This is a genomic window from Bacteroides intestinalis DSM 17393, from assembly GCF_000172175.1.
In the GTDB taxonomy this organism is placed as follows: domain Bacteria; phylum Bacteroidota; class Bacteroidia; order Bacteroidales; family Bacteroidaceae; genus Bacteroides; species Bacteroides intestinalis.
This window is the reverse complement of sequence record NZ_ABJL02000002.1, coordinates 1-57,671: the sequence shown is the minus strand read 5'-3', so window position 1 is coordinate 57,671 and position 57,671 is coordinate 1. Positions and strand designations below refer to the sequence as shown.

The following is a 57,671-nucleotide window of genomic DNA, read 5'->3' as shown; positions in this document are numbered from 1 at the left end:
ACAGGTAAGGCGTATGAGACAAGCAAATCTTATAAATTGGCTATTGTTTGTTCTTCAAGTAAAGATGGTGATAGTTTCATGGGTGCTGGAGGTAGTACTTTGATTCTTGATGAATTAGAAGTTATTGGAGAATCAGTAGCGGCTGAATAATAAATATATCCCCTAAAATAAAAAAAGCTAGAAGTTTACTGAAGGCACTGAAATAGTCCATTCGTCTTCTTAATGACAAAATTTATCGGCACATATCCACTACCAGTCTTGGATATGTGCCGATTTTCTTGTATTTTTATCAATGTAAATTCTCTTGGTATGCTGCCTACTCAACAGACTATCCAATTAAGTAATTACTTAGATTTAGATAATATGATAATCTCTCAGGACAATCTTCTGAGACGAATAAATGACCTTATTGACTTTTCATTTGTCCATGAGAATTTATTGACAAGTATTGCCTGAACAATGGACGTACGGCAAAATGTCCCTTAAGAATGTTCGAGTATCTTTTGTTGAAGATCGGCTATGATATATCCGATGTAGATATTGTGGAACGTTCCCGTTGCGACATGTCCTTTAAATATTTCCTTGGCATGGCTCCGGAAGAATTAGATTTAATTGATTCCAGTTCGCTGTGCAAGTTTCGCAAACTAAGATTGAAAGACAAAGATTTACTGAATCTGCTTTATTGGCAATACTTTGGCAATTGCCGTAGAAAAGGAAATCATCAAATCTAAGACCATAATCGTTGATGCTACACATGCAGTCTCCCGCAGCTATCCGTATTCCCCGTTGAGATACTTAAGTTGCGTTCTAGGCAATTATGCAAAAGCCTTTATGATGCCGATGATACCATAAAGGGTAGCTTTCCGGACAAGAACGAGGATGACAACATGGAGCATAAAAGTGAAGACAGTTCCTTCTTTGGTTATAAGACCCATATCGCCATGAGCGATGAACGTATTATCACGGCAGCTACAGTGGCTTCAGGAGACAAGGGTGACGGCCCCTAGTTGCCTGAACTCATTGAGCAAAGCCGTACCAACGGCATGGAGGTTGAGAGTGTCATAGGAGATACAGCTTACTCCGGCAAGGATAATATCATTCTTGTTCAAAATGAAGAAAAATGTTTTGAGCTGGTGGTAAAACTACATCCAACCGATTTTCATAAAATGGAGGCGTTTAAAGAAAAATCCCGGGTCAGATATTAAGATAGAAGCTAAAAATGCAGAATTGAAAAATGTGTTCGGGTGTGATAGAGCCGACTCATACGGCCTAGACTGTATGCGTATGCAGGGAGCTTTGACCATTTTTGTGACCAATATCAAGAGAATCTTCAAATTAGTCTGAGGAAAAAAGTTTGCCCGTTGGGGGTGTAATGTCCTATGAAGAAGCTCACAAAAACTTCTGGAAGCATACAGAGTCGCATTTAAGTAGAGTGTGAAAAAAGTTCGCCAAATCCGGTTATCAGATTTAGCGAACTTGATTTTAGCATATCAACAGAAGGAGGTGCTGAAAAGAAAGGACTTTTTCAGTGCCCTCGAGTTTACTTCTAGCTTTTTTATTTTTAGAATCTATGACGGCTTTAGGGTGAGTTATTACTATAATATCTTAGAACGAATACCCAAATCCTATATTCAGATAGATAGGATACATGGCAAATGATATTGTGTCAAAGTCCTTTTTAAAGATGTCATTTAATCCCCATGTAAGATCAGCATAAACATTCAGATGCTTGAAAGCTCTCCATTCTCCACCTAATTGTATACCCCATTGGAATTTGCGCAAATCGTCAGAGAAGTCATATGTAGCAATACTTTCATCCGTAAAGTCTACGCGTGAGCCTGTTTGGTCCGGAGTGCGGAGGTGCCCCTCATATACATGACCGGAGAAATCTCCTTCAAGTAAATAGGAGAAATAAGGACCAGCTACAAGTTTCCAGCGTTTGCTTATTTTGTAGTTAGCAAGAACGGGAACAGTAAGATAGGAATTTTTTACTTTAGTCTTTACACCTCCCGTCCATAAGCCCTCTAATTCACCACCGTTAGTATTGATAATTTTCATACCATAATTCTTAACGGTGGCTTCAGTAGTCATATTTTTAGTTTCGAGGCGCAAGCCTAAAGTCAAGCCCCATATTTTTTTTTCATCCAGCCATTTGGTAGCATTACCTTCAATAGAGATTGCCATACTGGGAACATAACTGTCTATCTTGCGTATTTCTTCAGGCAAAGGTAGAGGAGCGGTTCCTCCGATGCTGAATCCTGCCTTTAATGAATATTCCCAACCACGAAGATAAGACTGGCCGAGAATATGGGTTCTATCTTCCTGAGCTTTTATTGACGTAGCTCCAACTACTGTTAACAGTAATATGATAATAATAATATTGTATTTCTTCATGATTATCTTTTTTAGTTCTCTTCGCAAATAAGTTCTACTTCATCAATATATAGTGTGCTGCCTACGGCACCTCTGAAATAAGCACCGTCTACACTTGAAGAGAATACAATGCCAAGTTTATATTTGCCTTTCTGAAGTTCCGTTTCACTAATCTCTTTACCATTCTGAGCTTTGAAAGGGAGATCGAACGGTGTCCATTGATCAGTTTCCAATGCTTCTTCTGCACTAATTCTGGCTAAAGATACTACTTTATCCGAAGTAAGAGAATTGGTTCCATCCAACATAAATGAGTTGTCTTCGGCTTCATACATGACAGCATAGATATCAAATCGATCTTTCTTTCCAGTTTGAGGCTCTCCGCTCTCAGTATAAACCGGTCCTGCTTTAAATTTATAATATCCTTTCAAAGCTTTCGGTCGTTTGTAGAACTGGAAACCAAAAGTTGTAGCTTTAGGAGCATCTTTAAGTGCATTGGCAAGATCAAAAGCTCCGATAAATAAGTTACCGGCAGCAATATACATCTTTACCATGGCGCCGAAACTTCCGGTATCTTTAGTTTCCAACTTGACACATTTCTCTTTATATCCTCCTGCGACTTGTACGGTAGGATAGTCTGTAGGAAGTTTAGACATACCAGTCAGCTTATAACCGGGATTACCACTGGACCATTGCAATACTTTTGAAATCCCTTGTGAAGTACTAGACTCAAATTCGTAAAAAATGTGATAAGGAGTATTTTGGGCAACTAATAACTCCTCGAAATGATAGGAAGTCGGTAATTCTGTTGGCTGGACGTTTATTTCATAAACGGGTTTCCAAACATTATCTTCGGAAGTCACCGTAAATGACCGCGAATGATCTCCTTCGCTAAAGTTGTATATGTTTCCTATATCACCATCTCTGCGATCATTGGGTTTGATGGATGCACCTTCCGGCAAGGCGAAGTTTAGTTGTTGTTTTGCAAGGTTTGCACCTTTGTGCACATATACATCGACTTTTTTTTCATCTGCGTTTATGTTTGCCAATTGCACATCCGCACCTGTACAGCCATCTATGGCTGCTTCTGAATTTAGCGCTTCGTCTTGTATACAAGAAGATATGGCAAATGCCAAAAAGAAACACGAGGTTAGCGTTTTAATCTTCATTTAATTCAGTTTTTGGTTATTAATAATGTAAAACTCAGGCGCAAAGTTAAGTTTCTTTTTTGAAATAGAAGACTTTGCGCACGTATTAAAAACATTTTTTCTAAATTTGTGTCCATTAAAATCAGTGAAATAATGATAACGGAAACGGAGAGAAAACGGATAATCGACCTGATACATCAGGAAGTGGTTCCGGCTATTGGGTGCACAGAGCCCATAGCAGTGGCATTGTGCGTAGCTAAAGCAACAGAAACGCTGGGGGTAAAACCGGAGAAAATAAATGTGTTGCTAAGTGCTAATATTCTAAAAAACGCTATGGGAGTGGGCATTCCGGGTACCGGAATGATTGGATTGCCCATTGCTATCGCATTGGGGGCACTGATAGGAAAATCAGAATATCAGTTGGAGGTATTAAAAGACAGTACGCCTGATGTAGTGGAAGAGGGGAAACGTTTCATTGAGGAAAAGCGCATTCATATTTCGCTGAAAGAGAATATTGAAGAGAAATTATATATTGAAGTATGCTGTGAGGCTGGAGAAGATAAAGCAATAGCAGTGATTGCCGGAGGACATACCACCTTTATATATATAGAACGTAACGGAGAAGTTTTATTTCAGAAACAACATACGGCAAGCTGTGAAAAAGAAGAAGAATGCTTGGAACTGACTTTACGTAAAGTTTATGATTTTGCTCTGAATACTCCACTGGATGAGATCAGCTTTATTTTGGAAACAGCCCGCTTGAATAAGGCGGTTGCCGAACGTTCTTTTGAAGGCAATTATGGCCATGGATTGGGTAAGATGTTGCGTGGCACTTATGAACATAAAGTGATGGGAGATAGTGTCTTCTCACATATCTTGTCTTATACATCAGGTGCCTGTGATGCTCGTATGGCAGGAGCCATGATTCCGGTAATGAGCAATTCCGGTAGTGGGAATCAAGGTATATCTGCCACTTTGCCTGTACTGGTTTTCGCTGAAGAAAATGATAAATCCGAAGAAGAACTGATACGTGCTCTGATGTTGAGCCATCTGACGGTGATCTACATTAAACAAAGTTTGGGGCGTTTGTCTGCTTTATGTGGCTGTGTGGTTGCTGCTACAGGTTCCAGTTGCGGTATTACCTGGTTGATGGGGGGAACTTACGATCAGGTGGCTTATGCCGTTCAGAATATGATAGCCAACCTTACGGGTATGATTTGTGATGGTGCGAAGCCCAGCTGTGCGTTAAAAGTAACCACTGGTGTATCTACCGCTGTTCTTTCTGCCATCATGGCTATGGAAAACCGTTGTGTAACTTCTGTAGAAGGTATTATTGATGAAGATGTGGATCAAAGTATCCGTAATCTGACCAAGATAGGGTCGAAAGGAATGAATGAAACGGATAAATTGGTACTGGAGATAATGACGGGGAAATAGTGATTAGTGGTGAGTGATTAGTGGTTGGAAACTGTGCAGCATAATAGCACAGCTGCTAATAACTTATCACTCACCGTTAATCATTATATTAATGATTGCATCCACATCCTTCATGATCGTGATCGCCGCATCCGTCGCCGCAATTGTCACCACAGCTATCGCAACCGCAACTACATCCACCACCGCTCATCATACGAGCGATTTCAGCTAATTCTTCATTGGTTGCCGGGCGGCTTTCTATTACTTCACCTACAAAGTTCAGGTCGCAACCTGCCAAGGGGTGATTCATATCCATTACCACTACGTCTGCTTTTATTTCTTGTACGGTTCCGTTGATACGTTGACCTTCAGAGGTCATCAAAGGCACTACATTACCGGCTACAATACGTTCGTTATCGAACTTACCGTCTACTTCAAAGATTTGCTTCGGAAGGTCGATTACATGTTCTTCGTCAAAGTCACCGTAAGCATCTGCACAAGCGATTGTGAAATCGAACTTATCACCTGCTTTCAGGTCTTTCACCTGATCCTCGAAAGACTCTAAAGTCAGACCAAGACCGGAAATGAATTGGAAAGGGTGTTCTGCGGTGGCTTCTTCGGTGAAATCTTTCTCACCATCTTCTATAGCGTATAATTTATAAGCTACGGTAATGTACTTGTTTTCTACTGTTTCCATTGATTTATTCTATTGTTTTAGTTAGTAATTCTTGCCTTTTTTCTTTTTGGAAAGCGACAAAGATACGAATATTTTTTTGTAAATCTCATAAGTCCTTTCTGTTCTATACAACCATTCTGAAAGTTTTGTTTATTACTGACGGGATATGAACAAAATGTGATAAGGTGGTAGGGTGATAAAGTGATAGCGGGATAACGCTCTGTGATATATAGCGCAGCCACTTTATCACCTTACCACCTTATCACTCCTTTATTTCTTTCTATTTCGATATGAACACAATCCAACTCCTGATCCGCAAATAATATAAGTTTCAGAGGTTAAGCCGCCGCATTGCCACTTTTATCCCTTTTCGCTGCGACGGTTAAGGAAAATTGTAGTAGGCATTTATTCTTTCCACCATGGAGAAAGTTGCTTTCCACCACGGGGAAATTTTCTTTCCACCATGGTGGAAAGAAAGAAACTCCACGATGGAAAGAATAAGCGTTCGGATGGAAAAGGCTAACCGTTGGAAGGGAAAAAGCATAGGAATGCCTAAGAAAAGAGTTAGCTATTGGAGGAAGTTCATATCTGAACGGTTATGAACTTTCCTCCTTACCACAGAAGCCTTTATACCCAAAAGGAAAGTACTTCAACGTTGAGAGGAGAACTTGTGGAAACAGATATTATTTTTCTTCTCCTTCATGGTATAGAAAGGAGAATAGAAGCAGATATACCTTAAAATTGTACTTCTGTATGTGTAAAGTTATAGGGCTCGAATGAATCGTAAATATCTGTATATGCTGATATCCAGCAGGTTATCTGTGCTTGCTGAAATTGAGTAAAAGAAATAACTAAAATAGTAAAGCAAAAAAAATTAATACCCATAGCTTTGCGACGTTAATTTTAATATAAACATTATGAAAGATGCAAAAGTATTAATTAGAGATTGGAATAGACATCAATGTTTGATGTTATTCTTATGCTTATTCTTTTTGTCTGCAGGAGTTGCCCCAACGGCACATGCCGCTTCGGAAGTCACGATGGGCGTTGACCAGGAACTGCGGATTACGGGGGTGGTAAAAGACACCAGTGGTGAAACAATGATTGGAGTGACGGTAATGGTAAAAGGGACCGGTACCGGAGCTATCACCGACATTGATGGCAAATACAGTGTGACTGTGCCCGGCAGCAAGAGTGTGCTGTCATTCTCCTTCGTAGGATATACCACAAAAGAAGTGACTGTCGGTAATCAGAAGACTATCAATGTTACTTTATCCGAAGATTCCAAAATGATAGATGAGGTAGTAGTCATCGGTTTCCAGTCCCAGAAGAAAGGAAACCTGACGGCTTCCGTGGCTTCCGTAGGAGCAGAAACGCTGGAGAACCGGCCGGTGGCTAATATCGGTCAGGCACTGCAAGGCTTAGTGCCGGGACTGAACGTCAGCATCGACGGCGGCGATCCCAATAAAGTTCCCGCACTGAACATCCGCGGTGCCACCACTTTCCGCCAGCGTGGTACCTCGAACGACGATAAGAACAAGTTCGATGTAGTTTCAGGATCACCACTCATCCTGTTGGACGGTGTAGAGATTACCGCAACGGATCTGAACCAGTTGAACCCTAACGACATCGACAATATGTCGTTCTTGAAAGATGCCTCGGCAGCTGCCATTTATGGTACAAGAGCTACTTTCGGTGTGGTATTGGTGACTACCAAGGGGGGAACATTCAATCAGAAAGCCAAGATAGAGTATTCTTACAATCTGGCTTTCGACCAACCCTATGAGTTGCCCGATATCTTGGACTCCTATCATATATATAAGGCCGGATTGGACAAGAAACTATGGACAGGCGACATCACCGAGTATTCCCAGCACGACAAAGACATGCTGGATCACATGATGGCCTACATAAACGATCCCAAGAACAACAAGCCTTATTTCATGGAAGGCGAAGCCATTCAGTGGGTAGGCAACACCAACCCTTACAAAGAATTGGTGAAGGACTGGACGCCGACCCAGAAGCACAACCTCTCCATAAGCGGAGGAGGCGAACGAATGAGCTACTACATCTCCTTAGGTATGCAAGACCAAAAGGGAATGTACGAAATAAGGACCGACAAGCTGAAACGCTACAATGCCATGCTCAGCCTGAACGCCAAGGTGACCGATTGGTTCAATGTAGGCGCCAAAGCTTCCTACAATGTGTTCGACTACGACTCGCCAACGCAGCAGACGGATGGTATGAACCTCTGGTCGTACGCCAAATCCTACTATCCGGAGAATTACATCTACCAGCCGGTATTGACCGGTCCGGACGATCCTTTGCCCAATCACCCTACCGAAAATACGGTGAGCTATCTGTATGCCAACGGGCGTAACATTACCTCCAGGCGGAAGACTATCCTCTCCCTTAGCCCTGAATTTATCATTCTGCCCAAGATATTGAAAGTAAAGGCCGACCTTTCCGTGACGCCCACCACCTATCAGAGGGAGAAGACGCACCCGATGCAGGAACGCGTAAACACTTCGTGGACGGCCCTTGAAAACCGTTGGGCTACGGAGAACACAGGCTATATAGAGCGTAGCAGTACGGATCAATACTCCATCAACGTATACGCCGATTACAACCAGACCTTTGCCCAGAAGCACAACGTGTCTGCCCTGATAGGCTTTAACCAGGAGCAAGAGAAGTACGCCTATTCTTCCATTTCGCTGGTGAAGATGATAGACCCGTACATTCTGAACCCCACGTTGGTGGAAGACGTAACGGCTAATACTTCCGGCAATGGCCACCACGAGATCAGCGCGCGCGCCTTGTTCGGCCGTATCATGTACAACTACATGAGCAAGTATCTGATAGAAGTAGATGCCCGCTATGACGGTAGTTCCAAGTTCCCGAAAGACTCGCGCTACCAGTTCTTCCCCACCGTTTCGCTGGGATGGAGAATATCGGAAGAAAAGTTTATGGACTGGTCGAAGAGCTGGTTGGACAATTTCAAAGTAAGAGCCTCCTGGGGGCGTTTGGGCAGCCAGCCGAGCAAAAATTATCCGTATCAATCCGTGTTCAACATAGAGTCGGGATACTTCTTGTTTGACGGTACGCGCTATCCTACGGGTATTACTACCCCTTCGCTGACTAACCCCAGCCTTACGTGGGAAAAATCGACGACGAAGAATTTAGGCTTCGACTTCATATTCCTGCAAAACCGCCTCTCGTTTACTGCCGATATTTTTGAACGCAAGGTGACAGACATTCTGATTCCCGGCGGAAAGGAATATCCGGCTTTGATTGGTGACGATAATCTACCGCTTGAAAATGCGGGTGTATTGAAAACTACCGGTTTTGAACTGCAGGCCAAATGGTCGGATAAACTTGCCAACGGACTGAGATACAGTGTGGGTGTAGCCCTGTCGGATGATAAAGCTAAGGTAGTGAGTTATCCCTCCAACCCGACGAACTCCATCGGAGACGGTAAGCTGTACAAAGGATTTACCGTAGGAGACATCTGGGGATACGAGACCGGAGGCATTCTGCAAGAAGGTGACTTCGACGGTGTGGGTGCTAATGGAAAGCCCTTGTATCACGGTCCTTATTTCAAAGGCGGGCAGGCATATCCGGGATATGTATGGTATCAGGATTTGAACCACGACGGTGTGATCACCGGTGGCTTGGGTACCGTAGACAATCCGGGTGACCGGAAAGTGATTGGTAACAACGCGCCCCGTTACCGCTACAACATTACGGCCAACGTGCAGTACAAAGGCTTCGACTTGGACGTGATGTTCCAAGGCGTGGGCAAGAGAGACTACTGGCTGTCGTCCAGTTCCAGCTACTGGGGCGGTGGAGCAGGCTCGTGGGAAACCTACAATGACTCGTGGACGCCCGAAAGGACGAATGCCAAGTTCCCGATGTATGGATATGGTCTGGGCAGTTATACTCAAAGCGGTTATTTGCTCGATGCTTCCTATATCAAGCTGAAACAGGTGATTCTGGGTTACACCTTCCCAAAAAACATGATAAACAAGATAGGGCTGGAGAAGCTGAGGCTGAATATAGCTGCTTATAACTTGTTCACCATCTCGGATGTGCCCAAGTATTACGACTCGGATTACATATCCGATGCATATCCTCCCAAACGGACATTCAGCGTAGGTATTCAAGTAGGTTTTTAATGTATTAAATAAAATAGAGATATGAAAAAATATTCAATAATAACTTTGCTCGCGGCCTTGATGATGCCTTTCGGGGCTTGTAACGATGACTTCATGCAGCGAGATCCGATAGATCAGATGGCGGACGGCACGTTCTTCGTAAAAGAGGCTGACCTGAAGTTATACTTAGAAGGTATTTACAGATACTATGTATATGGACACGGTGTTTCCGGAACCAACAATACGTCGCACGACAAGGGTTTCCTTGCTGTGAAAGCCGGTAGCCAGATTATTTTCGGCGACGCCTTCAGTGACAACACGGTGTATGCGGGCGGCATCGACGCCAAGTTGGGCGGTACGTACGACACGCCTACATCGGCCTCCAAGAACTTTGACGCACCCTGGCAATGGGAGAAGCTGCGCAAGGTGAACTATTTCCTGAACAATTATGGAAAAGTGGGCGACCCCGAGAATCTTACATGGTACGCCGCTCAGGCTTACTTCTTCAAGGCGTGGGATTACTATATCAAGCTGGTAGCTTTGGGTGAAGTGCCCTGGCTGGACAAAGAACTGGACACAAGCTCGCCCGAGCTGTACGGAACCCGCATGCCACGTGCTGAATTGGTGGATAAGATACTGGAATGTTTCGACTTCGCTATTCAACATTTGGAGGATAATTCCAATTCATGCGGATACATCAATCAAGATATGGCCTTGTTCCTGAAGTCACGCTTCTGCCTCTTCGAGGGAACCTTCCGGAAGTACCACACAGAACTGAACATGACCGCTTCGGCAAACGATATGCTCAAATTGAGCCGCGATGCCGCCAAGGCAATCATCGACAAGAACAGATATTCGCTCTTCGTACACCCCACCGCCAAGGACTCGTATTGGCAACTGTTTGTACAGAAAGGTTCGCCCGAGACGGAAGGTAACAACGAAACTATCCTCTCACGCGTATACGACGGCGTGAAGCTGGGACACGACAATCCGCGCTACTGGGGATTCAACAACCACACGCGCTACTGCATGGGCGCTCCACTCTGCATGATTGAGGACTACTTATGCGAAGACGGACGTCCCATCTATCTGAGCGGTACGGAAGGTAACTACGAGCAGAACCCCTTATTCAAGGGCTATGACGGCATGTGGGAAGAACTGAACAACCGCGACCCCCGCCTGACACAGACGATCTGCCGACCGGGCGAATACGCCACCGTGCTCGACTATGACAACAACAACTACGGAATCGAGAAGTCCGGTGTCATCTATCCCATGATTACGCACGACACGGGGGGCGGCTCACCCATGAAGATGTACAACTCCACGGTAACCGGTTATCGCTTCATCAAACATTGGATGCCCGAAATTGAACAGTGGGTAGCCAATGCCAAAGGTGTGCAAACCGCTCACATGTTCCGCTACGGAGAGCTGCTGCTGATTTATGCGGAAGCAAGAGCCGAATTGGGCGAGATTACCGATGAAGACCTGGAAATCACCGTGAACGCCTTGCGCAAAAGAGCAGGCTTTGACTTTAATAAGTACCCCGGTGCCAAGTTGACCTTATCTAATATCCCGGCCGATCCCCGCTTGGACGCTATCTATGCACGGACACTCGATTATTCCGTTTCGCCCATCATCCGCGAAATACGCCGCGAACGCCGCGTGGAAACCATGATGGAAGGCATGCGCTACGAAGACCTGATGAGATGGAAAGCTGGCAAGCTGTTCACCGTGCCCGTGAGAGGTATGAAGATGACCAAGGAGAAGATAGAACTGTATAGCAAGAACCGCAACGGTGAAACCTATAAAGACTTCCCTTACAAAGTAACGGTGCCCATAGGCGAAATAGGTAACAAGGTAATTGTGGATAGCGACGGCTTCATCATTCCTTATCCTACATCGACCACCGTCATCAACGGAGTAAGGCCGTGGGACGATAAGCGCTACTACTATCCCATACCGCTGAACGAGATGCTGATGAATCCGGAGTTGAAACAAAATCCGGGTTGGAAAGACATTAACAGATAACCGATTAACAGAAGAAGATTATGAAAACAAGAAACATATACATATTGGCAGGACTGTTCGCGTTCGGAGCATTCTTTACAGGGTGCGACGACGATGACGACGGCAAGGCGGTGGCTATCACCGTGAAAAATGCAACCAACCTGAAAGAAGATATCTTTGGCGTAGTGGTTACCGAAGACCAGCCGGTACAGCTCAATCCATTCGTCATGCCCGAGAGTGCCCGGGCAGGCGCTGTCAGTTACCATTTTGCGGGTGAGCCAACCGGTGCCATCGATTTGAGTGCCGACGGTTTGATAACCCCTAAGTTGACAACTTCGCCCACAGGCGACATCCCTTATCCATTGGGTACGGACACTATTATTGTGCGGGTAGACGACGGGTCGGGTACTTACGTGAAATACCCCATCTGGGTGGTGAGCAAGATCAAGCTGGTAACCAGCATCACCATCCAATCGGGTGGGTAGACCATTGAAGAAGAAAATGGCAGAACCTTTAATCTGGCACAGTTCGTAACGGTGAATCCTAAAGACGCTACAGACAGCGGAGTGACATATTCATCGGAAGACGAAACAGTGGCAACGGTAGACGCCAACGGCGTGGTTACCATCACGGGCCAAGTGGGCGAAACCACCAACATCACCGTAACGGCCAATGACCGGGGCAAGCAATCGGCCACCGCCCGGGTGAAGGTGGCAGCCGAGGCGCCGCTCTATGTGGCATTCCCATACTCCGCTGACAAGTGGAAAGTTTCCAGTAATGTGGAAACACAGGAGGGAGATATTCTGGCTCTTTTCGATGGAAAGAATTCCACTTTCTGGGTGCCGAAGATCGGTAAACGTCCGCTCTACGACGTGGTAGCCTATTTGGACCTTGACTTGGGGCAGGTGATTAAGTTCGGACAGTTCGGCTACATGCACCGCAGTTTAAACTACGCCTGGTTGCAGTGTCACACCTTTAAGCTGGAAGCAAAGAAGGAGGCGGCAGATGCATGGACGGATCTGGGTAATTTTGAAACCGAAGCACTGAAGGTGGAAGATTACCAGTTGTTTGAGGTGGACCCTATAGAAGTGCAATATATCAGACTTACCTTCATCAAGGGGCACCTGAGACCCGGAAGCGGCTCATGGGGCGAGTATTCCGAATCGGGAAGCGTGTGCGTAGGTGACGTTCAGGTATCGATTTACAACAGATAGTTATTTTCTCTTAAAAGCGGATGACGCGGATGATACGGGGTTACAGCCGTTCTTCCGCGTTGTTTGTGTAAAGACATGAATGTTTTTTCGTAACTTAGCAGCGTAGAACCCGCAACATTCACCTTTTATTAAAAAACATCAGATACTTATGAAACATAACCGGCTGTTTTTCTTCATCGCCTTTTGGGTCTGTTCGATAACCAGCTTCGCCTCTGTTGAAGCCACTGCCTACAAGTTCCGAACCATGTCGCCCGAAGGAGGCTTCTACTACGACGGTGTAAAGGCCATTGAGCAAGACAACGCAGGGTTCATCTGGGTAATGATGGACTACGAACTTTACCGTTTCGACGGCTACGAGTACAAGAAATACCATTCCTACTTTGCCTCGATGGACTCTACGAAAAGATGGATACTGCACAACATGGCATCCGATTCCGAGGGGCATCTGTACGTCAACACCAACAACGGTATCTATATGTACGACGGGGTGAGCGACCACTTCCGGAGGATATTCGATGCCGTGTCTATCGTGAAAACCGACAAAGTCGATAACCTTTGGGTTAGGCATGGCAATCTCTGGAGCATACTCGACGTCGGTACCGGCGAACTCATCACCCCTTGTCACGATGAGCCGACGCCTACCGGCAGTAACCTCTCTTTGTGCACCTACAACAAGGACCTCTACAGCTTTATCGGCCGCAAGATTTACCGCTTCAACCATGCTGGAAATAAGTTCGAGCACTGCCTTACCTTGCCCGGTTCCAGCCGTGAAGGCATCCGCTTCGCTGCAGCGCACAAGGGCAAGATGTGCGTTTTCATAGACAAAGAGGGTCTGTACGAAATAGACCTTTCCACTTTCAAGACGGAAAACCGGTATGGTCCTTGGAACGAGTTCAACGCTAACTCGTTGCGTGCCTTTCACATTGACAAGAACGGCAAGATATGGTTCGGAACCATCGATAGGCTCTACATCCTGGACCCTGTCACCCGCCACTTGTCAGCCTATCAGCATTCGGACACCGACCCCTTCAGCCTGCCCAATAATTCCGTATGGACCATAAGCGAAGACCGTCAGTCCAACATCTGGATAGGTACCTACTCCGGCAAGCTGTGCTACGTTAACCTGAATGAGAACTGCATATTTCAAACTTTCAACACCCGCAACAGCGGCCTGAGCTACGTGCCTGTGAGTGCCTTCGCCGAAGACGACCGCTATCTCTGGATAGGCACCGAGGGAGGGGGAGTGAACCGCATGGAGAAAGCCACCCGCACGTTCAGTTCCTTTGCCAATAATGATGACGTTTCGTTCCGCAATATCAAATCTCTTGTCATCGGTCCCCAACGTAACCTCTGGATATCCACTTTCCGTGAGGGAATGGATATGTATAGCCCCGGCCAGAACCGGGTAGTGAACTACCGTAACATCCCCCGGGATACTACCTCGCTGTTAGTGAACAACATACGCAAAACCATCCTCGAAGCAGACTCAGGCGTATGGGTGGCCTATCAGTATCCTGTGCCCCAAATATCCTACTTCTCCCTCAACCGCAAGACTTTTACCCACTTCAGCCTGGACAGTATCGGAAATTATGCTTTCCTGTTCGACATCCTTCGCCAGGGCGAAAAGACCCTCTGGGCTATCACCAACGAAGCTCTCTACCGCATGGACACCCACACATACGCTGTGCAGAAGATAGTGCCCGACGACTCCACCTATCTGGGGCTGTTCACTTTTTGCCTGGATGATGCGGGCAACATCTGGATAGGCACTATCGGCAACGGGTTAGTGAAGTTTGATACCAACACCTCCACCTTCACCTCGCTCAAGGAGGGTATGGAGGAAGATATCTACTCCATCTACTCTATCTGCTACACCGACGGCAACGTGTGGATGGGCACCGATCAAGGGCTTTACTGCTATAACATAGCCCATAACCACTTGCTCAACTTTGACAAGCAGGAAAACACGCAAGGACAGGTGTACTATCCGTTGGCGGCCATGAAGGGCAAAGACGGGCTGCTTTACTTCGGGGGTACTAACGGTTTCACCATTATCAACCCGCAAGGAATGTCCTACAACACATACAAGCCCAAGGCCATTATTTCCGAATTCTTCATCAACCATCGCCCCGTGCGCCCCGACTATGTGCTCAGCGATTCCATTGCCACCGTTACACTGGACTACGACCAAGTGAACTTCGGCTTCCGTTTCTCTTCGGACAATTACCACATTCTGGAGAAGAACCGCTTCCGATACCGCCTCCGGGGTTACGATGATGCCTGGATTACCACCAACGCCCGGCAGCGCACGGTGATGTACCCTAAAGTGCCGGCCGGTACCTACTACTTCGAGGTGTACGCTGCCAACAACGACGGCATCTGGGGTGACAAACCTACCATCATAAAAGTCGTGCGCAAAGTAGCCCCTTGGCTCAGTCCCATAGCCTACCTGCTCTACCTGCTCATCGTGCTGGGCATCGTCTTCCTCGTTTACCGCCACTACGCTGAAAAGAAAAAGCTTAAGCTGATGCTCTATCAGGAGAACATCGAGAAAGATAAAAAGGAGCAGATACACCAGGCACAGCTACGCTTCTTCACCAACATATCACACGACTTCCGAACACCGCTCTCCCTCATATTGGCAGCCTTGGATAAGTTGCGCCGAGACGGGCTGAAGGAGTACTATTACCGCATACTGAACGGAAATGTGCAGCGGCTGCTCAATTTAGTGAACGAATTGATGGACTTCCGCACGGTAGAGAACGGCAAGATGCGCCTGGAACTGCAACCGATAGACGTGAACCGGATGATACAGGAAATTGCCGACGACTTCATGGACTATGCTGCACAGCACCACATAGACTTCCGTGTAGATTGCGACAAGGCATTGCCCGACGAACTTTACGCCGACAGGAGCATCGTGGAGAAAATCACTATGAACCTATTGAACAATGCCTTCAAATACACCCGGGAGCACGGAAGCATCTTTGTAGAAGTGAAGTGCGGGAAAGATTTCCATTCCGAGTACAAAAACAGCTATACGGTGGGCGAGACAAATGACGAGGTTTTTTCCATCATCGTGCGAGATACGGGCGTAGGTATTTCAGGCGAGTCCATCAGCAGTGTGTTCGAGCGATTCTATAAAGTGAATACGGTGAACCAGGATTCGCACTTGGGCACGGGCATCGGGCTGGCACTTGTCAAGAGCTTGGTGCTGTTGCACAAAGGCAGCATCACCATCTACAGTGAAAGAGAACGGGGTACCGACTTCATCGTGAGCCTGCCTGCTGACAGCAGCCTCTTTAGCGAATCCGATTTTGTGAAGTGCAAGGACACGGCGGCGGAAGAAACGATAACGGAAGGTTCCACCGCTTCTGCAGAGGAAGACTCGCCCGCCGGCATCAAAGATATGGAAGTGGAGTTCGTGCCTTCCATCAAGAAGAAGATATTGATAGTGGAGGATAATGACGACCTGCGGATGCTGATTGCCGAAGCCTTGTCCGAGGAATTCCGGGTAATGCAGGCTGCTGACGGATTGGAAGCACTGAAGCTGATAGCCAAGGAGGACTTCGATCTGATAGTGAGCGATATCATGATGCCCGGCAAAGATGGCGTGTCACTGTGCAACGAACTGAAGGGCGATGTGAATACCTCGCACATCCCTGTCATCCTGCTCACCGCCAAAACCAGTCTCGAAAGCAAAATAGAGGGAACGGACGCCGGAGCCGATCTATACTTTGAGAAGCCGATAGACCTGACCTATCTCAACCTTGCCATCCTCAACCTTTTCCGGAACCGCCACCAACTCAAGGAGCACTACGCCAAGAACCATTATGCCGACAGTAGTGAACTCTCTTCCAACGAGCAGGATGCCAAGTTCCTCAAACAACTGATAGCCTTCATTGAGGAGAACATAGACCAGTCGCAGATGGACGTCAACCTCATAGCCGAGCAACTGATGATGAGCCGGAGCAAGTTGTATGCAAAGGTGAAGAGCCTGACGGGGAAATCTGTTGTAGAGTTCGTGTTGCATTGCCGTCTGCGTAAAGCCGCCAAGCTGATTATCGAAGAAAACATAACCATGCGCGAGGTAATGATGCAGATAGGAATAGAGAGCCAGGCGTACTTTACCAATGCTTTCAAAAAAGTGTTCGGCGAAACGCCTACAGCCTTTGCCGCCAAGCACAAAAGCGCGCATCATTAGTTCATGTTTCGCAAGTAGCCTGAAAGGCTTTCAGCCTACAAAACTTTAGTCATTAAAAAATAACTTGGTATAAATGGGTGTTTTATTTTCCGGTAGGAGAAATATTTTTTCCCAATAGGAGAAAAATAATTTAGTAACTTGTTGGCAGAATTAAGGGTTTCCTTTTCGTACCCGGACAGTATCAGGTCCGTACCAACTCCGTACCAAATTCGGTTAGAAGTACCCCTATCCGACTATGGTACGGAGCAAATAGGGACTTGAACCCTCTTGGGTACGTCTCTGACAGGATGCTGAACAGCATGCGAAACTTAAATCATTTATGCACCAAGTTTTTTTTAAGTGTTACTAAAAGGAATTTGGATAAAACAAATGGCAAATAAAGTAAGGCAATATACGCCGAATGCGCTTCCTTTGCATAAACTTTTAAATGTAATGGTATGAAGAAAATTCTACGAGTAATCTTACTATGCTCGCTTTTTGCGACAACTACTTTTGCGCAGCAACAGCAACAACGACAACCGCTGCCTGCCGAACAAGAAATCCCTTTGGAATATGGTGCTGACCATTTAGGAAAACGCCATGATGCCGCCATGCAGAAATTTCGTGATAATAGGTTAGGAGCATTTATACACTGGGGGCTTTATGCCATTCCCGGTGGAGAGTGGAACGGTAAGGTGTACAACGGAGCCGCCGAATGGCTGAAATCATGGGCCAAAGTACCGGCTGACGAATGGATGAAGCTGATGGAGCAGTGGAACCCTGAAAAGTTCAATGCCAAAACTTGGGCTAAGATGGCTAAGAAAATGGGTGTGAAGTATGTGAAAATTACCACCAAGCATCACGAAGGATTCTGCCTGTGGCCCAGCAAATACAGCCGATATACCGTGGCGCAAACTCCGCATAAGAGAGACGTGTTAGGCGAAATGGTGAAGGCTTATAATGATGAGGGAATAGACGTTCACTTCTACTTCTCGGTGATGGACTGGAGTAATCCGGACTATCGTTACGACATCAAGTCGAAGGAAGATGAAGTTGCCTTTGCCCGCTTCCTAGAGTTTACGGACAATCAGCTCAAGGAACTCGCCACTCGCTATCCCACAGTGAAGGACTTCTGGTTTGATGGAACTTGGGATGCCAGCATCAAGAAGAATGGTTGGTGGACGGCACATGCCGAGCGCATGCTCAAAGAAATGCTTCCGGGAGTAACCGTTAACAGCCGCCTGCGTGCTGACGACTACGGCAAGCGCCACTTCGACAGCAACGGGCACCTGATGGGCGATTATGAATCGGGCTATGAGCGGCGGTTACCCCATCCGGTGAAAGATCTGAAGGTGACCCGCTGGGACTGGGAAGCCGTGATGACTGTGCCCGAAAATCAATGGGGATATCACAAAGACTGGTCCATCAGTTACGTGAAAACACCACTGGAAGTGTTGGAACGCATCGTACATGCCGTGTCTATGGGCGGCAACATGGTGGTGAACTTCGGCCCGCAACCCGATGGTGACTTCCGTGCCGAGGAAAAGAACTTGGCCGAAGCCATCGGCAAGTGGATGCAGCGATACGGCGAATGCATTTATGGATGCGACTATGCCGGCTGGGAAAAGCAAAGCTGGGGATACTTCACCCGCAAGGACAAGCAGGTATATATGGTGGTATTCAATCCGCCCTACTCGCAAAAATTGGTGGTAAAGACGCCGAAAGGAACTAAAATCACAAAGGCCGAACTGCCGGACGGTGAAGAAATAGGCGTGATTGAAATCGCTCGAAATGAATATAACGTGAGCATGCCCCGGAAGCAACCTACGGAACCGTTCGTCATCCGGCTACAGATAGAAGACGCCGCCAGTGCGGCAGACAAATACCGGGATGCGCTGACTTAAGAAAGTAATGCTATGACACTGAAAAGAAATATAATACTTTGTTTCTTAATATTGGCAATGTCCGCAATGTCTTATGCAGGTGAATCCCGTCAGACTACCGGACAGGAAGACCGCAGATTGTGGGTCAGTATCCTTGTGAAAATCTCTGATCCTGTGTTGACAAATCTTGCCAATGGAACATTACGGGCCAATATGCCTCAAGAATCATTGGATAGTAAACGCGGTCACAAATTTTCCCATTTAGAAGCATTCGGGAGAACGATATGCGGAATAGCACCGTGGCTCGAGTTGGGGGCTGATGATACGGAAGAAGGTAAGTTAAGGGAAAGATACATCCGTCTGACATTAAAGGGGTTGGCTAATGCCGTCGACCCTGCTTCGCCTGATTATCTGGACTTCAAGACACCTTATCAGCCTTTGGTAGATGCCGCCTTCTTATCGCTTGGCATATTGCGGGCGCCTACCCAGTTATGGGGAAGGCTGGATAAGCAAGTACAAGACAATCTGCTGACCGAGTTGAAGCATACCCGTTCCATCAAACCGTTCCAAAGCAACTGGTTGCTGTTCGCTTCCATCATTGAAGCCACGCTATTGGAGTTGACAGGTGAGTGTGACCGCGAACGATTGTTATATGGAGTGGAAATGTTTCGCGATAAATGGTATATAGGAGATGCAAACTATGGTGACGGACCCCATTATCATGCCGATTACTATAACAGCTTTGTCATTCATCCCCTGTTGACGGAGATACTGCGCGTCATGGATAAACACCGGATACCGGGAGCCGACTTCCTGCCCACCCAGATGAGACGTCTTGCACGTTATGCAGCACAACAGGAAAGGGTGATTTCACCGGAAGGTGCTTATCCTGTCATCGGACGTTCCATTGTTTATCGCGTAGGTGCATTTCATGCTTTGGGACATGCTGCGCTGCTACATAACTTGCCGGTGTCCGTCAAACCTGCCCAGGTGCGTTGTGCCTTGACGGCAGTTATCAAACGCCAGTTTGCCGCGCCTCGTACTTACGACGATCAAGGTTGGTTGCGCATTGGTTTTGCCGGCAGTCAGATTGAAATGTCCGAGTCTTATATCAATACCGGAAGTGTTTATCTCTGTACATTCGGTTTTGTTGCATTGGGCTTGCCGCAAACCGATCCTTTCTGGAACGAAGCTTTCACTTCATGGACTTCGTTAAAAGCCTGGAACGGGGAGAGCGTAAAGGCTGATCATGCTTTATGAGGTTCGACTTTATTAATTATCAAATAACCTTTATTAATCTTTCAAACAAACTCTGGATTTATGAGAAACAATTTTGTTAAGATATTAGTTCTCTTTCTATTATTCGGAACCGGTGTGTCTGCACAAGATCCTGCCAAGACACTGCCAGCTGATTTGGAAATTCCTCTGAAATACGGTGCTGAGCGTTTAGAAAAGCGCCAGGATGCATCCATGCGGAAGTTTCGTGACAATAGATTGGGGCTTTTCATTCATTGGGGGCTTTATGCCATTACCAGTGGTGAATGGAACGGTAAGCTTTACGACGGACCTTCTTCTTTTTTATTGAAATCGGCAAATATCACGCCTAAGGAATGGATGAAGCTGATGGATAGGTGGAATCCGACGAATTTCGATGCTTTCCGGTGGGCGCAGATGGCAAAAAGGATGGGCGTAAAATATCTAAAGATAACGACTAAACATCACGATGGCTTTTGTTTGTGGCCGAGTGCATATAGCAAATATACTGTAGCTCAGACTCCCGGTAAGAGAGATATTATCGGTGAACTTGTAAAGGCTTTCGATGCGGAAGGTATTGATGTACATTTGTATTATTCGATATTGGACTGGAGCCATCCTGATTTCAGATATTCGATAAAGAGTAAAGAAGACAGCATTGCGTTCAGTCGTTTCCTGGAGTTCGCGGAGAATCAGATAAAAGAACTTGCCACACGCTATCCTACGGTGAAAGATTTCTGGTTCGACGGAACGTGGGATGCAAGCTTTAAAGAGAACGGGTGGTGGAGTGCCCATATCGAAAAAATGTTGAAGGAGATGATACCGGGGATCACTGTGAACAGTCGTTTGCGGGCTGATGATTATGGTAAACGGCATTTTGACAGCAACGGTCACCTGATGGGTGATTACGAATCGGGTTATGAACGTCGTTTGCCCGATCCCGTGAAGGACGTTGGTATTACCCGCCACGATTGGGAAGGCTATATGACTTTGCCGGAAAACCAATGGGGATATCACAAAGATTGGACGCTCAGTTATGTGAAGACTCCTTTTGAGGCTATACAACGCATTGCACATGCCACATCTATGGGAGGGAATTTGGTTATAAACTTCGGACCGAAACCCGAAGGTGACTTTCGACAGGAAGAACTGGAAATGGCAGATATCGTTGGCAAATGGATGAAAAAAAATGGTGAATGTATTTATGGGTGTGACTATGCCGGTCTTGCCAAGCAAGATTGGGGATATTATACCCGAAGCAAAGACGGTACCATATATATGATTGTATTTAATATTCCTTATTCCGGCAATTTAGTAGTAAAAATGCCCAAAGGCACTCGGATAGAGAAAGCTATTTTATTGGAGAAAGGACGAAAAGTGGATATCGTGGAAACTTCAAGAGACGAATACAATGTGTGTATGCCAGTCAAAGATCCTGGTGAGCCTTTCGTCATCAAACTGCAGATAGAGGAAAATGTAGATGTTGAGGATAAATACTGGGATGCATTGACTTAAGTATCTTACCCTTATTTTGAACGCTAAATATAATTATGTTATGAAGAAGTTTTTTCTTTTTATATTTTTCTTCTTATCGAGTGTTATGCAGACCGTTGATGCGCAGCAAAACTTTGATAAGGCTACCATAAAATCCATTATGAAACAGGTGGCTGACTGGCAGATTGCCAATCCTAACAAGGGAGCAGAGCACGATGATCTGGACTGGACACATGCCGCTCTATACATGGGCATGCTGGATTGGGCGGAACTGACAGAAAAAGAAGACGGAGATGACTCATATTACCAGTGGTTGCTCCGCATCGGGCGGCGCAATCATTTTCAAGTAGGAAAGTGGATGTATCATGCAGATTTTATTGCCGTAGGACAGCCTTTTATCGACCTTTACAATAAATATGGCAATAAGAAGATGATAGCTCCCGTTATGGCACGTGCCAACTGGGTGGTAGATAATCCTGCTGAAACGACATTGGAACTGAATTACGGTAAATTGGAGACTTTGGATCGCTGGTCCTGGTGTGATGCATTATTTATGGCTCCCCCTGTATATGCCAAACTTTATGTGCTGACCAAGGACAAGAAGTACCTGGATTTTCTGAACAAAGAGTACAAAGCCAGTTACGACTACCTGTATGATAAGGAAGAACATCTGTTTTATCGCGATTGCCGTTATTTCTCCAAGCGTGAAGCTAATGGTGAGAAAGTGTTTTGGGGACGAGGCAACGGTTGGGTACTGGGAGGATTGGCTGAAATATTGCAGACACTTCCCCGGACTGAACCCTCACGAGCCTTTTATCAGGATTTGTTTGTGACCTTGGCTACCCGTGTAGCCGGTTTGCAGAGTCCGGATGGGTATTGGCATGCCAGTTTGCTTGATCCTGCATCTTATCCGTCGCCTGAAACAAGCGCCACCGGTTTTATCGTTTATGCGTTTGCTTATGGGGTGAACGAGGGGCTGCTTGATAAAGCAACCTTTATGCCGGTGATAGAGAAGGGATGGCAAGCACTGGTGGATGCGGTGGAACCGACCGGTAAACTGGGCTATGTACAGCCCATTGGTGCCGACCCGCGTAAAGTGACGCGGGATATGACCGAAGTCTATGGAGTCGGAGCTTTTTTGTTATCCGGATGCCAGATTTATAAGATGGCAGGCAAATAATCCTCCTGTCAGTGGTTAATGTAGAAATGAAATAAAACAATTACCTGATAATGAAGAATAATATATTGTTTCTATTAATCGTTTTGATGATGTCAGGCATATCCGATAAGATGAATGCGCGGGAAGTGACATCATTCAATGACGGTTGGGAGTTTAAGAAAGGGCCTTTCTCGAAAGAAACTATGCAGGCCGTGCAGAAATGGAATACGGATTGGCAAGAAGTAACCATCCCTCATACGTGGAATGCCGATGATATGCAGAAAAAGGTGTCTGCTTTCTATGAAGGTGCAGCCTATTACCGGAAAAAGTGCACTTTCCCCGAAAGTCTGGAAGGTAAACGTATCTTCCTGCGCTTTGAAGGTGTAGGTTCGTGTGCCGAGGTTTATGTCAATGGGTATCTGGCCGGCACGCATAAAGGAGCTTATTCCGCTTTTGTATGCGAGATTGGTTCGCAGGTGAAGTTCGGCAAGGAAAATGAGATTGTAGTGAAGGCAGACAATACCGCACGCCTTGATGTCATTCCCACGAATCACGTATTGTTTGGTGTCTATGGTGGAATCTACCGCCCTGTATGGCTGGTGGTGACGGAACCTTGTAATATCGTTGTGAATGATCATGCCTCTTCCGGCGTGTATATTACCCAAAAGAATGTTTCAAAGAAATCGGCCGAAGTGACTGTAAGGGTGAAAGTGGACAATGCAACGTTGGCCCCGGTTCCTTTGATATTGGAGAATGCTGTATATGACAGAAACGGTAAATTGGTGAAGAAGCATAGCCAGGCTTTTGAACTTACTCCGCAGGGGGTACAAAACTATTCCTCGCATTTTAAACTGAACAGTCCCCACCTATGGCAAGGACGTGAAGATCCTTATTTGTACAAAGTCGTATCACGCCTGATGCAGGACGGACAGGTAATAGACGAGGTGGTTCAACCGCTGGGGCTTCGTAAGTACGAAGTGGTAGCAGGTAAAGGCTTCTTTCTGAATGGAAAGCAGTATCCCATGTATGGTGTAACCCGCCATCAGGATTGGTGGGGGTTGGGTAGTGCATTGACTAATAAAGAACATGATTTTGACTTGGAGCAGATTATGGATATCGGTGCAACTACTGTTCGCTTTGCGCATTATCAGCAGTCCGATCACCTTTACTCGCGTTGTGATACGCTGGGATTGATTATCTGGGCGGAGATTCCTTTTGTGAACCGTGTTTCCGGGCAAGAGTGGGATAATGCCCATCAACAAATGCGCGAACTTATCCGCCAGAGTTTTAATCATCCTTCCATCTACGTGTGGGGAATCCATAACGAGGTGTATCATCCGCACGGTTATACTGCGTCTCTTACCCAATCCATCCATGACCTCTGCAAACAGGAAGATCCTGACCGCTATACGGTATCGGTCAACGGCTATGGCCATGTCAATCATCCTGTCAATCAAAATGCGGATATACAAGGCATGAACCGCTACTTCGGTTGGTACGAAAGGAAAATTCAGGATATCAAACCGTGGATAGAGAAGATGGAACAGGAATACCCCTGGCAACGATTGATGCTGACTGAATATGGTGCGGATGCCAATCTTGATCATCAGACTGAAATCCTGGGTGATGCCTTGAATTGGACAAGTCCTTTCTATCCGGAGACTTTCCAGACTAAAACGCACGAATATCAATGGAGCGTTATTGCCCAACATCCTTATATTATAGCTTCCTACTTATGGAACATGTTTGATTTTGCGGTACCGACCTCGAAAAGGGGGAGTGTAGATGCCCGTAATATGAAAGGACTGATGACTTTTGACCGTAAAATAAAGAAAGACTCCTACTTCTGGTATAAAGCGAACTGGAGCAAAGAGCCGGTTCTCTACCTGACGCAACGCAGGAATGCCGTGCGTGAGAGGAAAGAGACCTCTGTTACAGTGTACTCTAATATGGGTGCTCCAAAGGTGTATCTCAACAATCAGGAACTGACGGGTGCCCGCAAAGGCTATACGGATGTGCATTATATATTCGATAAGGTAGTGTTGAATGACGGAAAGAATATGCTGAAAGCAGTCATTTCCTATCAGGGAAAAGAGTATTCGGATGAAATCGAATGGAACTACCATGGAGAGTGCAACCGGGAGGCTGAATTCTTTGAGTTCAAGAAAGAGCACGGCAGTTGGTAATTCCCTTGTCAACTGAAGACTTGTTGGTTAAGGTAGAATACTTATGAGATTGAATAACTTTTATTTAAATATTGAAATATGAATAACTTTAAATTATTACTGTTAGGGCTTTGCGTGATGATGTGCGCATGCTCAACGCAAACTTCCACTCGGCAGACTAATGAGTATGGCACGAACTGGCAGTGGGAAAAAGGAACTATTGTGGTAGAAACACCCGAACGTCCGGCCGGACAAAAGAGTGTGTTGGGACTGACTACTCCGAAGATGGAAGGTGTACGTGTTGGATTTGTAGGCTTGGGCATGCGTGGTCCCGGTGCCGTGAAACGTTTTACGTATATACCGGGCACACAAGTTGTAGCCTTATGCGATTATGATCGATCACGTGCAGAGAACTGCCAGAAATATTTGAAAGAGGCGTCTATGCCGAAGGCAGCCGTCTATTCGGGAGAGAAAGGTTATGAAGAACTTTGCAAGCGCGATGATATAGACTTGGTTTATATTGCCGCGGACTGGTTGCATCACTTCTCTGTGGCTAAATGTGCTTTAGAGAACGGCAAGCATGTAGCTATAGAAGTGCCTTCAGCCATGAATTTGCAGGAATGCTGGGATTTGATTAACATGAGTGAAGCTAATCGCAAGCATTGCTTCATCTTGGAGAACTGCTGTTACGACTGGTATGAAATGAATACACTGAATATGGCGCAGCATGGTGTGTTTGGTGAGATAATCCGTGCACAAGGTGCTTATATCCACAACCTTGCTCCGTTCTGGAATCATTACTGGAAAGCAGGCGAGAACGATAAATTGGGCTGGCGTCTGGATTATAACATGAAGCACCGGGGTGATGTATATGCCACTCACGGCCTTGGTCCGGTGGCGCAAGCGCTTGATATTCATCGTGGCGACCGTATGAAAACGTTGGTAGCCATGGACACCAAATCCTTCATAGGCAAGGCATTGGTGGAAGAAAGAACGGACTCTGTATGTGATAACTTCCGTAATGGCGATCACACTACGACTATGATTCGTACGGAGAACGGCAAGGTTATCGAAATTCAGCACAACGTAATGACACCGCAACCTTATAATCGCCTGTACCAGCTTACCGGCACAAAAGGTTTCGCCAATAAATATCCGGTCAGAGGATATGCTCTCGATGCAGATCAGTTGGCTGCTTCGGGCGTCCAGCCTAAGGTAGACGACTTGAATTCACACGGATTCTTGCCGAAGGCTGAGATGGATGCGCTTGTAGAGAAATACAGGCATCCGATATTGACGAAATATGGTGAATTGGCTCAGAAAGTAGGCGGTCACGGAGGAATGGACTTCATTATGGATTGCCGTCTGGTGTACTGCTTGCAAAACGGATTGCCGTTGGATATGGATGTATACGACTTGGCGGAATGGTGTTGTCTGGCCGAACTTGGAACGCTCTCTATGGATAATAACTGTGCCGCCGTGGCATTTCCCGATTTCACCCGTGGTGAATGGAATGTAGTGAAAGGCTACAAACATGCTTATGCAAGTCCTGAAGACGAGAAGATTGCTGAAGAAAAAGCGGAAGCTTTCACTGCTGAACTGAAAAAGCGGGGAGCTGAAGAATGGGCGGAAGCTGAAAATTAAATAATAGCTGGTCTTTGGGGATGAGTGGTTGGTAGGAAAGCGTTTGCCGGTACACTAACCACTTATTTTTTATGCATATGAAAGTGATAAAATAAGATTTAAAAGCGGCGTTTACTTACGATTAATCATAATAATCTCATTTTTTTCTTCAAATTGTTTGGAGTTTATAAAAAAGCCCTTACCTTTGCAGCACGATTAACGAAAACAGTAAAGTAAATAAAGTTATGAACTTACATACATCTATTAACCTGGCAGTCCTGCATATTATTCGCGTCGTGGTCCTGGAATCAAGAGCGTGAGAAAGGTTGTGTATGTATTCGTACGTTAAGATATCAATTTAGGAGCCTTTCTCACCATATGTGAGGAAGGCTTTTTAATTAAAAGGAGATTTGAAGATGAAACACCAATTACGCAGTTCGTTCAGCACGCAAGGCCGCCGTATGGCAGGGGCTCGTGCGTTGTGGATGGCAAATGGCATGAAGAAAGAGCAATTAGGAAAACCTATTATCGCAATTGTCAACTCATTTACACAGTTTGTCCCGGGACATGTGCATCTGCACGAAATCGGACAACAGGTGAAAGCTGAGATTGAGAAGCTGGGATGCTTTGCTGCCGAATTCAACACGATTGCCATTGACGATGGTATTGCGATGGGACACGATGGAATGCTTTATTCGCTTCCTTCACGTGACATCATTGCCGACAGCGTAGAGTATATGGTGAATGCGCATAAAGCGGATGCAATGGTTTGCATCAGTAACTGCGACAAGATTACTCCGGGTATGTTGATGGCAGCAATGCGCCTTAATATCCCTACTGTATTCGTTTCAGGCGGACCGATGGAAGCCGGCGAATGGAACGGCCAGCATCTGGATCTGATCGATGCTATGATTAAGTCGGCTGATGAAAGTGTAAGTGATGCCGATGTAGCTCAGATAGAACAACATGCTTGTCCTTCTTGTGGTTGTTGTTCCGGTATGTTTACCGCTAACTCGATGAACTGTCTGAACGAAGCTATCGGACTGGCATTGCCGGGCAATGGTACGATTGTGGCTACTCATGCCAATCGTACGCAACTGTTCAAGGATGCTGCCAAACTGATTGTTGAAAATGCTTATAAATATTATGAAGATGGGGATGACAGTGTGCTTCCCCGTAGCATCGCTACCCGTCAGGCTTTTCTGAATGCCATGACGCTGGATATTGCGATGGGTGGTTCTACCAACACAGTGCTTCACCTCTTGGCTGTAGCGCACGAGGCAGAGGTAGATTTCAGTATGGATGACATTGACATGTTGTCACGTAAGACTCCCTGTCTGTGTAAGGTTGCCCCGAATACTCAGAAGTATCACATTCAAGACGTAAATCGTGCCGGAGGCATCATCGCTATTATGAGCGAGCTTGCCAAAGGCGGATTAGTCGATACGAGCGTAAAGCGTGTAGACGGTAGGTCGCTGGCGGATGTAATCGATAAATACGGTATTACCAGCCCGAATGTTTGCGAAGAAGCTGTGAAGAAATATAAGAGCGCTGCTGCCGGAAAGTTTAATCTGGTACTGGGTTCGCAGGATGTCTATTATAAAGAATTAGATACTGACCGTGCCGGAGGTTGTATTCGCGATCTGGAACATGCTTACAGCAAAGACGGTGGTTTGGCAGTACTGAAAGGTAATATCGCTCAGGATGGTTGTGTAGTGAAAACAGCAGGTGTGGATGAAAGTATCTGGAAATTTACGGGTCCTGCTAAAGTGTTCGACTCACAAGACGCTGCTTGCGAAGGCATCCTTGCCGGAAAAGTGGTCAGCGGTGATGTTGTGGTCATCACACACGAAGGTCCGAAAGGCGGTCCCGGTATGCAGGAAATGCTCTATCCGACTTCTTATATCAAATCGCGCCATCTGGGCAAGGAATGTGCACTGATTACTGACGGTCGTTTTAGTGGCGGTACGTCAGGATTGAGTATCGGACATATTTCTCCCGAAGCAGCTGCCGGAGGTAATATCGGTAAGATTCAGGATGGTGACATCATCGAGATTGATATTCCCGGACGCGCTATTAACGTCAAACTGACGGATGAGGAACTGGCTGCCCGCCCGATAACTCCCGTCACCCGTCAACGCGAAGTCTCAAAGAGTCTGAAGGCATATGCCAGCATGGTAAGTTCTGCCGATAAGGGTGCAGTGAGACTGATTGATTAACCGAGAATTGACAAATGAAATAGAATTCCATTATCCATTAATAGAATGAAAGATATAATAACAGGCGCTGAAGCATTGATGCGTTCCTTGGAACATCAGGGAGTAAAGACCATTTTCGGATATCCGGGTGGCTCCATCATGCCGGTATTTGACGCTTTATACGACCATCGGAAGACATTGAATCACATCTTGGTTCGACACGAACAGGGTGCTACTCATGCCGCGCAAGGTTTTGCCCGCGTATCAGGCGAAGTAGGTGTTTGCCTGGTGACGAGTGGTCCCGGAGCGACGAATACGATAACAGGTATCGCAGATGCTATGATAGACAGTACCCCTTTGGTAGTAATTGCCGGTCAGGTAGGTACGGGATTCCTTGGGACGGATGCTTTCCAGGAAGTTGACCTGGTAGGTATTACGCAGCCTATCACGAAGTGGAGTTATCAGATACGTAGTGCCGAGGATGTGCCTTGGGCCGTGGCTCGTGCTTTTTATATTGCCAAAAGCGGTCGTCCCGGTCCTGTTGTACTGGACTTTGCCAAGAATGCACAAGTAGAGAAGAGTGAATATGCTCCTGCCAAGTTGGATTACATCCGTAGTTACCAGCCTGTTCCCGAAATGGATGAAGAGGCTGTGAGACAGGCTGCTGAACTGATCAATAGCGCTGAACGTCCGTTGGTGTTGGTAGGACAGGGTGTTGAGTTAGGTGATGCACAACAGGAACTGCGTGCCTTTATCGAAAAAGCTGGAATGCCTGCCGGTTGTACCCTGTTAGGACTTTCTGCTTTGCCTACTGCACATCCTTTAAATAAAGGTATGCTGGGGATGCACGGTAACTTGGGACCGAACATCAATACGAATAAGTGTGATGTACTTATTGCCGTAGGTATGCGCTTTGACGACCGTGTAACCGGAAAGTTGGATACGTATGCCAAACAGGCGAAAATCATTCATTTCGATATAGACCCTGCTGAGATAGATAAGAATGTGAAGACAGATATTGCCGTGTTGGGTGACTGTAAGGAGACTCTTGCTGCCGTTACGGCACTTCTGAAACCTGCTACTCACCAGGAATGGCTGGATAGCTTCTTACCTTACGAGAAAGTAGAGGAAGAAAAGGTGATCCGTCCTGAATTGCATCCGGCAAGCAAATCCTTGAGTATGGGAGAAGTGATCCGTGCCGTAAGTGAGGCAACGAATCATGAAGCTGTATTGGTTACTGATGTTGGTCAGAATCAGATGATGTCTGCCCGTTACTTTAAGTATAGTAAGGAACGCAGTATTGTAACTTCCGGTGGATTGGGTACAATGGGCTTCGGACTTCCCGCAGCAATCGGTGCAACTTTCGGACGTCCCGACCGCACTGTATGTGTATTTATGGGTGATGGTGGTCTGCAAATGAACATTCAGGAGATGGGAACCATTATGGAACAGAAAGCTCCCGTTAAGATGATCTTGCTGAATAATAACTTCCTGGGTAATGTACGCCAGTGGCAAGCGATGTTCTTCAATCGTCGCTATTCGTTCACTCCGATGCTGAATCCGGATTATATGAAGATAGCTTCTGCCTACGACATTCCTTCACGCCGTGTAATGACGCGTGAAGAACTGAAAGGTGCAATAGAGGAAATGCTTGCTACGGACGGTCCGTTCCTGTTGGAAGCCTGCGTTATGGAAGAAGGCAATGTGTTGCCGATGACACCTCCGGGTGGTTCGGTAAACCAGATGTTGTTGGAATGCTAATTTTATTCTTCGTTCTTAATTCTTAATTTAGTATGGATAAGACATTATATACGATAATCGTTCATTCAGAGAACTTCGCCGGTTTGCTGAACCAAGTAACCGCAGTGTTTACCCGTCGCCAGATCAATATCGAGAGTCTGAATGTTTCGGCTTCGTCCATCAAGGGCGTACATAAGTACACCATTACCGCATGGACGGATAAAGACACCATTGAGAAAGTAACCAAGCAAATCACCAAGAAGATAGATGTGCTGCAAGCACACTACTTCACGGATGATGAGATCTATCAGCATGAGATTGCATTGTATAAGATAACAACCCCGATACTGGAAGAAAAACCGGAGGTATCGAAAGTGATCCGTAAGTATAATGCACGTATTGTAGAGGTGAATGCTGTGTTTGCTATCGTAGAAAAGAATGGTATGGGTGAAGAAATTACCAATCTTTATGACGAATTGCGTGCCCTCGACTGTGTACTTCAGTTTGTTCGTTCGGGACGTGTGGCTATCACTACCAGTTGCTTCGAGCGTGTGAACGAATACCTTGCCGACCGTGAAACGAAATACCGATTGAAAAAAGAAAAGGAGCGAAATAATGAGTGAGAATAGTAGTAAGATTGGAAAGTATCAGTTTGTAGCGGAGCCATTCCATGTGGACTTTACCGGACGCCTTACCATGGGCGTATTAGGAAACCATTTGTTGAATTGTGCCGGTTTTCATGCCAGTGACCGTGGATTCGGTATAGCCACGCTGAATGAAGACAACTACACATGGGTACTCTCCCGCCTTGCCATCGAACTGGATGAAATGCCTTTTCAATATGAGGACTTTACCATCTGGACTTGGGTGGAGAATGTATACCGTCTTTTCACAGATCGTGACTTTGCCTTGTTGGACAAAGACGGAAAGAAGATTGGTTATGCGCGTTCCGTATGGGCCATGATTAACCTCAATACCCGCAAGCCTGCCGATTTGCTGGCATTGCACGGAGGTAGCATTGTAGATTATGTGTGCGATGAACCTTGTCCTATCGAGAAACCTTCACGCATCAAAGTGACTTCTACCGAACCGGTAGCTACATTGAAAGCTAAATACAGTGATATCGACATCAACGGACACGTGAACAGTATCCGCTACATCGAACATATCATGGACTTGTTTCCGATAGAGATGTATAAGGAAAAGCGTATCCGTCGTTTTGAAATGGCTTACGTAGCCGAAAGTTATTACGATGACGAGCTCACGCTTTATAAAGATGAATTGGGAGACGGAGCTTTCGATATTGAAGTGAAAAAGAATGGCAGCGAAGTCGTTTGTCGTTCGAAAGTGATATTTACAGAGAAATAATTTTATTAATCATTAGCTGGCGCAAGCCACAAATAAAAAACTAAAAAAGAAAATGGCACAATTGAATTTTGGCGGTGTTACTGAGAACGTAATGACCCGCGAAGAATTTCCTTTGGAAAAAGCACGTGAAATTTTGAAAGATGAAACAATTGCAGTGATCGGTTATGGTGTACAGGGACCGGGACAGGCGTGCAATCTGCGCGATAATGGTTTCAATGTAATCGTTGGACAGCGTCCGGGTAAGACTTATGAGAAGGCAATTGCTGACGGATGGGTACCGGGTGAAACACTGTTTGGTATTGAGGAGGCTTGTGAGAAAGGTACTATCATTATGTGCTTGTTGTCTGATGCAGCCGTAATGTCTGTATGGCCTACGATCAAACCTTACCTGACTCCGGGAAAAGCTCTTTACTTCTCTCATGGTTTTGCTATTACTTGGAACGACCGTACAGGTGTAGTTCCTCAGAAAGATATCGATGTAATTATGGTAGCTCCTAAAGGTTCGGGTACTTCATTGCGTACCATGTTCCTCGAAGGTCGTGGCTTGAACTCTTCTTACGCTATCTATCAGGATGCTACAGGCAAGGCTATGGATCGTACCATCGCATTGGGTATCGGTATAGGTTCAGGATATTTGTTTGAAACTACTTTCCAACGTGAAGCTACTTCTGACCTGACAGGTGAGCGTGGTTCATTGATGGGAGCTATTCAGGGATTGCTGTTGGCTCAGTATGAAGTATTGCGTGAAAACGGTCATACTCCGTCAGAAGCATTCAATGAAACTGTAGAAGAATTGACTCAGTCATTGATGCCGTTGTTCGCAAAGAATGGTATGGACTGGATGTATGCTAACTGTTCAACTACTGCACAACGCGGTGCTCTGGACTGGATGACTCCGTTCCACGATGCTATCAAGCCGGTAGTACAGAAATTGTATGCAAGCGTTAAGTCTGGTAATGAGGCTCAGATCTCTATCGACAGCAATTCTCAACCTGATTATCGTGAGAAGCTGAACGAAGAACTTCGTCAGTTGCGCGAAAGCGAAATGTGGCAGACAGCTGTTACGGTTCGTCAGTTGCGTCCGGAAAATAACTAATCCTTCTTGGAAGAAATGAGAGGAGTAATGCAAGTTGCTCCTCTCATTTTGTATAACAAAGTATGAAATTGCCGGAAGCATAACTTCTTTTGGGGTAAAACATATGTAATTACCCAAAACATACGATCTGTTTGGACAAAATAGACTATGTAATGTGAGCAAATACATTATCTATTTCGGAAAAAGAGTAATTGTTGATCATCTTTTGCTAAATATTGCATATTATAATAATTTATTTTTCGAATAATGTAATAAGTGAATATAATTTGCTACTTTTGTACCGAATTGACAACATAAAACATATTGCTATGACGAAGAAAGCAAACTTCTATGCAATACATGGCGCATTCTACTATTTACTATGCAGTGTATTGGTTATTTTGATGGTATCTGGATGTACCCGTGATGTTTATGATCCTAATGGTGGTGGTGAAGATAAACCTAATTCTTTTGATTTTTCCACTACTTCTACTATTCAGTTGAATGTGAAGTATGATGTTCCTGAAGGTTATAAAGTGCTTTTTAATGTCTATTTTGAAGATCCGTTTACTATAGATGAAAATGGACAGACTGTTTTGCGTACTGATATAAACCCTGCGATTACCCGTATGACTGATGAGAATGGTGAGTATCACGCCAAAGAAATTGTGGCGGCAGATCACGGAGCGGATGCTTATATCTATACTTCGTATGTTGGAGTTCCGGGATTGGTGCGGACTACTATAACGGACAATGTGATTAATGCTGATATTGAATGGGAATTGACTAATAATACTCCGGAGACACGCGCTGCTGCAGTTACGTGGAATGCTCCTAACGGGTTTGGTGTTCTGGGAACGTGGCAAACTAATGGTCGTCCGAATTATCTGAATACTGAAGGAGAACTGAAATTATCCAATACTATATTGAATACTATTAGAAAAGTGATTCCAGAAGGGGGAAATTGCCCTGTTGATTATCGCCAGTCTGTAGATTTTGAAGTGAATGATCCTGAAAAAAGAGATGTTGAAGTTTCCGTTCGCTTTATTGGAGGAACCAGTTCAGCTGCAAGTGCTTTTGGTTACTACTGTTATAGGGGTGAAGCTACTAAAGCGAAAATAGCAGCTACAAAGAAGTATATTATATTTCCTAATACGCATACCCGAGATGCTAAAGCAAAACCTGTTGGTTTGAAGGGGGGAGAATGTGTCAAACTGCATTATATTGATGAGAATGGAGTAGATCAGGGTACTGTATTTCCTAATGGAGTAAAGATAGGCTGGTTTCTTTTTAATGATTCTTTTAAGAAGAACGGTAATAAAGGAAATATAACTCTTTATTCAACTCCTAAAGCGAACTCTAATGGGCGTACATATACGGCTGCTTTCCGTATCAATGATTTTGTAGTGCTATCATTTGAAGATTATACGATTGATCAGGATTATAATGATGTACAGTTTAATGTCTGGTCCAATCCTATAGAAGCGATAGCTCCTGAGGTTCCGGAGGTAAAACCTGATCCGGGAACAGATGATGACCGTTCTGTCGCCTATCGCATGACTTATAAAGGAATTTTAGCTTTTGAAGACAACTGGCCCAATAAAGGTGATTATGATTTGAACGATGTTATTGTGAAGTATAATTCTGTCCTGTCGTTTAATACGAGTAACCAGGTACTTTCTACAGAAGATACATTTACAGCACTTTGGTCTGGAGCTTCCTTTAAAAATGGTTTTGCTTATCAGATGAATACGGATCATTCGAATGTAGTTACTGAGTTTGACAACATTTCAGATACCAGTCAGGGTTTGGACCGCGAACTTGCCAAAGCTACGGTTAATGTGTTTACTAATGCTCTTTCGGCTACAGAGAATAATACAAAGACAGCATCTTATAAGATTAAAAATACCCTGACTACTCCTGTAGATCATGAAACTTTCGGAGTAGCTCCTTATAATCCGTTTATCATGGTTCATGAGAATTTGGGTAGCAATCGTTGTGAAGTTCATCTGGTAAACTATAAGCCAACAGAAAAAGCTAATATGAGTTTGTTCCATACAGGCAAAGACTTGTCTTCGCCAAACAATGGTATCTACTATGTGGCGGCAGAGAATTATCCATTCGCCATTCAGTTGGTTGATGCGGAAGATTTTAGTACCACTGAAACCGAAAGTGTAGATATTACTTATCCGGAGTTTATCAAATGGGTGAAATCTAACGGTAGCGAGTATAAGGATTGGTATAAGAAATAAAAGCGGGAGGCTTTTCTGGGAAATAAGAGATTGCGCAATTTCATGTAGGAAATGACTTGTATGAAGTTGCGCAATCTTTTTTATGTTTTTGAAATCTGTTGGATATGCTCAATAAGTTTGTGATAGAATTTATGATGCTTTAGTGTATTAACTTCACCCAGTATCACCAGCTTCATTCGGGCACGGGTTATGGCGACATTCATTCTTCGCAGGTCGTTGAGGAAGCCTATCTGTCCTTCTTCATTGGCACGTACAAGGCTGATGAAGATGACATCACGTTCCTGTCCCTGGAAACCATCTACAGTGTTAACTGTGAGTAGACTGCGATAGGGTTTGAGTGACCCGCTTGCTTTAATCTTATTACGGAGATATTGCACCTGCGCTTTGTAAGGAGAGATGATACCGAAATCAATCCGTTCTTCTAAGACACGCTTTCCGCCGATCCGGTTAATATAAACTTTTAATTCCTGAAGCAGCAAATCGGCTTCTGCTTTATTGATACGCCCAAAGGTTTCACCTACGAATTCTTCCTTAAAGTCCATTTCAGAGGTATCTATCCAACTGATAGGCGTATCCCAATCGAGAATGCCGCGGTATCGTATTTCCGGAGCCGCTTCCAGTTCTCCGTTGTAAAACCATTGTGAGGGGAATTTCATGATCTCCTCATGCATACGGTATTGTACTTTCAATAGGGAGACGGTACTGGGTTTATTGGCAACGACTCTTTCCATCAATGTAGATTCCAGTCCTCCACGGGCAGCTTCATAACATTTTATAGTAGGTGGAAGCTGGCAATGATCGCCTGCCAGCACTACACGGTCGGCCTTGCGGATAGCTATCCAGCAAGCAGCTTCTAAGGCTTGAGCGGCTTCATCAATAAAGAGTGTACCGAAGCGATGTCCGTTTAATATGCGGTGATTGCTACTGACGAGGGTGGAGGTTATGACATGGGCATTGTCGAAAAGATCGGCATTGATTTGTATTTCCAATTGTGTGGCACGATCACGCAGACGGCTCATGCGATTGCGGGCACTTTCCCGTTCCTCATAACTGCCCCGATGTTTTCCGCCCATTTCACGTATGGCTTTGCGGATACTCCATAATTCAGAGTAAGCCGGATGTCCTTCAAAGCGGCGTTCATACGTGAAAGAAAGCATCTTGTCATTTACTCGGGTAGGATTACCAATGCGCAGAACATTCACACCACGGTCTACGAGTTTTTCACTGATCCAGTCGACAGCTGTATTACTTTGGGCGCAAACCAGTACTTGAGGTTCGCGGTGTAATGTTTCATAGATGGCTTCTACAAGAGTAGTAGTTTTTCCTGTTCCCGGAGGGCCGTGTACTATAGAGACATCACGTGAGTACAACACTTTATTCACTGCATTCTCTTGTGTGGAGTTCAGCCAGGGAAAACGGACAGGGTAAAGTTCACGGAATCCAGGTTTCAGAGTTCCCAACATAATATCTCTTAATTCTGCTAATCGATTACCCTTGGCACGAATTACATCGGAGAGGGCTTCGAACATAGTGCGGTAGGACGTTTCATCAAAATAAAGCTGCACTCCGAGGTTTTCGGCAGATTGCACTTCCAGTATAGCACCTGCACCGGGCATCGCAACAACCATGCGGGTTTCGTTGGCATAGCTGATGGTACCGATGGAATTGAAATAAGTAATCTTCCCATCATATCCTTTGCGGAAAAAACAGACGGGACGCCCGAATTCAAAATTATGTTCTATATCAGTATCCTCCGTATGTGTAATTTCTATTACTAATTGATTCAGCGAATTGTAGTAACTTCGTCCGGGAGTGGCAGGATACCAACAGAGTCCCCGTTTCACCTTGCGGGCGATACCCATGGTTTCAGTCTGCCTTTTGAATTCTTCTTTTTCGAATTCATATTCCATACGCAGGAGCAGTTCTTGTCGCTGAAGATGATCGGTTGGAGAAGGGAACTTGTTATTCATATATAATAATGATAGAGGCTGATAAATTATCATTTATCGCCCAAATTTTTCGCAAAGGTAATCATTCTTCGCTTTTGAAGGAAGAAAAGTTTTAATTTGTTAAACCTTTAACGATTTTAGTTTGTTTATTATATTAATTTGTAATCTTTACAATATTGAAAAACTAAAAAATAAATGTGATTATGGTGTATGACGTAACTATGTTAAAGGCCTTTTATGCTTCTTATAAGGGGAAAATGGAACACGTGCGGGCGGTACTGCAACGTCCGCTGACATTAGCAGAAAAGATTTTGTATACTCATCTGTTTGATGAGAAGGGAGTAAAAGACTACAAACGGGGAGAAGATTATGTAAACTTCCGCCCTGACCGTGTAGCAATGCAGGATGCAACCGCACAAATGGCATTGCTGCAATTTATGAATGCAGGTCGCGAACAAGTTGCCGTACCTTCGACAGTACATTGCGACCATCTGATACAGGCCTATAGAGGAGCTCGGGAAGATATTGCCACTGCTACCAAGACAAATGAAGAAGTATACGATTTCTTGCGTGATGTTTCTTCCCGATACGGTATCGGTTTCTGGCAGCCGGGTGCGGGTATTATACATCAGGTAGTATTGGAAAATTATGCATTTCCTGGTGGAATGATGGTAGGAACGGACTCTCATACACCCAATGCAGGTGGTTTGGGTATGGTTGCTATCGGTGTCGGCGGTGCCGATGCGGTGGATGTGATGACCGGTATGGAATGGGAATTGAAAATGCCTCGCTTGATTGGTGTACATCTGAAAGGTGCACTAAATGGTTGGGTGGCTCCCAAAGATGTAATTCTGAAGTTGGCAGGTATCCTGACGGTTAAAGGTGGTACAAATGCAATCATTGAATATTTTGGACCGGGCACGGCTTCTTTGTCCGCTACCGGTAAGGCAACTATTTGTAATATGGGTGCCGAAGTCGGTGCCACCACGTCACTTTTTCCTTATGATGATCGTATGGCTACTTATCTGAAAGCTACCGGAAGAGAAGAAGTGGCAGAGATGGCTGATTCTGTGGCGGGGGATCTTCGTGCAGATGCCGACATCATGATTGCCCCGGAGAAGTATTACGATCAGGTAATTGAGATTGACCTTTCCAGGCTGGAACCTTATATTAATGGTCCTTTTACTCCCGATGCCGCTACGCCTATTTCTGAGTTAGCAGAAAAAGTATTGGTTAACGGTTATCCGCGTAAGATGGAAGTCGGATTGATAGGTTCATGCACCAATTCATCCTATCAGGATTTAAGTCGTGCCGTTTCCCTGGCCCGCCAGGTTGAAGAGAAACATCTGAAAGTAGCTGCTCCCCTGATTGTGAACCCCGGTTCCGAACGGATACGTGCTACGGCAGAGCGGGATGGGATGATAGATACTTTTGAGAAAGTCGGTGCTACAATTATGGCAAACGCCTGTGGTCCCTGTATTGGTCAGTGGAAACGTGAGACAGACAACCCTACTCGTAAGAATTCTATCGTAACCTCTTTCAACCGTAATTTTGCCAAACGTGCAGACGGTAATCCGAATACGTATGCCTTTGTCGCTTCCCCCGAATTGACGATGGCACTGACGATTGCCGGAGACCTTTGTTTCAATCCGCTGACAGATGTATTGGTGAATCGCGAAGGAGAAAAGGTAAAGCTTTCCGAGCCCGTGGGTGAAGAATTGCCGCCGAAAGGATTTGCCGAAGGTAGTGAAGGGTATATGGCTCCCAGTTGTGAGAAGACGGAAATCAATGTGAACCCTCATTCACAACGACTCCAATTGTTACAACCATTCCCTGCCTGGGAAGGAACTGATTTGCTTAATATGCCATTACTGATTAAGGCACAGGGCAAGTGTACTACAGACCATATCTCAATGGCAGGTCCGTGGCTTCGGTTCCGTGGACATCTGGAGAATATCTCAGACAATATGCTGATGGGTGCTGTGAATGCTTTCAATGGAGAAACTAACAGTGTCTGGAATCGTTCGACTAATACGTACGGTCCGGTTTCCGGTACGGCAAAGATGTATAAGTCTGAAAGGATTTCTTCCATTGTAGTAGCCGAAGAAAACTATGGTGAAGGTTCCAGTCGTGAACATGCTGCTATGGAACCCCGTTTCCTGAATGTCCGTGTGATCCTGGCAAAGAGTTTTGCCCGTATCCATGAAACGAACCTAAAGAAACAAGGTATGCTGGCATTGACTTTTGTGGATAAAGCCGATTATGATAAGATTCAGGAACATGATTTGATTTCGGTAATCGGATTGACGGACTTTGCTCCCGGCCGTAATCTTAAGATTGTCCTTCACCACGAAGATGGTACTAAGGATAGCTTCGAGGCTCAACATACGTATAATGAACAGCAGATAGGCTGGTTCCGTGCCGGTTCTGCTCTTAATGCAAGATAGAAAGATGGATAAAATTACAGTACCTTTTATTACCGGTGATGGGGTAGGAGTTGAAATTACTCCTTCTATGCAAGCTATTGTGAATGCTGCCGTGCAGAAAGCATATAGCGGACAACGGCAAATTGAATGGATGGAAGTGTGGGCAGGCGAACGGGCTTTTGAAAAATGTGGCCTGTGGTTACCTGATGAAACGATGGAAGCTTTCCGTGATTACAAAGTGGGTATCAAAGGTCCGCTGACTACACCTGTCGGTGGTGGTATCCGTTCACTAAACGTGGCATTGCGCCAGACACTGGACTTGTATGTATGCCTGCGACCGGTTCGTTGGTATCAGGGCATTCACTCTCCGGTTCGTCATCCGGAGAAGGTGAACATGTGTGTATTCCGTGAAAATACGGAAGATATTTATGCAGGTATCGAATGGGAAGCCGGTACACCGGAGGCAGAGAAGTTCTATAAGTTTCTGCACGATGAGATGGGGGTAAAGAAAGTACGGTTCCCTAAGACATCTTCTTTCGGTGTGAAACCTGTTTCAAAAGAAGGAACGGAACGATTGGTGCGGGCTGCCTGTCGGTATGCACTTGAGAATAACCTGCCTTCCGTGACATTGGTGCACAAGGGAAATATTATGAAGTTTACCGAAGGTGGTTTCAAAAAGTGGGGCTACGAATTGGCTGAACGTGAATTTGGAGAAGCATTGGCTGACGGAAAGCTGGTGATAAAAGACTGCATAGCGGATGCTTTCCTGCAAAATACCTTGTTGATTCCTGAAGAATACTCTGTGATTGCTACTCTTAATCTGAATGGAGATTATGTTTCCGATCAGTTGGCTGCCATGGTGGGCGGTATCGGCATTGCTCCCGGAGCAAATATCAACTACCAGACCGGACATGCTATCTTTGAAGCCACCCATGGTACGGCACCGAATATTGCAGGCAAAGATATTGTGAATCCCTGTTCCATCATTCTGTCTGCCGTAATGATGCTCGAATACTTCGGTTGGAAAGAATCTGCTTCCTTGATAGAACATGCCCTGGAACAAAGTTTCCTTGATGCCCGTGCTACCGCTGACTTGGCGCGCTTCATGCCCGGCGGTGTCTCTTTGTCCACTTCTGCCTTTACTCGGGAGATAGTGGAAAGAATTGAAAAATAATACTAACGATTAAAACGATACGAAAATGAAGAAGGAATATTTAGTTTATAAGCTTTCCGAGAATATGAAGGAAGCGGTTCGGATTGATACTGAACTGTTCTCCAAATTTGATGTGAAACGCGGTTTGCGCAATGAAGACGGCACGGGTGTTTTGGTCGGGCTCACCAGAATTGGTAATGTAGTGGGTTATGAACGTGTTCCGGGCGGTGGCTTGAAACCTATCCCGGGTAAGTTGTTCTACCGTGGTTATGATGTAGAGGATATTGTTCATGCTTTTGTTAAAGAGAAGCGTTTCGGATTTGAAGAAGTGGCTTATCTGTTACTGTCCGGTAATTTGCCCGATAAGGAGGAGTTGGCTTCTTTCCGTGAACTGATTAATGATAATATGCCGTTGGAGCAGAAAACCAAGATGAATATTATCGAACTGGAAGGGAGTAATATTATGAATATTCTGGCACGCAGTGTACTTGAGATGTATCGTTTTGATCCTGCTGCCGATGATACTTCCCGTGACAATCTGATGCGGCAGAGCATTGATTTGATTTCCAAGTTCCCGACTATTATTGCTTATGCATATAATATGCTGCGCCATGCCACTTTCGGGCGTTCATTGCATATTCGCCATCCGCAGGAAAATCTTTCTATTGCCGAAAATTTCCTCTATATGCTGAAACGTAATTATACACAGTTGGAGGCGCGTACGCTCGACCTTTTGTTGGTGCTTCAGGCTGAGCATGGTGGTGGTAATAACTCCACTTTCACGGTTCGTGTTACTTCTTCTACCGGAACGGATACATACTCATCCATTGCCGCAGGTATCGGTTCGTTGAAAGGCCCGCTTCATGGCGGTGCAAATATTCAGGTGGCCGATATGTTCCATCACTTACAGGAGAATATTCAGGACTGGACAAGTGTGGATGAGATCGACACTTACTTCACCCGTATGCTGAATAAGGAAGTTTATAACAAGACGGGATTGATTTATGGTATCGGACATGCTGTTTATACGATTTCCGATCCACGTGCTATCTTACTGAAAGAATTGGCTCGTGATCTTGCCCGGGAAAAGGGTAAAGAGCGCGAATTTGCTTTCCTTGAACTCTTGGAGGAACGTGCTATCGAAACCTTCGGTCGTGTGAAGAACAATGGAAAGACGGTATCGAGCAACGTTGATTTCTATTCCGGCTTTGTTTATGAAATGATTGGGTTACCACAGGAAATTTTTACGCCGTTGTTTGCCATGGCTCGTATCGTCGGCTGGTGTGCGCACCGTAATGAAGAATTGAATTTTGAAGGTAAGCGTATCATTCGTCCGGCATACAAAAATGTACTCGAAGATGCGGTTTATGTACCTATTAAGAAGCGATAAATAGGAGTAAAACGGAAAAAGAAGGAATAAAAGAGTGATAAGGTGGTAGGGTGATAAAGTGGCTGCGCTATATATCACAGGGCGTTATCCCGTTATCACTTTATCACCCTACCACCTTATCACATTTTGTTCATAACCCTACAGTAATGAGATCGTTTTTTCTAAACTGTTTGTTCTGATTTATTGAAGTTAAAAAACGTTTTTGTAACTGGTTGATTATTAGAAGCGTATAATAACCCTATCTCAGTATACGACTGAGGTACCCTAAGTATCATACTGAGATACCCTAAGTATACAACTATGTCTCATCCTGTTTACTTTTGTAAGTAACTTTGTACCCATTTCTGACGTAAACCGCAAACTTATCACTTTGATTTTAAAATTCATTGTTTTTGAAATAATTCGCTAATGTCTTTGTAAACTAATTAAGGGGAGGAAGTTTTCTTTTTCCTCCTTTTTATATATCTTTGCCCGTACTTAAATCGAAACAAGTATGGAACAAGGGACTTTTCTGCTATTTCTTGGTGCAATGAGCATCATCGCACTGTTTGTATTTATCGCACTTTATTTTGTCAAAGCGGGATATGGAATGTTTCGCACTGCATCTTGGGGCATTTCCATTAATAATAAATTGGCATGGATGTTGATGGAGGCACCTGTATTTATTGTGATGTTATTACTTTGGTGGAATTCAGCACGATATAATTCAATTGCTCCCCTAATTTTCTTTCTCTTATTTCAATTACATTATTTTCAACGCGCCTTTGTGTTTCCTTTCCTGCTGAAGGGAAAGAGTCGTATGCCGCTTGTCATTATGATGATGGGAATGCTGTTCAACCTCCTGAATGGTTTTATGCAAGGAGAATGGCTTTTTTATCTGGCTCCTGAAACTCTTTATCCACCGGAGTGGCTGATGACTCCTCAGTTTATTATTGGAGTATTGCTATTCTTTACCGGAATGGGAATCAACTGGTATTCGGATTATGTAATTCGCCATCTTCGTAAACCGGGAGATACGCGGCATTACCTTCCATCGCAGGGGATGTATCGTTATGTCACCTCTGCCAATTACTTTGGTGAAATTATAGAATGGGCAGGATGGGCCATATTGACCTGGTCGCTCTCCGGACTGGTTTTCCTATGGTGGACAGTGGCTAACCTGGTTCCTCGTGCCAATGCCATCTGGTATCGTTATAAAGAGGAATTTGGAGATGCGGTGGGAAACCGGAAACGTGTTTTTCCGTTCCTCTATTAATCTCTCACTTATAAATCACAAATCATAAATAATACTCATGAGCAAGTTATTTACTCCTGTAACTTTTGGTCCGCTGACTTTACGGAATCGTACTATCCGTTCGGCGGCATTTGAAAGTATGTGTCCGGGTAATGCCCCTTCGCAAATGTTGCTCGACTATCACCGTTCAGTTGCGGCTGGTGGTGTTGGAATGACTACTGTGGCCTATGCAGCTGTCACCCAAAGTGGTTTGTCGTTCGACCGCCAATTGTGGATGCGGCCTGAAATTATCCCCGGATTAAAAGAACTGACTGATGCTGTACATGCCGAAGGTGCAGCGGCAGCTATCCAGTTGGGACATTGTGGCAATATGTCACATAAAAGTATCTGTGGTGTTACTCCTGTCGGAGCTTCCACCGGTTTCAATCTTTACTCACCGACTTTTGTTCGTGGCTTGAAAAAAGAGGAATTGCCGGAGATGGCACGTGCGTACGGCCATGCTGTGAATTTGGCTCGTGAGGCAGGCTTTGATGCTGTTGAAATACATGCCGGACATGGATATTTGATTTCTCAGTTCCTTTCTCCTTATACGAATCGCCGTAAGGACTGCTTTGGTGGCTCCTTGGAGAATCGAATGCGCTTTATGGATATGGTAATAGAGGAGGTGATGAAAGCTGCCGGAACGGATATGGCTGTATTGGTAAAAATGAATATGCGTGATGGTTTCCGTGGCGGGATGGAAATGGATGAGACTATGCAGGTGGCAAAACGCTTGGAGCAATCAGGAGCTCATGCATTAGTATTAAGTGGAGGCTTTGTTAGTAAGGCTCCTATGTATGTGATGCGTGGTCGGATGCCTATCCGTACTATGACTCATTATATGAATTGCTGGTGGCTGAAGTATGGAGTGCGAATGGTAGGAAAGTGGATGATACCGACCGTTCCTTTCAAAGAGGCTTATTTCTTGGAAGATGCGATGAAGTTCCGGGCAGGAATTAAGATACCATTGGTATATGTAGGTGGTTTAGTTTCGCGTGAAAAAATAGATGAGGTACTGAATGATGGTTTTGAAGCTGTGCAGATGGCGCGTGCCCTGCTTAATGAACCGGGTTTTGTGAACCGCATGCGTGAAGAAGAGAAAGCACGCTGTAATTGTAAACATAGTAATTATTGTATTGCACGGATGTATTCCATTGAAATGGCATGTCATCAGCATTTGAATGAAGAACTTCCGGCTGGCTTGAAACGGGAAATTACAAAAATAGAAGCAAAAGGATAATGAAACAGAAACTTGCAGTTATAACCGGAGCAGATGGTGGCATGGGAATGGAGATTACACGCGCTGTTGCCACCGCCGGATATAAAGTCATTATGGCGTGTCGTGATCCTGAAATCGCAGAAGAGAAGCGTCAGTTAATAATGCGGGAAACAGGAAATATAGCATTGGAAATAGTACCGGTCAATCTTGCTTCTTTATCTTCTACGGCTTCTTTTGCCAATGAACTTCTTCAGCGTGGAGAAGCTATCACCTTGTTAATGAACAATGCCGGTACTATGGAAACGAAACGTCGTATTACCGAAGATGGATTGGAACGTACAGTGAGTGTCAATTATGTAGCTCCTTATCTATTGACTCGTAAATTGTTACCACTGATGGGGGAGGGAAGCCGGATTGTAAACATGGTGTCTTGCACTTATGCCATCGGTAAACTGGATTTTCCTGACTTCTTTTTGCGTGGAAAGAAAGGCGCTTTCTGGCGTATTCCGATTTATAGTAATACGAAATTGGCATTAACTTTGTTTACAATAGCTCTATCGGAGAAGGTGAAAGAAAAAGGAATTGTTGTCAATGCTGCCGATCCGGGTATTGTTTCCACCCCAATCATTACGATGCATATGTGGTTTGATCCGTTGACGGATATCTTTTTCCGCCCTTTCATACGTACGCCTCGCCAAGGAGCAGCGACGGCCATCAGTTTGTTGCTGGATGAAGATGCGGGAAAACGTACCGGAACGTTGAATGTAAGTTGCCATCCTAAACAGCTTGCAGAGAAATTCTTTCATCATGTACAGATGAAGGAACTATGGGATAGGACAGAAGAAATTGTAGCAAAATGGCTATAATGCAAAGGAGATGTGTCAAAACTAAGGCACATCTCCTTTTTTTATATTTAAATGTTTTTTTTCTCTATGCGACTCTTTTTTCACTAATTTGGTAATACGCGGCTATATTCCTCGTATATTGCGTCATAATTGTTCTGATAAGAATACATATAATGCGTGCAGTCCCTCCCTTTCCTGCTTTTAGTAGTTTAGCGCACATTTTTTTGATATTAAAAGCTATAGCAAAGAAAGCAAAGTCCATCGTAACCTTGTCTTCTCCTTTATGTCTGAACCGGCGGTATGCCATGTTGTATTTCATTTGTCCAAACACAGCTTCCGGTTCTATACACCTCCTGCCTCTATGCTTGATACCTTCCTCTGAGAGCAATATTTCCCGTGCCTGCCGTTTGTATTGGTTTAACCGGTGATTGACTTCTATAATACGATTTCCCTGGGCTTTAAAGCAACTGCCACGCAAAGGACAACCCTCGCAATTTTGTGCTTTATAACGTGCACTTTCGGTGATGTATCCGCTTGCAGTTTTGTCACGTCTGGTCCCTATACGGTTCATGCGCTGCCCCATAGGGCAAACGTAATAATCCTCTTCTGTATTGTAATGGAGACTTTCCGCATGGAACGGATTGGGAGTATAACGGGGACGCTGTTCTTTATGGAAGAAGTTATACTTGACAAAGGCTTCTATCCCGTTCTCCTGCATGAACCGGTAATTTTCTTCTGAGCCGTAACCGGAGTCTGCCACCCCGACAGCGGGTAAGCGGTTATAGCGATGTTGGAAGGAGTGGAAGAAAGGAATGAGCGTCAGTGTATCGGTAGGGTTGGGAAACAGTCGGAAGTCTATGAGAAATTGTTTTTCAGTACCTATTTGCAAATTATATCCGGGCTTGGTCTGCCCGTTCTTCATGGCGTCTTCTTTCATACGCATGAATGTGGCATCAGGATCAGTCTTGGAATAGGAATTACGTTCTCCAAGAGTGTCAAGATGATTGTCGTATTCCGTCAGCTTGTCACGATACCCTTCAAGTTCCTTGAGCTGTTTCTTCTTTTCGCGCAGGGCTTTCTTTTGTTCCTTATCCTTTGTGGCAGGCTGGTGTTCTAGGACTTCTTTAAGTTCATCCACTATGTCAGAGAGCATGGCGGGAGTGAATTGGGCGGGTGTGTCTTTTACGGAGTTCTCTTGTGCAATGGCTTCGTCCACCTGTTCCAGAAGGATACGAATCTTGTCCAGCAACTTCGTGCGGTGCTTTTCAACACTCTTGCGCCAGACAAAAGTATATTTGTTGGCTTTGGATTCAATCTTAGTGCCGTCGATATACTCCACCTCAAGACTGATGAAACCTTTGTCGGCAAGGACAAGAACTAACTGGGTGAATACATTATTTATCTCCTCCTTTACACGGTTACGAAAACGATTGATGGTGATAAAATCCGGATGCTCATTACCGGCAAGCCAGATATAATGAATGTCACGCAAGAGAAGCTTCTCTATTTTACGGCACGAATAGATATTATTCATGTAGGCGTAGATAATTACCTTAAGCATCATTTTAGGATGATAAGGACAGCGGCCGGTTTCTTTATAAAGTTTATTGAAACCTTCAAGATGGAGAGTATCAACAACTGTGTTAACTATGCGAACCGGGTCGTTCGACGCAATGTTTTCATCAATTCTTTGAGGAAAAAGAACGGTTTGGTTGGGAATGTAAGGACGAAAATGTAACTTTGCCATAACGAAATACTTTATGCCTAAAGATACAAAAACTTTGGGTAATAGCAAAGCCCGGGCTTGCGAAAGTCTGGGCTTTGTGCATAAAAAAGGTTGTGCCAGAGTTTTGACACAACCTCTTTGCATATTTCACTATATTCTAATTAAATAGAGAGTTCTCTCAATACATTTACCAAGTCTTTCTTGATTGGCTTATCATTCTTGATAGCTTTTGTGAAAGGAACGTATACTACTTCATCATGTTCGATACCAATCATCACGTTCCGTTGTCCTTCCATGATGGCATCGATAGCTGCTGCACCGAGTCGGCTGGCAAGGATACGGTCGTGAGCAGTAGGGCTTCCACCGCGCTGCAAGTGGCCAAGGATGGTAACACGTACATCGTATTGAGGATATTCATTCTTCACACGCTCTGCAAAGTGCATGGCTCCACCTGTCAGTTCGCTTTCCGCAACAATTACAATACTACTGTTTTTGGATTTGCGGAAACCATTCTTGATGAATTCTTCCAGTTGATCGACTTCCGTACTGAACTCCGGAATGATAGCGGCCTCTGCACCTGAGGCGATGGCACCGTTCAATGCAAGGAAACCAGCGTCACGTCCCATTACTTCCACGAAAAACAAACGCTCATGAGAAGTAGCGGTATCGCGGATTTTATCCACTGCATCCAGAATGGTATTCAAAGCTGTATCATAACCGATAGTCGTATCTGTTCCGTACAAGTCATTATCGATAGTACCCGGCAATCCTATACAAGGTACATCAAACTCTTGTGCGAAAATACGTGCACCTGTCAATGAACCGTCACCACCAATGATAACCAAGGCATCAATGCCTTCCTTTTTCATATTATCATACGCAATCTGGCGTCCTTCGGGAGTAGTGAATTCCTGACAACGAGCTGTTTTCAGGATAGTACCACCTAATTGTATGATATTACTTACGTTCTGGCTTTTGAATTCTTTAATTTCGCCGGTTACCAGACCTCTGTAACCTCTATATATACCTTTTACTTGTAATCCGTTGTAAATAGCAGCACGTGTTACTGCACGAATAGCAGCGTTCATTCCCGGTGCATCACCACCGGATGTCAAAATACCTATGCACTTAACTGTTCCCATAACAATCTTTTAGTTTGGTTTAAATAATCGACGCAAAGATAGCAAAAAGCTGAGGGCGTGATTCATATTTAACGTTAATTTGTTGTTTCAAAACGGTGACTTATTGTCCTGTAAGTCGTGATTGAATGGCCTTTGAAATTTCTTCCATCAGCCATTTGGGAGTGGAGGTTGCTCCGCATACTCCGATAGAGGAAGCTCCAGTCAGCAGAGAATTGTCTATCTCTTCAACACTGTCTATCAAATGGGAATTAGGGTTGATTTTTTTGCATTCACTGAACAGCATTTTCCCATTGGAACTTTTCTTGCCACTTACAAAGAATACCAGATCGTGCGAAGCGGCAAATTTCCGTATGTTCGGAATACGATTGGCTACTTGCCGGCAGATGGTATCATAATATTCGAATGTGACATCAGGCGAGATATGCTCTTTGATGTATTCTACGATTTTCTGGAATTCGTCCAATGACTTTGTTGTCTGTGAATATAAACGGATGCTCTTGGTGAGATCCAGTTTTTTAGCTTCTTCCAGCTTTTCTATAACGATTGCTTCTCCGGTAGTTTGTCCCACTAAACCAAGGACTTCCGCATGACCGGTTTTTCCATAGATAACGATTTGTTTATCCTCGGTATCTTTCTGATTATATTCTTGCTTGATTTTCTTTTGTAAGCGGAGTACTACCGGGCAAGTGGCATCAATGATTTCAATATTATTGCGACGGGCAATTTCATAAGTTTCGGGCGGTTCTCCATGGGCACGCAGCAAAACTTTGGCATCGTGCAAATGATTAAAGTCATCATGATTGATAGTGATGAGGCCCATCTCTTTCAGGCGCTCCACTTCACGGCTATTGTGCACGATGTCTCCCAGACAATACAAAGTACCGCCATTGGTTAGCTCTTCTTCAGCTTTATTTATTGCAGTGACTACACCGAAACAGAAGCCTGATCCCTCATCTATTTCTACTTTTACCATAATATAATATATTGATATAGAGATTGTAAATAGGTCATCGGAAGGGCTATACCCTTTTTCCTTTATCCCTTAACGGTTTTATCGAATTGCTTTTGTAACCATTCTTTTTGTTGAGAAATAGTCATGGTCGTGTTGTCTAACAGCAATGCGTCGTCTGCTTTGCGAAGTGGGCTTACTTCACGATTCTGATCGATATAATCCCGTTGCTTTACGTTCTCAAGTATTTCATCAAAACTGGCTTCTTGTCCTTTGGCTTTCAATTCGTCATAACGACGCTGTGCGCGGATCTCGGGGGTGGCAGTTACAAATATTTTTAGTTCTGCATCGGGAAAAACCGTAGTTCCAATATCACGTCCATCCATGACAATACCTTTGGAATTACCCATTGCCTGTTGTTGTGCCACCATTGCTTCGCGTACAAAGCCTAAAGTTGCGATAGGGCTGACGCGAGAAGAAACTTCCATACTACGGATTTTATTTTCTACATTTACTCCGTTCAGATAGGTGTCAGGACGTCCGCTCAACGGATTTAGTTGAAATGAAATATGAATATTACCAATTTCTTTCTGAAGTCTTTCCGTATCAATCTCATTTCCTTTAAAGATGCCATTTTCTATACTGTATAAAGTGACTGCACGATACATGGCGCCACTGTCTATGTATATGTAACCTATTTCACGGGCAAGATCTTTTGCCATGGTACTTTTTCCACAGGAGGAAAAACCGTCGATTGCGATAGTTATCTTTTTCATGTTGAGTTATACTATTTATATATTATAAGGTATATGACAAATTAAATATAAGTGAGGATGAACTCACATGATATTTGGCGTATGCCATCCCTAATTTCAATCGTTTTAATTGAATACCTGTGCCACAAGTAAAACCCGCCCAATGGCTGGAGCCGTTTATTTTCATTTCTTCTCCACGGCGGAAGTTGTATCCGGCTGCCAGGTAAAAGTTGTTGGTTGGGAGAAAATCAATGCCAAGGGCGATATGATTTAACAATTTCTTTCCAAAATTGTTTGCTGCTGTGGCTGATGTACTCCATTGTGTCAGGTCATGTAGAGTAAATGAGAGCCTGAAAGGAGCATGTGCCAGTCGTTTGCTAAAACCAAGCTGTACGTCGGCAGGTAGCTTTTCATGTCTTTCTTCGAAAGCTTTCAGTTGTCCTCCCAAATTGCGTGCAACAAGTGAAGCGGAAAAGTCTGACTCCTGATGATAGTAATTCAATCCCAAATCAATGCCAATTGCGAATGAAGAGTACTTATCATAATGAGAATAAATGAAGTTTGTGCGGACACCACCACTCCAATAATCACTTAAATCATAGGTATAAATGCCCGATATGGAAATATCTTTGGCAGAGAAAGTGCCGATTTCTATATTTTCTTCGGTGGTTTCTTTTAACTCTCCGTAATTTACATATTGAGCGGTTACCGCCCAAGTGGAACGCTCGCCTGCTGTACGTGCGAATGCGGCTCCTCCAACATTGACACCATCCATATAAAGCATGTAATTCAGGTTGAGAGTTTTATCCGCTACACACGAAAGAAGGGCGGGATTTTGGACAGCCATCGTTAAATCGTCTTCTATAATAGAAATATTTTCTCCACCCAATGCCGATGCGTGGGCAGAAAAAGGAAGCTTTAAAAATTGGAAGGCGCTGGTTCCGTCTTGCGCACGTAAAACGGAGAAAATCAGTAGTAGTAGCACCGTAATAAAAGACTTTTTCAACATTTCATTTAAAATTATTGCCAAAGATACGGTATTTTTAAAATATCTCGTTACATTTGTGGCACAAAAGCGCAGGTGTGCTTTTTGAAGGATAAAAAAAACAAAAATGGGTGCATATTGTCTTAAAAAAGATAGTACGGATGAACGTTTTGCAGAAAAAGTACTATATTTGCCCAAAATGAGAAACACGTTAAAATAATATTATAATTATGGAAATTAAGAAAACACCTAAAGCAGATTTGGAGAACAAAAAATCGACTTGGATGCTTATTGGTTATGTTATTGTGCTGGCTTTTATGTTTATAGCATTTGAATGGACAAAGCGCGATATCAAGATCGATACAAGCCAGGCTCTTACTGATCTCTATTTTGAGGAAGAAATGGTTCCTATTACTGAACAGGAAGAAAAGGTCGCTCCTCCTCCTCCAGAAGTAGCTCCGATTAACGAAACATTGGAAATCGTAGCTGATGATGCTGATGTGGAAGAAACAGTGATCGCTTCTTCTGAGGAAACAGGTCAGGCAGTAGAGGTAAAATATGTGCCTGTAACTGTTGTTGAAGAAGAACCGGAAGAACAAACCATTTTTGAGGTTGTAGAACAAATGCCTGAATTCCCGAATGGTGGTATGGCTGGTTTGATGCAATTCTTGAGCAAGAACATCAAATATCCTACTATTGCACAGGAAAACGGTACTCAAGGTCGTGTAACAGTACAATTCGTTGTTAATAAGGACGGTAGTATTGTAGACGCTAAAGTCATAAGAGGTGTTGACCCGTATTTGGATAAAGAAGCACTCCGTGTGATTGGTACTATGCCGAAGTGGAAACCCGGTATGCAGCGCGGTAAACCTGTACGCGTTAAATATACAGTGCCTGTAATGTTCAGATTGCAGTAATACGTTATCTATATAAATAAAGAGGCTGCCGATAAAGCAGCCTCTTTTTATTCTTACTATTCTCCTTAATTTATAATCACTATGTTTACAGCTTCCGAGCTTCTCGAAAAAATTAATTCTCATATTACTGATTTACAGTTTACGCGTACTCCAAAGGGATTGTATGCTCCGGTGGAATATGTTCTGTCTATGGGTGGAAAGCGAATTCGCCCGGTATTAATGTTGATGGCTTATAATTTGTATCAGGAAGATGTGACTCGTATCTATGCTCCGGCTATAGGTATTGAAGTTTATCATAATTATACCCTTCTTCACGATGATTTGATGGATCGTGCTGATCGTCGTAGAGGCAAAGAAACGGTCCACAAAGTCTGGAATGATAATACTGCGATTCTTTCGGGCGATGCAATGTTGATTTTAGCTTATCAATTTATGGCAGAATGTTCTCCATCCTTTTTGAAGGAAGTCATGGATCTTTTTAGTCTAACAGCCCTTGAAATATGTGAAGGTCAGCAAATGGATATGGAGTTCGAACAGAGAAATGATGTAGCGGCGGAAGAATATCTGGAAATGATTCGTCTGAAAACAGCAGTTTTATTAGCTGCAAGTTTGCGAATCGGTGCCCGTTTGGGAGGTGCTTCAGTAGAAGATGCAGACCGTTTGTATGATTTTGGAATGCAAATAGGAGTTGCTTTCCAATTGAAAGATGATCTTTTGGATGTTTATGGTAATGTCAAAGTCTTTGGGAAAAATATTGGTGGAGATATCCTTTGCAATAAAAAAACTTATATGCTGATTAAGGCATTTGAACATGCCGATTCAAGTCAACGTGAGCAGTTAAATTATTGGGTTCATGCAAAAGCCTTTCAACCCGTTGAGAAGATTGCTGCCGTTACGGAACTCTATAATCAGATTGGCGTAAAAGCTATTTGTGAGAATCAAATGTTGGAGTATAGCAATCGTGCGATGGAAAGTTTAGCGGCTGTCAGTGTTGCAGAGGAAAAGAAAGAAGAACTTAAAAAGGTAATAGAGAATTTGATGCATAGAGAGGTTTAATAGTGTCTTTTTGGATTTATGCCTTATAGAAGATTACCAAATACAGATCAGGCGAGAATACGGGCACTGAAAGCAGTGGTTGCGAAAGCTGATGTCCAGAACCTTTATGATTTGGCAGTTTCCCTGAAGACGTTGACAGAGGCCCGGAATTTCTTGACGAGGTTTGAGGCTGCCCAGTCTTATTATTTGCAATGTTTTGAACGTCAGTCGCAGGCTGGTCATAAGCATCAGGCCAATGTAAAGATGGCGCGTTTGTATGTATCTCATTTTATTCAGGTATTGAATTTAGCTGTAATACGTTCGGAAGTACGTGTTGCTCACAAAGCATATTATGGCTTACCGGGAGATAGTACAAATGTTCCGGATTTATCAACAGAAACAGCATTAGTGGAATGGGGACGAAAAATTATAGATGGAGAGGCTAAACGAACTTCACAGGGCGGAATTCCTATTTATAATCCTACAATAGCCAAGGTTAGAGTGCATTATGATATCTTTACAGATAGTTATGACCGACAAAAAAATCTGCAAGCTTTGACAGCGCGTAGTTTAGAATCTCTTTCTGCTATGCGAACCACAGCAGATGAATTGATTTTAGATATTTGGAACCAGGTTGAAAAAAAGTTTGAAGATGTTTCTCCAAATGAGAAACGTTTGGATTTGTGCCGTGATTACGGATTAATTTACTATTACCGTACCGGTGAAAAACGAAAAGAAGAAGTAAACAAATGAGATTGATAGATACACATTCCCATCTCTTTTTAGAAGAATTTTCAGAAGATTTACCGCAAGTTATTGAGCGTGCCCGTTCTGCAGGAGTCACTCATATCTTTATGCCTAATATCGACAGTACGACAATTGATTCAATGTTATCGGTATGTAATACCTATAATGATTATTGTTTTCCTATGATAGGACTGCATCCTACTTCTGTTAATGCCGATTATGAAAAAGAACTGGAGATTGTGGCTCGTGAACTAAGGTCTTTCAATAAGTATATTGCAATAGGGGAGGTTGGTATGGATCTTTATTGGGATAAAACTTTTCTGAAAGAACAGCAGATTGTATTAGATAAGCAAATCAATTGGGCTTTGGAATATGACCTTCCTGTCGTTATTCATTGTCGGGATGCCTTTGGCTATATATATAATGTACTGGAACCTTACAAGAATACTTCTTTAAAAGGAGTTTTCCACAGTTTCACGGGTACTGATGATGAGGCTGCCCGGATTCTGGAGTTTTCAGGTTTTCTAATTGGAATTAATGGTGTGGTCACTTTTAAAAAGTCGCGCCTTCCGGAAGTTTTGACTAAAATACCTTTGGAGAAGATTGTTCTTGAAACGGATTCCCCTTATCTCACTCCGGTTCCGAATCGTGGTAAGAGAAATGAAAGCGCCTATGTGAAGGATACTTTGATGAAGGTTTCTGATATCTACCGGATGTCTCCGGAGGCCGTTGGACGTGTTACTTCCGAGAACGCTTTAAAAGTGTTTGGAATGCTCAAATAACATCGTAAAGATTTTAAAGTTTATTAATTTTGAGATTTTATTAAAGATAAAACGGAGAGAATGAGGGGCAAGAACGAAAAAAAGAATACATTTGTAGCTGAAAACGCTTGTGGTTCGCATTTTTTTTGTAATTTGCAGCCGTTTTTGAAAGAGGCGTCTATTGGAGAGATGCTCGAGTGGTTGAAGAGGCACGCCTGGAAAGCGTGTATACCTCTAAAGGGTATCCGGGGTTCGAATCCCCGTCTCTCCGCAGAATGAAAGAAGGAAACAAAAATAATAAATGAATATAATAAACAATTTAATTAATTAATCTTAAAAATTAGACACACAATGAAAAAGTTATTTGCAATTGTTGCTGTGATGGGAGTCTTAACATTTGGCTCAACTCAACTTGCTCAGGCTCAAGATGCTCCTGCAGCTGAACAAACAGAACAAGCTGCTCCTGCAGCTCAAGCAGCTCCTGCTGGTGATGCTACTGTAGAGGCAGAAGAAGGTGGTATTCACAAGGAAATCAAGACTAAATTTATTGAAGGTACTGCATCTTTCATGAGTTTGGTTGCTATCGCTTTGGTTATCGGTCTTGCATTCTGTATTGAACGTATCATTTATCTGAGCTTGGCTGAAATCAACACAAAGAAATTCTTGGCTGCTATTGAAGCTGCTTTGGAAAAAGGCGACGTAGAAGCTGCTAAAGACATCGCACGTAATACAAGAGGTCCTATCGCTTCTATCTATTACCAAGGCTTATTGAGAATTGATCAAGGTCTTGACGTAGTTGAGAAGTCAGTAGTATCTTATGGTGGTGTACAAGCTGGTTACTTGGAAAAAGGTTGCTCTTGGATCACACTGTTCATCGCAATGGCTCCGTCTTTGGGATTCTTGGGTACTGTAATTGGTATGGTGCAGGCATTTGATAAGATCCAACAAGTAGGTGATATCTCTCCGACGGTTGTAGCAGGTGGTATGAAAGTTGCCTTGATTACAACTATTTTCGGTTTGATCGTTGCTTTGATTCTGCAGGTATTCTACAATTATATCCTGTCTAAGATCGAGGCTTTGACCAGCGAAATGGAAGATTCTTCTATCACTCTGTTGGATATGGTTATCAAATATAACTTGAAATACAAAAAATAAGAGAAATGGCTAAATTATCATATAGAGTATCATATTACGTACTGTATGTTTTATTCGCCGCTATTTTAGTAGTATTGGGCTTATTCTACTTCGGTGGAGATGCTCAGGGCGATGCAGTACTGGCGGGTGTTGATCCCGAGATGTGGCAGCCTGCACAGACAGAAAGTCTGCTGTACTTGATGTATGGTTTGTTTGCTTTGACTGTTGTTGCAATGGTAGCTGCGTTTATCCTGCAATTTGGTAGCGCATTAAAAGATAATCCTGTAAAAGCTTTGAAATCACTACTAGGTGTTATTTTATTGGTTGTCGTAATGATCGTTGCTTGGTCTATGGGTAGTGGAGAACAGATGAATATACCAGGTTATAGTGGAACTGATAATGTTCCGTTCTGGCTAAAGGTTACTGATATGTTCCTGTATACTATTTATTTCTTACTGGGAGCAACTGTTCTTGCAATGCTTTTCAGTAGTATTAAAAAGAAATTATCATAATCGATTGAGGGAACTCGATCTAATGGAGTAATTACAATGGCAAAAGGAAAAAGAAAAGTTCCTGATATAAACTCAAGTTCTACAGCGGATATTGCTTTCCTATTGTTGATCTTCTTCTTGATTACGACTTCTATGGATACGGACCGTGGTTTGGCAAGACGTTTGCCGCCACCGCCTGAACAAGACCAGAAGAATGATGATTCAGATAAGGTTAAGGAGCGTAACGTGATGACAGTCTTCTTGAACATGAATGACCAACTCATGGCCAATGGAGAGTACATCAATGTAGATCAATTGAGAGATAGGGCAAAAGAATTTATTGCTAACCCGTATAATGATGAAACCAAACCGGAAAAGCATGCAAAAGAGATACCTTTCTTTGGCACTATGCAGGTTACGGAAAAGCATGTAGTTTCTTTGCGTTGCGACCGTGGATCTTCCTACAAGGCATATTTGGCTGTTCAGAATGAACTGGTGGCTGCTTATAATGAGCTGAGAGAAGAATTGTCTCAGGAAAAGTTTGGCAAAAATTATGCCGCTTTGGATGAAGATCAACAAAAAGCAATTCGTGATGTATATCCTCAGAAGATTTCTGAGGCAGAACCTAAAAAGTACGGAGAAAAGAAGTAATGGGAAAATTTAATAAGACTGGTAAACGCGAAATGCCTGCGTTGAATACTTCTTCTCTGCCTGACCTTATCTTTACTCTGTTGTTCTTCTTTATGATTGTAACAACAATGCGTGAGGTAACATTAAAGGTTGAGTTTAAGGTTCCGCAAGCTACAGAATTGGAAAAACTGGAAAAGAAATCTTTGGTTACGTTTATCTATGTAGGAAAACCTACAGCTGAGTTTCGTAAGAAACTGGGCAATGAAAGCCGTATCCAATTGAATGATAGCTATGCTGAAGTTGCTGAAATTCAGGACTACATTATTGGTGAACGTGCCAGTATGAAGGAGGAAGATCAGCCTCAGATGACTGTTTCTTTGAAAGTTGACCAAGATACGAAAATGGGTATCGTTACAGATATCAAAGAAGCTCTTCGTAAAGCTTATGCATTGAAACTTAACTATTCTGCGCAACCGCGTCAGTAAGAAGTTAATCAAACTATAAAAAATAAAGGAGATGTGTCAAAACTAAGGCACATCTCCTTTTTTATATTTAAATGTTTTTTTCTTCTATGCGACTCTTTTTTCACTAATTTGGTAATACGCGGCTATATTCCTCGTATATTGCGTCATAATTGTTCTGATAAGAATACATATAATGCGTGCAGTCCCTCCCTTTCCTGCTTTTAGTAGTTTAGCGCACATTTTTTTGATATTAAAAGCTATAGCAAAGAAAGCAAAGTCCATCGTAACCTTGTCTTCT

At 44.1% G+C, this 57,671-nt stretch carries 42 protein-coding genes, 1 tRNA gene and 2 pseudogenes (1 of these 45 running past the window's edge); 35 read left to right on the top strand and 10 right to left on the bottom strand.

What is annotated here, in order from left to right; genetic code table 11:
* Positions 1-150, top strand: partial view of a PCMD domain-containing protein gene (locus tag BACINT_RS01170; protein WP_044154590.1) — the 3' end only. The gene continues 1,371 nt to the left of window position 1, outside the view; the window shows 150 of its 1,521 coding nt (coding positions 1,372-1,521); its start codon lies off the left edge, out of view; the stop codon is at positions 148-150.
* Positions 151-309: 159 nt separating this feature from the next.
* Positions 310-1,344: pseudogene (locus BACINT_RS23465) on the top strand (transposase).
* Positions 1,345-1,605: 261 nt separating this feature from the next.
* On the opposite strand, the gene BACINT_RS01160 reads toward BACINT_RS23465, so the two are convergent.
* Positions 1,606-2,394: a porin family protein gene (locus tag BACINT_RS01160; RefSeq protein WP_007659943.1), complete on the bottom strand. Its 789-nt coding sequence runs from the start codon at positions 2,392-2,394 to the stop codon at positions 1,606-1,608.
* 11 nt (positions 2,395-2,405) lie between these two features.
* Complete coding sequence (locus BACINT_RS01155) at positions 2,406-3,539, bottom strand: PCMD domain-containing protein (protein ID WP_007659942.1); 1,134 nt, start codon at positions 3,537-3,539, stop codon at positions 2,406-2,408.
* A gap of 132 nt (positions 3,540-3,671) precedes the next feature.
* Here BACINT_RS01155 and BACINT_RS01150 point away from each other — a divergent pair, with 132 nt between their 5' ends.
* A complete protein-coding gene (locus BACINT_RS01150; protein ID WP_007659941.1) occupies positions 3,672-4,955 on the top strand; it encodes an L-cysteine desulfidase family protein in 1,284 nt (427 codons plus the stop codon).
* 88 nt (positions 4,956-5,043) lie between these two features.
* On the opposite strand, the gene BACINT_RS01145 is transcribed toward BACINT_RS01150, so the two are convergent.
* Positions 5,044-5,631, bottom strand: a complete 588-nt coding sequence (locus BACINT_RS01145; RefSeq protein WP_007659940.1) for an FKBP-type peptidyl-prolyl cis-trans isomerase — start codon at positions 5,629-5,631, stop codon at positions 5,044-5,046.
* Between the two features lie 896 nt (positions 5,632-6,527).
* On the opposite strand from BACINT_RS01145, the gene BACINT_RS01135 reads away from it, so the two are divergent.
* The 17 genes from BACINT_RS01135 to BACINT_RS01060 all read left to right on the top strand — a co-directional run bounded on the left by BACINT_RS01135 (position 6,528) and on the right by BACINT_RS01060 (position 35,382).
* On the top strand, positions 6,528-9,785 hold the full coding sequence (locus BACINT_RS01135) for a SusC/RagA family TonB-linked outer membrane protein (RefSeq protein ID WP_007659936.1): 3,258 nt from the start codon (positions 6,528-6,530) through the stop codon (positions 9,783-9,785).
* 21 nt (positions 9,786-9,806) lie between these two features.
* A complete protein-coding gene (locus BACINT_RS01130; RefSeq protein WP_007659935.1) occupies positions 9,807-11,795 on the top strand; it encodes a RagB/SusD family nutrient uptake outer membrane protein in 1,989 nt (662 codons plus the stop codon).
* A gap of 20 nt (positions 11,796-11,815) precedes the next feature.
* Complete coding sequence (locus BACINT_RS24430) at positions 11,816-12,259, top strand: hypothetical protein (protein ID WP_007659934.1); 444 nt, start codon at positions 11,816-11,818, stop codon at positions 12,257-12,259.
* Positions 12,260-12,310: 51 nt separating this feature from the next.
* On the top strand, positions 12,311-12,988 hold the full coding sequence (locus BACINT_RS24425; protein WP_007659933.1) for a discoidin domain-containing protein: 678 nt from the start codon (positions 12,311-12,313) through the stop codon (positions 12,986-12,988).
* Positions 12,989-13,136: 148 nt separating this feature from the next.
* Complete coding sequence (locus BACINT_RS01120) at positions 13,137-17,192, top strand: hybrid sensor histidine kinase/response regulator transcription factor (RefSeq protein WP_044154589.1); 4,056 nt, start codon at positions 13,137-13,139, stop codon at positions 17,190-17,192.
* Between the two features lie 437 nt (positions 17,193-17,629).
* Positions 17,630-19,075, top strand: a complete 1,446-nt coding sequence (locus BACINT_RS01115) for an alpha-L-fucosidase (protein ID WP_007659923.1) — start codon at positions 17,630-17,632, stop codon at positions 19,073-19,075.
* Positions 19,076-19,132: 57 nt separating this feature from the next.
* Entirely contained in the window at positions 19,133-20,314 is a 1,182-nt protein-coding gene (locus BACINT_RS01110) for a DUF2264 domain-containing protein (RefSeq protein ID WP_394330153.1), read from the top strand.
* 60 nt (positions 20,315-20,374) lie between these two features.
* Positions 20,375-21,823, top strand: a complete 1,449-nt coding sequence (locus BACINT_RS01105; protein ID WP_007659919.1) for an alpha-L-fucosidase — start codon at positions 20,375-20,377, stop codon at positions 21,821-21,823.
* Between the two features lie 40 nt (positions 21,824-21,863).
* Positions 21,864-22,982, top strand: coding sequence for a glycoside hydrolase family 88/105 protein (locus BACINT_RS01100; RefSeq protein WP_007659917.1), 1,119 nt, complete (start codon positions 21,864-21,866; stop codon positions 22,980-22,982).
* 86 nt (positions 22,983-23,068) lie between these two features.
* On the top strand, positions 23,069-25,147 hold the full coding sequence (locus BACINT_RS01095) for a glycoside hydrolase family 2 protein (protein ID WP_394330152.1): 2,079 nt from the start codon (positions 23,069-23,071) through the stop codon (positions 25,145-25,147).
* A 78-nt stretch (positions 25,148-25,225) separates the two neighbouring features.
* Positions 25,226-26,770 (top strand): Gfo/Idh/MocA family protein, encoded by a 1,545-nt coding sequence (locus tag BACINT_RS01090; RefSeq protein ID WP_007659914.1) that lies wholly within the window; start codon positions 25,226-25,228, stop codon positions 26,768-26,770.
* 395 nt (positions 26,771-27,165) lie between these two features.
* Positions 27,166-28,968 carry a dihydroxy-acid dehydratase gene (ilvD, locus tag BACINT_RS01085; protein WP_044154588.1) on the top strand — a complete coding sequence of 601 codons (1,803 nt, stop codon included), beginning with the start codon at positions 27,166-27,168 and terminating at the stop codon, positions 28,966-28,968.
* A 45-nt stretch (positions 28,969-29,013) separates the two neighbouring features.
* Positions 29,014-30,708, top strand: a complete 1,695-nt coding sequence (ilvB, locus tag BACINT_RS01080; RefSeq protein WP_007659912.1) for a biosynthetic-type acetolactate synthase large subunit — start codon at positions 29,014-29,016, stop codon at positions 30,706-30,708.
* Between the two features lie 32 nt (positions 30,709-30,740).
* The gene (ilvN, locus tag BACINT_RS01075) at positions 30,741-31,310 is read left to right on the top strand and encodes an acetolactate synthase small subunit (protein WP_007659911.1); all 570 of its coding nucleotides are present in this window, start codon (positions 30,741-30,743) and stop codon (positions 31,308-31,310) included.
* Positions 31,303-32,055 (top strand): acyl-[acyl-carrier-protein] thioesterase, encoded by a 753-nt coding sequence (locus BACINT_RS01070; protein WP_007659910.1) that lies wholly within the window; start codon positions 31,303-31,305, stop codon positions 32,053-32,055. Before ilvN ends, BACINT_RS01070 begins: the two co-directional genes overlap by 8 nt.
* 52 nt (positions 32,056-32,107) lie before the next feature.
* On the top strand, positions 32,108-33,151 hold the full coding sequence (ilvC, locus tag BACINT_RS01065; RefSeq protein WP_007659909.1) for a ketol-acid reductoisomerase: 1,044 nt from the start codon (positions 32,108-32,110) through the stop codon (positions 33,149-33,151).
* Between the two features lie 308 nt (positions 33,152-33,459).
* Positions 33,460-35,382, top strand: coding sequence for an LruC domain-containing protein (locus BACINT_RS01060; protein ID WP_007659908.1), 1,923 nt, complete (start codon positions 33,460-33,462; stop codon positions 35,380-35,382).
* Positions 35,383-35,462: 80 nt separating this feature from the next.
* On the opposite strand, the gene BACINT_RS01055 is transcribed toward BACINT_RS01060, so the two are convergent.
* Positions 35,463-37,352, bottom strand: a complete 1,890-nt coding sequence (locus tag BACINT_RS01055; protein WP_007659905.1) for an AAA domain-containing protein — start codon at positions 37,350-37,352, stop codon at positions 35,463-35,465.
* Between the two features lie 182 nt (positions 37,353-37,534).
* On the opposite strand from BACINT_RS01055, the gene BACINT_RS01050 reads away from it, so the two are divergent.
* The 6 genes from BACINT_RS01050 (at position 37,535) to BACINT_RS01025 (ending at position 45,658) form a co-directional block, all read left to right on the top strand.
* Positions 37,535-39,778: an aconitate hydratase gene (locus BACINT_RS01050; protein ID WP_007659903.1), complete on the top strand. Its 2,244-nt coding sequence runs from the start codon at positions 37,535-37,537 to the stop codon at positions 39,776-39,778.
* A gap of 4 nt (positions 39,779-39,782) precedes the next feature.
* Positions 39,783-40,931 (top strand): NADP-dependent isocitrate dehydrogenase, encoded by a 1,149-nt coding sequence (gene icd / locus BACINT_RS01045; protein WP_044154606.1) that lies wholly within the window; start codon positions 39,783-39,785, stop codon positions 40,929-40,931.
* Positions 40,932-40,956: 25 nt separating this feature from the next.
* Complete coding sequence (locus BACINT_RS01040) at positions 40,957-42,300, top strand: citrate/2-methylcitrate synthase (protein ID WP_007659900.1); 1,344 nt, start codon at positions 40,957-40,959, stop codon at positions 42,298-42,300.
* 493 nt (positions 42,301-42,793) lie between these two features.
* Positions 42,794-43,555, top strand: coding sequence for a DUF1295 domain-containing protein (locus BACINT_RS01035; RefSeq protein WP_007659898.1), 762 nt, complete (start codon positions 42,794-42,796; stop codon positions 43,553-43,555).
* 37 nt (positions 43,556-43,592) lie between these two features.
* Entirely contained in the window at positions 43,593-44,813 is a 1,221-nt protein-coding gene (locus BACINT_RS01030) for an NADH:flavin oxidoreductase (protein WP_007659896.1), read from the top strand.
* On the top strand, positions 44,813-45,658 hold the full coding sequence (locus tag BACINT_RS01025) for an SDR family oxidoreductase (protein ID WP_007659894.1): 846 nt from the start codon (positions 44,813-44,815) through the stop codon (positions 45,656-45,658). The genes BACINT_RS01030 and BACINT_RS01025 overlap by 1 nt, the downstream gene beginning before the upstream one ends.
* Positions 45,659-45,722: 64 nt before the next feature.
* Here the strand turns inward: BACINT_RS01025 and BACINT_RS01020 are convergent, their stop codons facing one another.
* The 5 genes from BACINT_RS01020 to porQ all read right to left on the bottom strand — a co-directional run bounded on the left by BACINT_RS01020 (position 45,723) and on the right by porQ (position 51,218).
* Entirely contained in the window at positions 45,723-47,384 is a 1,662-nt protein-coding gene (locus BACINT_RS01020) for an IS1182 family transposase (protein ID WP_044154587.1), read from the bottom strand.
* A gap of 140 nt (positions 47,385-47,524) precedes the next feature.
* Positions 47,525-48,505 (bottom strand): 6-phosphofructokinase, encoded by a 981-nt coding sequence (gene pfkA / locus BACINT_RS01015; protein ID WP_007659890.1) that lies wholly within the window; start codon positions 48,503-48,505, stop codon positions 47,525-47,527.
* A gap of 100 nt (positions 48,506-48,605) precedes the next feature.
* A complete protein-coding gene (locus BACINT_RS01010; protein ID WP_007659888.1) occupies positions 48,606-49,478 on the bottom strand; it encodes a 4-hydroxy-3-methylbut-2-enyl diphosphate reductase in 873 nt (290 codons plus the stop codon).
* Between the two features lie 62 nt (positions 49,479-49,540).
* The gene (cmk, locus tag BACINT_RS01005) at positions 49,541-50,230 is read right to left on the bottom strand and encodes a (d)CMP kinase (protein WP_007659886.1); all 690 of its coding nucleotides are present in this window, start codon (positions 50,228-50,230) and stop codon (positions 49,541-49,543) included.
* A gap of 22 nt (positions 50,231-50,252) precedes the next feature.
* Entirely contained in the window at positions 50,253-51,218 is a 966-nt protein-coding gene (gene porQ / locus BACINT_RS01000; RefSeq protein ID WP_007659884.1) for a type IX secretion system protein PorQ, read from the bottom strand.
* 206 nt (positions 51,219-51,424) lie between these two features.
* Here porQ and BACINT_RS00995 point away from each other — a divergent pair, with 206 nt between their 5' ends.
* The 9 genes from BACINT_RS00995 to BACINT_RS00955 all read left to right on the top strand — a co-directional run bounded on the left by BACINT_RS00995 (position 51,425) and on the right by BACINT_RS00955 (position 57,394).
* The gene (locus BACINT_RS00995) at positions 51,425-52,111 is read left to right on the top strand and encodes an energy transducer TonB (protein ID WP_007659882.1); all 687 of its coding nucleotides are present in this window, start codon (positions 51,425-51,427) and stop codon (positions 52,109-52,111) included.
* Positions 52,112-52,192: 81 nt separating this feature from the next.
* Entirely contained in the window at positions 52,193-53,167 is a 975-nt protein-coding gene (locus tag BACINT_RS00990; RefSeq protein ID WP_007659881.1) for a polyprenyl synthetase family protein, read from the top strand.
* A gap of 18 nt (positions 53,168-53,185) precedes the next feature.
* The gene (locus BACINT_RS00985; RefSeq protein WP_007659880.1) at positions 53,186-53,899 is read left to right on the top strand and encodes a hypothetical protein; all 714 of its coding nucleotides are present in this window, start codon (positions 53,186-53,188) and stop codon (positions 53,897-53,899) included.
* Complete coding sequence (locus BACINT_RS00980; RefSeq protein WP_007659879.1) at positions 53,896-54,675, top strand: TatD family hydrolase; 780 nt, start codon at positions 53,896-53,898, stop codon at positions 54,673-54,675. Before BACINT_RS00985 ends, BACINT_RS00980 begins: the two co-directional genes overlap by 4 nt.
* Positions 54,676-54,837: 162 nt before the next feature.
* Positions 54,838-54,925, top strand: a tRNA-Ser gene (locus BACINT_RS00975).
* 80 nt (positions 54,926-55,005) lie between these two features.
* On the top strand, positions 55,006-55,809 hold the full coding sequence (locus BACINT_RS00970) for a MotA/TolQ/ExbB proton channel family protein (protein WP_007659875.1): 804 nt from the start codon (positions 55,006-55,008) through the stop codon (positions 55,807-55,809).
* A gap of 5 nt (positions 55,810-55,814) precedes the next feature.
* Complete coding sequence (locus tag BACINT_RS00965; protein WP_007659873.1) at positions 55,815-56,300, top strand: hypothetical protein; 486 nt, start codon at positions 55,815-55,817, stop codon at positions 56,298-56,300.
* A gap of 36 nt (positions 56,301-56,336) precedes the next feature.
* Complete coding sequence (locus tag BACINT_RS00960) at positions 56,337-56,930, top strand: ExbD/TolR family protein (RefSeq protein WP_007659871.1); 594 nt, start codon at positions 56,337-56,339, stop codon at positions 56,928-56,930.
* The gene (locus tag BACINT_RS00955) at positions 56,930-57,394 is read left to right on the top strand and encodes an ExbD/TolR family protein (protein WP_007210400.1); all 465 of its coding nucleotides are present in this window, start codon (positions 56,930-56,932) and stop codon (positions 57,392-57,394) included. The genes BACINT_RS00960 and BACINT_RS00955 overlap by 1 nt, the downstream gene beginning before the upstream one ends.
* A gap of 84 nt (positions 57,395-57,478) precedes the next feature.
* On the opposite strand, the pseudogene BACINT_RS24300 reads toward BACINT_RS00955, so the two are convergent.
* A pseudogene (locus BACINT_RS24300) lies at positions 57,479-57,671 on the bottom strand (IS5/IS1182 family transposase); the annotation flags it as partial.

Bases quoted from the DNA above. Each gene is read 5' to 3' on its own strand.
- BACINT_RS01060 (WP_007659908.1), top strand. From the start codon at position 33,460: ATGACGAAGAAAGCAAACTTCTATGCAATACATGGCGCATTCTACTAT.
- BACINT_RS00960 (WP_007659871.1), top strand. From the start codon at position 56,337: ATGGCAAAAGGAAAAAGAAAAGTTCCTGATATAAACTCAAGTTCTACA.
- BACINT_RS01055 (WP_007659905.1), bottom strand. From the start codon at position 37,352: ATGAATAACAAGTTCCCTTCTCCAACCGATCATCTTCAGCGACAAGAA.
- BACINT_RS01150 (WP_007659941.1), top strand. From the start codon at position 3,672: ATGATAACGGAAACGGAGAGAAAACGGATAATCGACCTGATACATCAG.
- BACINT_RS24430 (WP_007659934.1), top strand. From the start codon at position 11,816: ATGAAAACAAGAAACATATACATATTGGCAGGACTGTTCGCGTTCGGA.
- BACINT_RS01110 (WP_394330153.1), top strand. From the start codon at position 19,133: ATGTCCGCAATGTCTTATGCAGGTGAATCCCGTCAGACTACCGGACAG.
- cmk (WP_007659886.1), bottom strand. From the start codon at position 50,230: ATGAAAAAGATAACTATCGCAATCGACGGTTTTTCCTCCTGTGGAAAA.
- BACINT_RS01050 (WP_007659903.1), top strand. From the start codon at position 37,535: ATGGTGTATGACGTAACTATGTTAAAGGCCTTTTATGCTTCTTATAAG.
- BACINT_RS01135 (WP_007659936.1), top strand. From the start codon at position 6,528: ATGAAAGATGCAAAAGTATTAATTAGAGATTGGAATAGACATCAATGT.
- BACINT_RS00965 (WP_007659873.1), top strand. From the start codon at position 55,815: ATGGCTAAATTATCATATAGAGTATCATATTACGTACTGTATGTTTTA.
- BACINT_RS01035 (WP_007659898.1), top strand. From the start codon at position 42,794: ATGGAACAAGGGACTTTTCTGCTATTTCTTGGTGCAATGAGCATCATC.
- BACINT_RS01115 (WP_007659923.1), top strand. From the start codon at position 17,630: ATGAAGAAAATTCTACGAGTAATCTTACTATGCTCGCTTTTTGCGACA.
- BACINT_RS00990 (WP_007659881.1), top strand. From the start codon at position 52,193: ATGTTTACAGCTTCCGAGCTTCTCGAAAAAATTAATTCTCATATTACT.
- ilvC (WP_007659909.1), top strand. From the start codon at position 32,108: ATGGCACAATTGAATTTTGGCGGTGTTACTGAGAACGTAATGACCCGC.
- BACINT_RS01145 (WP_007659940.1), bottom strand. From the start codon at position 5,631: ATGGAAACAGTAGAAAACAAGTACATTACCGTAGCTTATAAATTATAC.
- BACINT_RS01070 (WP_007659910.1), top strand. From the start codon at position 31,303: ATGAGTGAGAATAGTAGTAAGATTGGAAAGTATCAGTTTGTAGCGGAG.
- BACINT_RS01090 (WP_007659914.1), top strand. From the start codon at position 25,226: ATGAATAACTTTAAATTATTACTGTTAGGGCTTTGCGTGATGATGTGC.
- icd (WP_044154606.1), top strand. From the start codon at position 39,783: ATGGATAAAATTACAGTACCTTTTATTACCGGTGATGGGGTAGGAGTT.
- porQ (WP_007659884.1), bottom strand. From the start codon at position 51,218: ATGTTGAAAAAGTCTTTTATTACGGTGCTACTACTACTGATTTTCTCC.
- BACINT_RS01025 (WP_007659894.1), top strand. From the start codon at position 44,813: ATGAAACAGAAACTTGCAGTTATAACCGGAGCAGATGGTGGCATGGGA.
- ilvN (WP_007659911.1), top strand. From the start codon at position 30,741: ATGGATAAGACATTATATACGATAATCGTTCATTCAGAGAACTTCGCC.
- pfkA (WP_007659890.1), bottom strand. From the start codon at position 48,505: ATGGGAACAGTTAAGTGCATAGGTATTTTGACATCCGGTGGTGATGCA.
- BACINT_RS01040 (WP_007659900.1), top strand. From the start codon at position 40,957: ATGAAGAAGGAATATTTAGTTTATAAGCTTTCCGAGAATATGAAGGAA.
- BACINT_RS00970 (WP_007659875.1), top strand. From the start codon at position 55,006: ATGAAAAAGTTATTTGCAATTGTTGCTGTGATGGGAGTCTTAACATTT.
- BACINT_RS01030 (WP_007659896.1), top strand. From the start codon at position 43,593: ATGAGCAAGTTATTTACTCCTGTAACTTTTGGTCCGCTGACTTTACGG.
- ilvD (WP_044154588.1), top strand. From the start codon at position 27,166: ATGAAACACCAATTACGCAGTTCGTTCAGCACGCAAGGCCGCCGTATG.
- BACINT_RS00955 (WP_007210400.1), top strand. From the start codon at position 56,930: ATGGGAAAATTTAATAAGACTGGTAAACGCGAAATGCCTGCGTTGAAT.
- BACINT_RS01120 (WP_044154589.1), top strand. From the start codon at position 13,137: ATGAAACATAACCGGCTGTTTTTCTTCATCGCCTTTTGGGTCTGTTCG.
- BACINT_RS01010 (WP_007659888.1), bottom strand. From the start codon at position 49,478: ATGGTAAAAGTAGAAATAGATGAGGGATCAGGCTTCTGTTTCGGTGTA.
- BACINT_RS01130 (WP_007659935.1), top strand. From the start codon at position 9,807: ATGAAAAAATATTCAATAATAACTTTGCTCGCGGCCTTGATGATGCCT.
- BACINT_RS01100 (WP_007659917.1), top strand. From the start codon at position 21,864: ATGAAGAAGTTTTTTCTTTTTATATTTTTCTTCTTATCGAGTGTTATG.
- BACINT_RS00980 (WP_007659879.1), top strand. From the start codon at position 53,896: ATGAGATTGATAGATACACATTCCCATCTCTTTTTAGAAGAATTTTCA.
- BACINT_RS01155 (WP_007659942.1), bottom strand. From the start codon at position 3,539: ATGAAGATTAAAACGCTAACCTCGTGTTTCTTTTTGGCATTTGCCATA.
- BACINT_RS01095 (WP_394330152.1), top strand. From the start codon at position 23,069: ATGATGTCAGGCATATCCGATAAGATGAATGCGCGGGAAGTGACATCA.
- BACINT_RS01160 (WP_007659943.1), bottom strand. From the start codon at position 2,394: ATGAAGAAATACAATATTATTATTATCATATTACTGTTAACAGTAGTT.
- BACINT_RS01020 (WP_044154587.1), bottom strand. From the start codon at position 47,384: ATGGCAAAGTTACATTTTCGTCCTTACATTCCCAACCAAACCGTTCTT.
- ilvB (WP_007659912.1), top strand. From the start codon at position 29,014: ATGAAAGATATAATAACAGGCGCTGAAGCATTGATGCGTTCCTTGGAA.
- BACINT_RS00995 (WP_007659882.1), top strand. From the start codon at position 51,425: ATGGAAATTAAGAAAACACCTAAAGCAGATTTGGAGAACAAAAAATCG.
- BACINT_RS00985 (WP_007659880.1), top strand. From the start codon at position 53,186: ATGCCTTATAGAAGATTACCAAATACAGATCAGGCGAGAATACGGGCA.
- BACINT_RS01105 (WP_007659919.1), top strand. From the start codon at position 20,375: ATGAGAAACAATTTTGTTAAGATATTAGTTCTCTTTCTATTATTCGGA.